50 protein-coding genes and 1 riboswitch are annotated in these 57,671 nt (G+C 48.7%); of the genes, 29 read left to right on the top strand and 21 right to left on the bottom strand.

The window, feature by feature from the left end; genetic code table 11:
- Positions 1 to 109 precede the first annotated feature (109 nt).
- The 3 genes from FJ444_RS17655 to FJ444_RS17645 all read left to right on the top strand — a co-directional run bounded on the left by FJ444_RS17655 (position 110) and on the right by FJ444_RS17645 (position 4,747).
- A complete protein-coding gene (locus tag FJ444_RS17655; protein ID WP_140960544.1) occupies positions 110 to 1,870 on the top strand; it encodes a DEAD/DEAH box helicase in 1,761 nt (586 codons plus the stop codon).
- Positions 1,871 to 2,035: 165 nt separating this feature from the next.
- Positions 2,036 to 3,418, top strand: coding sequence for a siroheme synthase CysG (gene cysG / locus FJ444_RS17650; RefSeq protein WP_140960542.1), 1,383 nt, complete (start codon positions 2,036 to 2,038; stop codon positions 3,416 to 3,418).
- Positions 3,419 to 3,799: 381 nt separating this feature from the next.
- Entirely contained in the window at positions 3,800 to 4,747 is a 948-nt protein-coding gene (locus FJ444_RS17645) for a hypothetical protein (RefSeq protein WP_140960540.1), read from the top strand.
- Between the two features lie 9 nt (positions 4,748 to 4,756).
- Here the strand turns inward: FJ444_RS17645 and FJ444_RS17640 are convergent, their stop codons facing one another.
- Positions 4,757 to 6,154, bottom strand: coding sequence for a PhoH family protein (locus tag FJ444_RS17640; protein WP_140960539.1), 1,398 nt, complete (start codon positions 6,152 to 6,154; stop codon positions 4,757 to 4,759).
- A gap of 305 nt (positions 6,155 to 6,459) precedes the next feature.
- On the opposite strand from FJ444_RS17640, the gene rapA reads away from it, so the two are divergent.
- The 5 genes from rapA to FJ444_RS17615 all read left to right on the top strand — a co-directional run bounded on the left by rapA (position 6,460) and on the right by FJ444_RS17615 (position 12,793).
- The gene (gene rapA, locus FJ444_RS17635; RefSeq protein WP_140960537.1) at positions 6,460 to 9,288 is read left to right on the top strand and encodes an RNA polymerase-associated protein RapA; all 2,829 of its coding nucleotides are present in this window, start codon (positions 6,460 to 6,462) and stop codon (positions 9,286 to 9,288) included.
- Positions 9,285 to 9,989: a bifunctional tRNA pseudouridine(32) synthase/23S rRNA pseudouridine(746) synthase RluA gene (gene rluA, locus FJ444_RS17630; protein WP_140960535.1), complete on the top strand. Its 705-nt coding sequence runs from the start codon at positions 9,285 to 9,287 to the stop codon at positions 9,987 to 9,989. The genes rapA and rluA overlap by 4 nt, the downstream gene beginning before the upstream one ends.
- A 60-nt stretch (positions 9,990 to 10,049) precedes the next feature.
- Entirely contained in the window at positions 10,050 to 10,889 is an 840-nt protein-coding gene (locus FJ444_RS17625) for a DUF3530 family protein (RefSeq protein WP_140960533.1), read from the top strand.
- 102 nt (positions 10,890 to 10,991) lie between these two features.
- Positions 10,992 to 11,315, top strand: a complete 324-nt coding sequence (locus tag FJ444_RS17620; protein WP_140960531.1) for a hypothetical protein — start codon at positions 10,992 to 10,994, stop codon at positions 11,313 to 11,315.
- 146 nt (positions 11,316 to 11,461) lie between these two features.
- Positions 11,462 to 12,793 carry an MFS transporter gene (locus FJ444_RS17615; RefSeq protein WP_255439290.1) on the top strand — a complete coding sequence of 444 codons (1,332 nt, stop codon included), beginning with the start codon at positions 11,462 to 11,464 and terminating at the stop codon, positions 12,791 to 12,793.
- 32 nt (positions 12,794 to 12,825) lie between these two features.
- Here the strand turns inward: FJ444_RS17615 and FJ444_RS17610 are convergent, their stop codons facing one another.
- The 7 genes from FJ444_RS17610 to rppH form a co-directional block, all read right to left on the bottom strand.
- The gene (locus FJ444_RS17610) at positions 12,826 to 13,740 is read right to left on the bottom strand and encodes a sensor domain-containing diguanylate cyclase (protein WP_140960662.1); all 915 of its coding nucleotides are present in this window, start codon (positions 13,738 to 13,740) and stop codon (positions 12,826 to 12,828) included.
- A gap of 45 nt (positions 13,741 to 13,785) precedes the next feature.
- Positions 13,786 to 14,799 (bottom strand): response regulator, encoded by a 1,014-nt coding sequence (locus tag FJ444_RS17605; protein WP_140960529.1) that lies wholly within the window; start codon positions 14,797 to 14,799, stop codon positions 13,786 to 13,788.
- Positions 14,800 to 14,810: 11 nt separating this feature from the next.
- The gene (locus tag FJ444_RS17600) at positions 14,811 to 15,644 is read right to left on the bottom strand and encodes a thymidylate synthase (RefSeq protein WP_140960527.1); all 834 of its coding nucleotides are present in this window, start codon (positions 15,642 to 15,644) and stop codon (positions 14,811 to 14,813) included.
- 14 nt (positions 15,645 to 15,658) lie between these two features.
- Entirely contained in the window at positions 15,659 to 16,474 is an 816-nt protein-coding gene (gene lgt / locus FJ444_RS17595; protein ID WP_140960525.1) for a prolipoprotein diacylglyceryl transferase, read from the bottom strand.
- Positions 16,475 to 16,478: 4 nt separating this feature from the next.
- Positions 16,479 to 17,285, bottom strand: coding sequence for a sulfite exporter TauE/SafE family protein (locus FJ444_RS17590; RefSeq protein ID WP_140960523.1), 807 nt, complete (start codon positions 17,283 to 17,285; stop codon positions 16,479 to 16,481).
- A gap of 139 nt (positions 17,286 to 17,424) precedes the next feature.
- Positions 17,425 to 19,743, bottom strand: a complete 2,319-nt coding sequence (gene ptsP / locus FJ444_RS17585) for a phosphoenolpyruvate--protein phosphotransferase (RefSeq protein ID WP_255439300.1) — start codon at positions 19,741 to 19,743, stop codon at positions 17,425 to 17,427.
- A gap of 18 nt (positions 19,744 to 19,761) precedes the next feature.
- A complete protein-coding gene (rppH, locus tag FJ444_RS17580) occupies positions 19,762 to 20,289 on the bottom strand; it encodes an RNA pyrophosphohydrolase (RefSeq protein WP_140960521.1) in 528 nt (175 codons plus the stop codon).
- A 147-nt stretch (positions 20,290 to 20,436) separates the two neighbouring features.
- Between rppH and mutH the strand changes: the two genes are divergently transcribed.
- Both mutH and FJ444_RS17570 read left to right on the top strand, forming a co-directional pair.
- The gene (mutH, locus tag FJ444_RS17575) at positions 20,437 to 21,117 is read left to right on the top strand and encodes a DNA mismatch repair endonuclease MutH (protein ID WP_140960519.1); all 681 of its coding nucleotides are present in this window, start codon (positions 20,437 to 20,439) and stop codon (positions 21,115 to 21,117) included.
- Positions 21,118 to 21,219: 102 nt separating this feature from the next.
- Positions 21,220 to 21,465 carry a YfhL family 4Fe-4S dicluster ferredoxin gene (locus FJ444_RS17570; RefSeq protein ID WP_140960517.1) on the top strand — a complete coding sequence of 82 codons (246 nt, stop codon included), beginning with the start codon at positions 21,220 to 21,222 and terminating at the stop codon, positions 21,463 to 21,465.
- Between the two features lie 82 nt (positions 21,466 to 21,547).
- Here the strand turns inward: FJ444_RS17570 and FJ444_RS17565 are convergent, their stop codons facing one another.
- Both FJ444_RS17565 and FJ444_RS17560 read right to left on the bottom strand, forming a co-directional pair.
- The gene (locus FJ444_RS17565) at positions 21,548 to 22,636 is read right to left on the bottom strand and encodes a hypothetical protein (RefSeq protein WP_140960515.1); all 1,089 of its coding nucleotides are present in this window, start codon (positions 22,634 to 22,636) and stop codon (positions 21,548 to 21,550) included.
- Positions 22,637 to 22,648: 12 nt separating this feature from the next.
- Complete coding sequence (locus FJ444_RS17560) at positions 22,649 to 24,160, bottom strand: inorganic triphosphatase (RefSeq protein WP_140960513.1); 1,512 nt, start codon at positions 24,158 to 24,160, stop codon at positions 22,649 to 22,651.
- Positions 24,161 to 24,322: 162 nt separating this feature from the next.
- Between FJ444_RS17560 and FJ444_RS17555 the strand changes: the two genes are divergently transcribed.
- The gene (locus FJ444_RS17555) at positions 24,323 to 24,913 is read left to right on the top strand and encodes a TIGR04211 family SH3 domain-containing protein (RefSeq protein WP_181405215.1); all 591 of its coding nucleotides are present in this window, start codon (positions 24,323 to 24,325) and stop codon (positions 24,911 to 24,913) included.
- Positions 24,914 to 24,971: 58 nt separating this feature from the next.
- On the opposite strand, the gene FJ444_RS17550 is transcribed toward FJ444_RS17555, so the two are convergent.
- Both FJ444_RS17550 and putA read right to left on the bottom strand, forming a co-directional pair.
- Entirely contained in the window at positions 24,972 to 25,526 is a 555-nt protein-coding gene (locus FJ444_RS17550; protein WP_140960509.1) for a TMEM165/GDT1 family protein, read from the bottom strand.
- A gap of 82 nt (positions 25,527 to 25,608) precedes the next feature.
- Positions 25,609 to 25,704: riboswitch (yybP-ykoY riboswitch) on the bottom strand.
- A 125-nt stretch (positions 25,705 to 25,829) separates the two neighbouring features.
- On the bottom strand, positions 25,830 to 29,630 hold the full coding sequence (gene putA, locus FJ444_RS17545) for a bifunctional proline dehydrogenase/L-glutamate gamma-semialdehyde dehydrogenase PutA (protein ID WP_140960507.1): 3,801 nt from the start codon (positions 29,628 to 29,630) through the stop codon (positions 25,830 to 25,832).
- Positions 29,631 to 29,987: 357 nt separating this feature from the next.
- On the opposite strand from putA, the gene FJ444_RS17540 reads away from it, so the two are divergent.
- The 13 genes from FJ444_RS17540 to FJ444_RS17480 all read left to right on the top strand — a co-directional run bounded on the left by FJ444_RS17540 (position 29,988) and on the right by FJ444_RS17480 (position 42,977).
- Entirely contained in the window at positions 29,988 to 31,700 is a 1,713-nt protein-coding gene (locus FJ444_RS17540; protein WP_140960505.1) for a TIGR03545 family protein, read from the top strand.
- Between the two features lie 155 nt (positions 31,701 to 31,855).
- On the top strand, positions 31,856 to 32,146 hold the full coding sequence (ftsB, locus tag FJ444_RS17535) for a cell division protein FtsB (RefSeq protein WP_140960503.1): 291 nt from the start codon (positions 31,856 to 31,858) through the stop codon (positions 32,144 to 32,146).
- A 3-nt stretch (positions 32,147 to 32,149) separates the two neighbouring features.
- Positions 32,150 to 32,854, top strand: a complete 705-nt coding sequence (gene ispD / locus FJ444_RS17530; RefSeq protein ID WP_140960501.1) for a 2-C-methyl-D-erythritol 4-phosphate cytidylyltransferase — start codon at positions 32,150 to 32,152, stop codon at positions 32,852 to 32,854.
- A complete protein-coding gene (gene ispF / locus FJ444_RS17525) occupies positions 32,854 to 33,330 on the top strand; it encodes a 2-C-methyl-D-erythritol 2,4-cyclodiphosphate synthase (protein ID WP_304539679.1) in 477 nt (158 codons plus the stop codon). Before ispD ends, ispF begins: the two co-directional genes overlap by 1 nt.
- Positions 33,327 to 34,391, top strand: coding sequence for a tRNA pseudouridine(13) synthase TruD (gene truD / locus FJ444_RS17520; RefSeq protein ID WP_181405218.1), 1,065 nt, complete (start codon positions 33,327 to 33,329; stop codon positions 34,389 to 34,391). The genes ispF and truD overlap by 4 nt, the downstream gene beginning before the upstream one ends.
- 45 nt (positions 34,392 to 34,436) lie before the next feature.
- The gene (surE, locus tag FJ444_RS17515; protein ID WP_140960495.1) at positions 34,437 to 35,180 is read left to right on the top strand and encodes a 5'/3'-nucleotidase SurE; all 744 of its coding nucleotides are present in this window, start codon (positions 34,437 to 34,439) and stop codon (positions 35,178 to 35,180) included.
- A 41-nt stretch (positions 35,181 to 35,221) separates the two neighbouring features.
- The gene (locus FJ444_RS17510) at positions 35,222 to 35,857 is read left to right on the top strand and encodes a protein-L-isoaspartate(D-aspartate) O-methyltransferase (protein WP_140960493.1); all 636 of its coding nucleotides are present in this window, start codon (positions 35,222 to 35,224) and stop codon (positions 35,855 to 35,857) included.
- Positions 35,854 to 36,432, top strand: a complete 579-nt coding sequence (locus FJ444_RS17505) for a YqaA family protein (RefSeq protein WP_140960491.1) — start codon at positions 35,854 to 35,856, stop codon at positions 36,430 to 36,432. The genes FJ444_RS17510 and FJ444_RS17505 overlap by 4 nt, the downstream gene beginning before the upstream one ends.
- Positions 36,433 to 36,518: 86 nt before the next feature.
- Complete coding sequence (locus tag FJ444_RS17500) at positions 36,519 to 37,271, top strand: peptidoglycan DD-metalloendopeptidase family protein (RefSeq protein ID WP_255439288.1); 753 nt, start codon at positions 36,519 to 36,521, stop codon at positions 37,269 to 37,271.
- Positions 37,272 to 37,347: 76 nt separating this feature from the next.
- The gene (rpoS, locus tag FJ444_RS17495; RefSeq protein WP_140960487.1) at positions 37,348 to 38,337 is read left to right on the top strand and encodes an RNA polymerase sigma factor RpoS; all 990 of its coding nucleotides are present in this window, start codon (positions 37,348 to 37,350) and stop codon (positions 38,335 to 38,337) included.
- Between the two features lie 195 nt (positions 38,338 to 38,532).
- Positions 38,533 to 40,152, top strand: coding sequence for a sensor histidine kinase (locus FJ444_RS17490; RefSeq protein ID WP_140960485.1), 1,620 nt, complete (start codon positions 38,533 to 38,535; stop codon positions 40,150 to 40,152).
- Between the two features lie 3 nt (positions 40,153 to 40,155).
- Positions 40,156 to 41,706, top strand: coding sequence for a DUF3369 domain-containing protein (locus tag FJ444_RS17485; protein WP_140960483.1), 1,551 nt, complete (start codon positions 40,156 to 40,158; stop codon positions 41,704 to 41,706).
- Positions 41,706 to 42,977, top strand: a complete 1,272-nt coding sequence (locus FJ444_RS17480) for a sensor histidine kinase (protein WP_140960481.1) — start codon at positions 41,706 to 41,708, stop codon at positions 42,975 to 42,977. Before FJ444_RS17485 ends, FJ444_RS17480 begins: the two co-directional genes overlap by 1 nt.
- Positions 42,978 to 43,029: 52 nt before the next feature.
- Here FJ444_RS17480 and folA read toward each other — a convergent pair whose 3' ends face one another.
- The 4 genes from folA to rplU form a co-directional block, all read right to left on the bottom strand.
- Positions 43,030 to 43,536 (bottom strand): type 3 dihydrofolate reductase, encoded by a 507-nt coding sequence (gene folA, locus FJ444_RS17475; RefSeq protein ID WP_255439287.1) that lies wholly within the window; start codon positions 43,534 to 43,536, stop codon positions 43,030 to 43,032.
- Positions 43,537 to 43,551: 15 nt separating this feature from the next.
- On the bottom strand, positions 43,552 to 44,715 hold the full coding sequence (gene cgtA / locus FJ444_RS17470) for an Obg family GTPase CgtA (RefSeq protein WP_140960479.1): 1,164 nt from the start codon (positions 44,713 to 44,715) through the stop codon (positions 43,552 to 43,554).
- A 156-nt stretch (positions 44,716 to 44,871) separates the two neighbouring features.
- Entirely contained in the window at positions 44,872 to 45,129 is a 258-nt protein-coding gene (gene rpmA / locus FJ444_RS17465) for a 50S ribosomal protein L27 (protein WP_070176396.1), read from the bottom strand.
- 15 nt (positions 45,130 to 45,144) lie between these two features.
- A complete protein-coding gene (gene rplU / locus FJ444_RS17460; protein WP_073325414.1) occupies positions 45,145 to 45,456 on the bottom strand; it encodes a 50S ribosomal protein L21 in 312 nt (103 codons plus the stop codon).
- A 472-nt stretch (positions 45,457 to 45,928) separates the two neighbouring features.
- Here rplU and ispB point away from each other — a divergent pair, with 472 nt between their 5' ends.
- A complete protein-coding gene (gene ispB, locus FJ444_RS17455) occupies positions 45,929 to 46,900 on the top strand; it encodes an octaprenyl diphosphate synthase (RefSeq protein ID WP_140960477.1) in 972 nt (323 codons plus the stop codon).
- On the opposite strand, the gene FJ444_RS17450 is transcribed toward ispB, so the two are convergent.
- From FJ444_RS17450 to FJ444_RS17440, 3 genes are read right to left on the bottom strand one after another with little or no spacing between them, the layout of a single operon-like run.
- Positions 46,897 to 47,619 carry a ZIP family metal transporter gene (locus FJ444_RS17450; RefSeq protein ID WP_140960475.1) on the bottom strand — a complete coding sequence of 241 codons (723 nt, stop codon included), beginning with the start codon at positions 47,617 to 47,619 and terminating at the stop codon, positions 46,897 to 46,899. The two genes, ispB and FJ444_RS17450, sit on opposite strands and share 4 nt — an antisense overlap.
- Positions 47,620 to 47,634: 15 nt before the next feature.
- A complete protein-coding gene (gene pepQ, locus FJ444_RS17445; RefSeq protein ID WP_140960473.1) occupies positions 47,635 to 48,954 on the bottom strand; it encodes a Xaa-Pro dipeptidase in 1,320 nt (439 codons plus the stop codon).
- Between the two features lie 48 nt (positions 48,955 to 49,002).
- Positions 49,003 to 50,970, bottom strand: a complete 1,968-nt coding sequence (locus FJ444_RS17440) for a transglycosylase SLT domain-containing protein (protein ID WP_181405214.1) — start codon at positions 50,968 to 50,970, stop codon at positions 49,003 to 49,005.
- A gap of 396 nt (positions 50,971 to 51,366) precedes the next feature.
- On the opposite strand from FJ444_RS17440, the gene fadB reads away from it, so the two are divergent.
- The 3 genes from fadB to FJ444_RS17425 all read left to right on the top strand — a co-directional run bounded on the left by fadB (position 51,367) and on the right by FJ444_RS17425 (position 55,472).
- Complete coding sequence (gene fadB / locus FJ444_RS17435; protein ID WP_140960469.1) at positions 51,367 to 53,517, top strand: fatty acid oxidation complex subunit alpha FadB; 2,151 nt, start codon at positions 51,367 to 51,369, stop codon at positions 53,515 to 53,517.
- A gap of 20 nt (positions 53,518 to 53,537) precedes the next feature.
- Positions 53,538 to 54,701: an acetyl-CoA C-acyltransferase FadA gene (gene fadA / locus FJ444_RS17430; RefSeq protein ID WP_140960467.1), complete on the top strand. Its 1,164-nt coding sequence runs from the start codon at positions 53,538 to 53,540 to the stop codon at positions 54,699 to 54,701.
- Positions 54,702 to 54,953: 252 nt separating this feature from the next.
- Entirely contained in the window at positions 54,954 to 55,472 is a 519-nt protein-coding gene (locus FJ444_RS17425; RefSeq protein ID WP_181405213.1) for an outer membrane beta-barrel protein, read from the top strand.
- A 39-nt stretch (positions 55,473 to 55,511) separates the two neighbouring features.
- Here FJ444_RS17425 and gmhB read toward each other — a convergent pair whose 3' ends face one another.
- Entirely contained in the window at positions 55,512 to 56,105 is a 594-nt protein-coding gene (gene gmhB / locus FJ444_RS17420) for a D-glycero-beta-D-manno-heptose 1,7-bisphosphate 7-phosphatase (RefSeq protein WP_181405212.1), read from the bottom strand.
- Positions 56,106 to 56,181: 76 nt separating this feature from the next.
- Here gmhB and FJ444_RS17415 point away from each other — a divergent pair, with 76 nt between their 5' ends.
- Positions 56,182 to 56,754, top strand: a complete 573-nt coding sequence (locus FJ444_RS17415; protein WP_140960461.1) for an SIS domain-containing protein — start codon at positions 56,182 to 56,184, stop codon at positions 56,752 to 56,754.
- On the opposite strand, the gene FJ444_RS17410 is transcribed toward FJ444_RS17415, so the two are convergent.
- Positions 56,747 to 57,277: a chorismate pyruvate-lyase family protein gene (locus FJ444_RS17410; RefSeq protein ID WP_181405211.1), complete on the bottom strand. Its 531-nt coding sequence runs from the start codon at positions 57,275 to 57,277 to the stop codon at positions 56,747 to 56,749. The genes FJ444_RS17415 and FJ444_RS17410 overlap by 8 nt on opposite strands.
- Positions 57,278 to 57,671: the final 394 nt, after the last annotated feature.

Raw genomic sequence — 57,671 nt, 5'->3', positions numbered from 1 at the left:
TTCCTATACAATAATGGTATCCGCACTACTATTGGCCTATAATAGCACTTTATATATATCGCTGGCTTTTCTGCTATGCCCGTCCGAGTTATCCAGGATCTTTAATTTAATGACCACAAACGTCGAACTGACCTTTACCGATCTCAAACTACCGCAACCTATCTTACAGGCCCTTGAGAAAGTTGGCTACGAGAAACCGTCGCCAATTCAAGCTGAAAGTATCCCGTTACTACTGGATGGCCATGACCTGCTGGGTCAGGCTCAAACTGGTACCGGGAAGACGGCTGCCTTCGCTTTGCCTATGCTGGCAAATCTTGACGTAGAAGGCAATTATCCGCAGCTTTTAGTGCTTGCTCCCACTCGTGAACTGGCCATACAGGTAGCCGAAGCGTTCCAGGCTTATGCCACCTTCTCACAAAAAATCCGCGTACTGCCAATTTATGGTGGACAGTCTTACGACAACCAGATCCGCCAGTTAAAGCGTGGCGTTCAGGTTGTGGTTGGTACACCAGGACGGGTAATTGACCACATCAATCGCGGTACGCTGAAACTCGACAAACTGAAGTTCCTGGTTCTGGACGAAGCAGACGAGATGTTGCGCATGGGTTTCATCGATGACGTAGAGTTGATTTTAAGTCACGCGCCAGCAGAACGTCAGACAGCACTGTTCTCGGCCACCATGCCAGGTCCAATCAAAAAGATTGCACAGCGATATCTGAACGATCCCAAGCACGTGAAGATCGAGTCAAAGGTAAGTACCGCCAGCACAATTCGTCAGCGTTACTGTCAGGTTGCCGGACACCACAAACTGGAAGCGCTGACGCGCATTATGGAAGTGGAAACATTCGATGGCATGATCATCTTCGTACGTACCAAAACCGCCACGCTGGAACTGGCTGAAAAGTTAGCAGCACGCGGGTTTGATGTAGAGCCACTGAACGGTGATATTCCGCAGGCCGCTCGCGAGCGCACGGTAGACCGCCTGAAACAGGGCAAAATTGATATTCTGGTAGCCACCGACGTAGTTGCCCGTGGACTTGACGTTGAACGCGTTAGCCACGTTGTTAACTTTGACATTCCATACGACACAGAGAGCTATGTTCACCGCATTGGCCGTACCGGCCGCGCCGGTAGAAGCGGTGATGCTATTTTGTTTATTTCTCATCGCGAAAAGCGCTTACTGAATGCCATTGAGAATGCCACTCGCCAGCCAATTGAAGCGATGCCGATTCCGTCGATCAGCGAACTGAACGAAACGCGTTTAACCAGGTTCAAGCAGAGCGTTATGGAAGCCACTAAAGACGACAGTCTGGAAGGCCTGATGCCAATTGTGGATATGCTGATTGAAGAAAACGAAGCCAGCCCGGAAGTGTTGCTTGCAGCGTTAATTAAATTGGCGCAGGGCGATGAACCCTTGCTGTTAAAAGAGACTGACCGTCCGGATCTGCATTCTGCCCGCCAGCGTGGTGACGATGACCGCCGGGGTGGCGATCGCGAAGGGCGTCCACGTCGTGAGGGCCGTGAAGGTCGCGAAGGCCGTGAAGGCAGAGACAGTCGCCGCAAGTCGCCGCGTGACAGCCGCCGTCCTGAAGAAGGCATGCAGCGTTTCCGCATCGAAGTTGGCCACACGCATGGCGTGAAACCAGGTAATATCGTAGGTGCCATTGCCAACGAAGCTGGCATCGACAGCAAATACATTGGTGCCATCGAAATATTCGATAACTTCTCTACGGTAGATTTACCGGAAGGCATGCCCAAAGATGTGAAGCAAACGCTGCAGGATACCCGAGTATCAGGCCAACGTTTAGGCTTACGCGAGTGGTCAGATAAACCACCCGCGCGGAAAAAGGCTCCGAAGCCTCGTGGTTAAATAAAATCAACCGGCAGCGTGATTATCACCCTGCCGGTTTTTCGTTAAGCTCCGCCAAAATCAGTCATCACTAATAACTTTTTAATCTGAAAAATATTTTTTAATTCATTTATACAATATAAATTTCAGGCAAACTAAACACAGTTACAGTGACAAGAGTCTGCTATGCGATATTTCCCGATTTTTATTGATGCCCAAGCGCTGCAGGTGCTGATTGTTGGCGCTGGCGAAGTGGCCGCACGCAAGCTGGAATTGTTATTAAAAAGCCCGGCAATCATTACGGTGGTGGCACCTCAAGTGTGCACAACGGTGCGTCATTTAGCAGAATCCTCACAAGTTACTCTACTTGAAAGACCATTCGAAGAAAGCGATCTGGACAATCACCGCATGGTGTTTGTTGCCACCAGCGATGAGGCGCTAAACGCAGACATTCACAAACTTGCGACCGAACGCAACATGCTGGTGAATGTAGTAGACAACACGCCGCTTTGTGGCTTTATTACGCCATCTATTATCGACCGTTCCCCACTGGTAATTGCCCTGAGCAGCGGTGGCAATGCGCCTGTACTACTGCGCTATTTGCGCCAGAAGCTGGAGTCTGTCCTGCCAGCAAACCTCAGTAAGCTGGGTTCTTTCTCGGAGCGATTCCGCGAAAAAGTAAAGCAGTCTCTTGCCACAGTTACCGAACGACGCTATTTCTGGGAATCAGTATTGGAAGGCGATATTGCCGAAGAAGTCACCCAAGGCAACGATAGTAAAGCCGAGCAAAAATTTTTAGCGGCGCTGGACGACGCTGCCGCGCAAAAGCAAACCGAAGGCCAGGTGTATCTGGTGGGTGCCGGTCCGGGCGATCCTGACTTACTTACCTTCCGCGCACTGCGTTTGATGCAAAAGGCTGACGTGGTAGTGTACGACAGACTGGTATCACCACAAATTCTTGAGCTAGTGCGCCGCGATGCCGAAAAGATTTATGTAGGCAAAGCCAAAAGCCATCACACTGTTCCACAGCAAGACATCAATCAGATTTTGGTTGAACAAGCTAAAGCCGGCAACCGCGTGGTGCGCTTAAAAGGTGGTGATCCGTTTATTTTCGGACGCGGTGGCGAAGAAATCGAAACGCTGCTGGCCGCCGGGATCAGTTTTCAGGTAGTACCCGGAATCACTGCTGCCGCTGGTGCGGGTGCGTATGCGGGTATTCCGCTTACACATCGGGATCACGCTCAGTCTGTGGTATTTGCCACTGGGCATCTTAAAGACGGTACTATCGACCTGAATTGGCAAGGTCTGGCGCACCCTAATCAAACCATCGTGTTTTATATGGGGCTAACCGGTTTAGCTATTATTTGTGAGCAGTTGATTAAACACGGACTGTCCGAAGATACACCTATTGCTCTGGTTCAAAAAGCCACCACCAGTGAACAAAAAGTGATTACTGCCACGCTATCTACCATATTGAGTCATCCAGAACTCTGTGACATGAAGCCACCTACGTTGATCATTGTTGGCAGCGTGGTGTCGTTGCAGGCAAAGCTTAACTGGTTCGAATAATACTAAGGGGCTGTTGACCTTTGCTGTATGTTTTAACGGCGAATTGTGCATCATTTAGGCAAGGCAGAGTCCATGTAGTGTAGTTGCTCTACACAAGTGGACGATAACGCGGCATAAATGACGCACACTTGCCGGTTACCGGACCCTGCCCTTCGGGTTCGTCATGGAAGCGCTTTACTCTTTGTCACAGACCTTTGACGTAGAATGACTATGCCTGCAGGCCTGTTTCATGATTGAAACGCTTCCATATAGAATAAAAATGATACAGCAAAGGTCAACAGCCCCCAACAATTCGCATTAATCTGCAAATAGCCACTATACTCAGGTAATCATCCGTCGGGAATTAACGTTAACCTCAGTATGCTGGCTCGCCTTTTTCCAATGACACTCCTTGCTCTGGTTGCATTTTGCGATTACGTGAGCGCCGAGCAAACCCAGTATCTGCGTAAAGCGGTTGGAGATGACGCTCGCTACGAATACCGCTGGCTGGATCACGATGGCAAAGCCCGCAGGATTGCTTTTACTTTGCCGCAGAAAACCCTGCAAATGTTGCCTCAGCAACAGTTAAACTACCAACCTGCACTGGCCATGCGGGAAGTGGAAGTCGCCTTACTGAAGGCCGCGCAACAGATTGATCCCAGAGTTGCCCGTTTTTCTCTGGTCAAGCGCCACGATACCTTGTCGTTCACGCTCTCAGGTAAAGATGATGCGCAGCTTGAACAGCTTACTCAATCGCTCAAAGACACCCAAAAGGCCACGTTAGATACCTACCTGGAAGAACGCTATTATCAGCACTACACCACACCTTTGTTGCAAAAAGCAGTAAAACCCAATCACGTCAGATATATTGCTGAAAGTGTCTTTCCACTGATCCCGGCGGCTCAGTCGATTTATGACATAGTGGATGAACAATCCAATGCCCGCTCTTATCTAAATTTGTTATTAAGCTGGGCCCAGGCTATACCCTACGACACCCTGGAAAACAGGATCACTAGCAATGGCTCGGGATTTTCACCACCGCTGGCAATTTTGAATCAAAACAAGGGAGACTGCGATAGCAAAGCGGTACTGGCGGCTGCGCTCATACGCGCATTTTTGCCCGGCAATCCCATGAAACTGGTGCTGTTGCACGATCACGCATTGTTGGCCATCAGTATGACGCCGTTGGCTACGGATGAAACGCTGATGGTAGAGGGGTTGCCTTTTATCCTCTTGGACCCAACCGGTCCGGGGCAATTGAAATTGGGTGAAGTGAGTGATTCAACCCGACAAGGGCTTGCTTCCCGAAACTATATTCTGGAAAACATTCCCTCGTCGGCGCCTCAGTAAACGTTTATATCACAAATGATTTTCGGCAAAATCTGCCAGACGCGAACGCACTACTCCGTCCAGGTTAATGGTGGCACTGCCCGCAAAATCCTTAAATTTTTCCACCAGATAAGTTAAACCGGAGGTTACCGGGCTCAGGTAGTTGCTGTCGATCTGTGCCAGGTTACCGCTACAAATCAGTTTAGTCCCCTCACCACAACGGGTAATGATGGTTTTTAGCTGAGAGGCGGTAAGGTTTTGTGACTCATCCAAAATCACGATCGCATTCTGGATACTGCGCCCGCGCATAAAGTTAATCGACTTAAACTGAATGTTGGCCTTTTCCATGATGTAGTTCATTGAGCCTTTGGTGTTTTCATCATGTTTATGCAACACCTCAAGCGAGTCAGTAATGGCCGCTAACCAGGGTGCCATCTTCTCTTCTTCGGTGCCGGGTAAAAATCCAATAGACTCCGCAATTTCAGGGGTATTCCGGGTAACAATAATCTTGTCGTACATGTTCCGCTCAACCACCATTTCCAGTGCCGCAGCTAACGCCAGCAGTGTTTTACCACTCCCCGCCGGGCCGGTAAGGATCACCAGGTCGATGTGAGGGTCCAGCAACGAATGCAGTGCCATAGCCTGCCCAATATTTTTAGGATTAATTCCCCAGGCGTGACGCGACATTAAGCGCTCGTAGCCCAAATCCAGAATATCCAGGTTGTCACTGGTCATCGACTCAACCAAGCCTGCAAAGTGCTGGGTATCGTCGAGTAGATACTCATTCACATAGGCTTCTGGCAACAAGGAGCGTGGTACAGTATGAATGGTATCGCGACCCTCTGAACGGCTATCCACCGATTTAACCTGCGTCCAGAAGTCGCCCTCAAATTTGTGGTAACCCTTGGTAAGGTATTTGATATCGGTGATCAGCTGATCGGTACGGTAATCTTCAACATGCGCAAGCCCCGCTCCCTTGGCCTTTAACCGCATGTTCAGATCTTTGGTTACCAGCACTACCTGTCTGGGCGCAAAGTTATGCTGCAAATGCAGCGCAACGTTAATGATGCGGTTGTCGTTGGCATCGCTGCTGAAAATTTGCTGCGATTGCTTCATGTTTAAATCAGCATAAATCGACAACGCGCCAGTAGGTCGGTTCTCTCCTGCGCCAATTCCCTCCAGCGGTACACCTTCCAGCAAGTCTTCAGGCGTCGCCTCGCTGAGTAAGTCTTCCATTGCCCGAATACACACCCGCGCATCCCGCGCCACATCTTTCTTGCTGTCTTTTATGTAATCCAGTTCTTCCAGAACGGTCATAGGAACAACAACGTCATTTTCTTTAAAAGAGAGGAAAGCGAGGGGCTCGTGTAGCAGAATGTTGGTATCTAGGACGTAGATTCTTGTGTCTGTATTTGATTTTCTTGGCATCCGTCACTCCAATGAACATAACCAAGCTCGTCTGTACAACGACGCGCTAACAGGGCCAGTATGAACGGAGTTAGGGTGTCGATTCTGACCGTAAAACTCCGCATCACATCGACCTACATTTCCACCATAATCCAGTTTGCTAACTTATTCACTTATTTTCGCGCTAATTTTTTAAAAATTATCTCCTGATGCAGTTATCCCACAGGTTCAATACGCGTAATTCCTGAAGATTGCTATATTGAACAAGACATGCCGCTGTCCGATAAGTACAATACGCCCCCCGTTATAACGGAGTAGTAATTGAGATGAGTTCCGACACACAATTTGCCATTGGTCAACGATGGTTAAGTAACACCGAAACCGACCTGGGCCTGGGTGCCATTATTCGGGTAGATTTTCGCGCCATTGAGGTGCTTTACCCTGCCACGGGTGAAAGCCGTATTTACACAAAAGATAACGCGCCGCTCACCCGTCTGGCGTTTGCGCCGGGCGAGACTGTGAAGTCCCAGGAAGGCTGGAGCCTGTATGTCGAATCAGTTATCGAACAACAAGGTGTGCTGATTTACAAAGGGTTGCGGGAAGATACCAAACAATCGGTGACGCTTGCGGAACCTCATCTTGATCACCATATTCGTCTGAATCAACCGGAAAAGCGTCTGTTTAACTACCAGTTTGACAATCCAAACTGGTTTGATGTTCGCGAAGCGGCTCTGAGCAGCCAGCACCAGCATGCTCAGTCGGATACCATTGGTATGGTGGGCGCTCGCATTGAACTGATCCCGCACCAATTGCACATAGCGTCTGAAGTAGGCCGCCGTCATGCCCCGCGGGTACTGCTGGCCGACGAAGTAGGATTGGGTAAAACCATTGAAGCGGCGCTGATCATCCATCAGCAAATACAAACTGGCCGGGCAGGCAGAGTGCTGATCATTGTACCTGACACCCTCATCCACCAGTGGCTGGTAGAAATGTTGCGTCGGGTAAATTTAGCGTTCGCTATTTACGACGAAAGCCGCTGTGAGGCATTGGCAGAGAGTGAAGAAGGCAGTAATCCCTTCGACAACGACCAGCTCATTCTGTGTGGCTTAAACTGGCTGACACAGCATCCAAAACGCCAGCAACAAATCCAGCAAACCAGCTGGGATTTAATGGTGGTAGACGAAGCTCATCACCTGGCCTGGTCGGCGGATGCGCCTTCCGATGAATATCAGCTGGTTGAACAACTGGCTCAGGCTACTCCGGGTGTATTACTGCTTACCGCCACGCCGGATCAGTTGGGTCACGAAAGTCATTTCGCGCGCTTGCGTCTTCTGGATCCTGCCCGGTTTTACGATTACGCCACCTTCCTGGAAGAAGAATCAAAGTACTCAGCGCTGGCCGATGCTGTTGCACCACTTATCGATGGTGAGCCCCTGTCGGAAGACGCGTTCAATGCATTGCACCAACTGGCACCAGACATTGTGAGTCAGTTCGACGATTTGAACGACACCGCGTCCCGCGACGCACTGTTACATCAGTTAATTGATTGTCACGGTACCGGGCGTTTACTGTTCAGAAACCGTCGCGCCGCTATTGAAGGATTCCCGGGCCGTCAGTTGCATAGTTATGCCCTGCCTCGCCCTGAATGTTACCCGGTTGAAGCCATCGACTCACTGGCTTCTGCCATGTTCCCGGAACGTCAGCCGGGCTTATCCGAGCGTTGGTTGGCAGAAGATCCAAGAGTGAACTGGCTGCTGGACTTCTTACCTTCGGTAAAACCCAGCAAAGTATTACTTATTTGCGCCAGCGCCGCCACTGCTCAGCAACTCGCTGAAACCATTCGCGTAAAAACGGGTATCCGTCAGGCCGTTTTCCACGAAGGGATGAGCATTGTGGACCGCGACAAAGCAGCCCACTACTTCGCCGATCCGGAAGAGGGTGCTCAAATTCTGTTGTGTAGCGAAATCGGCAGTGAAGGCCGCAACTTCCAGTTTGCCCATCACCTGGTATTGTTCGACCTGCCGCTCACTCCGGATCTGCTGGAACAGCGCATTGGTCGATTAGACCGCATCGGACAAACCCAGGATGTACAAATTCATGTGCCGGTAATAGAAAATTCAGCACAAGCCGTGCTGCTGAAGTGGTACCACGAAGGCCTGAATGCGTTTGAACACACCTGCCCAACGGGTGGAAAAGTGTACGAAGACGTAGAGGAGATGTTAGTAACCGCTTGTCTTACCCCAAATGACACGGCGTTAATTGGCACACTGATAAGCCAAAGCCATACACTGAATAGTGAGCTGAAAGCCAAACTCGACGCAGGCAGAGACAAACTGCTAGAAATGAATGCTGCGGGCGTGGGCCGCGTGGATAACCTGCTTGAACAAATCATTGCCCGCGACAGCTCGGCCGACTTGCCCAAGTTCGCCGGCAGACTGTTTGATGCAATCGGTATTGCACAGGAAGAAAAGGGCCAGGATTGCTTTATTCTGCGCCCTACCGAATCCATGATTGGCTATTTACCGGGGCTCGACCCTGAAGGCATGACGGTGACGTACCGTCGCCGTACCGCGACAACGCTTGAAAACGTGCATTTCCTGACCTGGGACCACCCACTCATTCACAACGCCATTGAGTTAGTACTTACCGACGTGCACGGCAAGAGCAGTGTTGGATTTATTGCCGACAAAGAACAGCCAAAAGGCGCGTATTTTGTGGAGACCTTGTTTGTGTTGTCTGGCAAGGCACCAGCGAATTTGCAGTTGGAGCGTTTTTTACCGCCCACACCAATTCGTTTATGCCTGAACATAAAGGGGCAGCATACGGAATTGGAAAATCAGGGGCTGCGCCCGGTGGGTCGCAAAATTGCGCAACAGCTCATTCAGGCGCTCACCGCACAGTTGCAACAGCAGTTAGAGCGCGCCCGTGACCAGGCACATCAGCACGCCAACCATATTCTGCAGGATGCATTGCAGCGCATGCAGCAGTCGTTAGGCAGTGAGGCGCAGCGTCTTCGCGATTTACAGCAGCAGAACCCGGCTATTCGCGACAGTGAAATTACGTTTATTGAGCAGCAAATTGCTGCGCTCACCGACGTATTACAGCGCTGTGACGTACAGTTAGACGCCGTTCGTATACTGGTGAATAACCCGTGAGTGCAAACCCCGACTTTGAATACAATCCGCCGGTTTCACCTTACCTGAGTTTGTTGTACTACGATGACGATATCATCGTAGCCAACAAACCCAGTGGGTTGTTAACCGTTCCCGGCAAAGCCCTCGAACACCGCGACTCTCTGGCTTCACGTATTCAAACGGTGTTTCCCGATGCGCGTATTGTTCATCGGCTCGATATGGCAACGTCGGGGGTGATTGTAATTGCTCAACACAAAGCCAGTCATAAGCATCTTTCCCGACAGTTTGAAACCCGCCACACTACCAAGCGATATTACGCGCGAGTGTTGGGCGTGCCTGTTCAACAATGCGGCGAAGTTAATCTGCCGCTGATATGCGACTGGCCCAATCGCCCCAAACAAATGGTAAGCCATGAACACGGTAAACCGGCGTTAACGCACTATCAGGTAGTGCAACAACTCGCAGACGAAGCGCTGGTAGAGTTGCGCCCGGTTACCGGTCGCTCGCATCAGTTACGGGTACACATGCTGGCATTGGGGCATCCAATTCTTGGCGACCGCCTTTATAGTCCACCCGCGGGACTTGCCAAAGCTAATCGCCTGCAGTTGCACGCCGAATCTTTAATGCTCACTCACCCCACCTACAATGAGCCGATGTGCTTTAGTGCACCGCTGCCGTTTGGCGACTTTACACCCGCACCCTTTCAGGATGTTACAGGTTAACTTTTCATAACCGCTGCCGATACTACTATACTGGTATCAACTTTCCAGACTGAACAACAGATGCGGGTATCTCAGATCACAATCAGCCTAATTGCATTTTGCCTGTGTACATTGGCAAGGCATGCCTGTGGTTCGGTAACAGACGACATCACCCGCTATTTCCCCTCTGAAAAAGTCACCCAACTCGCCGTACTCGACGAGCAGGTGGCAGCGCTCACACTCCCCTCAAAAAGTCCACTCAGCCGGGGCGTGGCGATTGTACTGGTAGACGCGCAGTCTCAGTCGCTTAATCTGGATGGCGGCCTTATACTGGCTGACACCCTTACCGCAAAGGGCTGGCATTGCCTACTCATTCCGGTTGACCGCCCTGCCGTGTTGCCAACTGAAACGCCGGCGATGCCACTAAAGCCCATTGATAACACCACCAGCATGACCGCAGACTATGATAGTTACTACACCAAAGTACTCGGCCGTGTTAACGCCGCCTATAGCTTTGCCCAACAATACCGGGGATATACATTTATCATTGCCGAAGGCATGACCAGCGCCAGCCTTATCGACGCATTCCAACGAGGCGCGTTGGATATGCCCGACACGTTAGTGAGCCTTGGTGCGTTTTGGCCTGAATATGAAAAAAATCAACAACTGATCGCCTGGCTGGCAGAAAGCAGCTATCCGGTACTTGATTTAACTATGCCCATGCTTAGTCAGTGGCAATCCGCCACCGCAGATGCCCGTTTAACGGCTGCCAAAGTGAGCCTGAAAAGACATTACCGCCAGCGCCAGTTGCTCCCCACCGTTGGGCTTGGCAATGCCGGTGCCGGTACATCGATGCCAAACCCGGCAGGGGCCTGGCTTGGTCAGGAAATTTATAGCTGGCTGAGATACTTAGGCTGGTAGTTATTTAATTTCATACCGGCGTTGATAACTTTACGTGTAATTTGCAAAATTCTGCCAATTTTGAACTATACTCACAGAGTGTCGAATTCTTGGATCCGCGGCGTGAGCATTACTCCATTTATTGAAGAAAAGTCCCGTCAGTTGTGTTGCTATTTACACGCTTTCTGGAGCGGTGCACTGGATTATCAGGAGTTGAATTATTTCTTTTGGGACACCCTGGAAGAATGGTCCCTTTACCGATGCGATGATGCCGAGCCCTACTCACACACAGAAAGGGTATTTTGGCACTTACTGCACCAAATACATTACTGGCGCGAAGATCAACTGCTCAACGACGACATTCTGCGTGACGAACTAAAACAATGTGTGCGCTTTTTACAAGGCGGCACCGTGTTTCCGTTTGATTGTATTGGTATCAGGCCTTAATACCAATTCGCATAGAAGTCGTCTGGTTGGTATTCCACATTCACTGCGCCGGTTTCCTTTGCGCATCCCCTGAGTTATTGCTTGCTCACACTGGTTATCCGTGATCCAATAGACTTATCAGTTTACAACGTTGAGGAAGGGATTCGGTGTCCTCCACTTTTGCCACATTTCGCGATAAACGCCTGATCAGTATATTTCTATTTGGTATTGCCAGTGGATTTCCCTGGCTGATGATAGGCTCGGTATTATCTGCCTGGCTAAAAGACGAGTCCCTTTCACGCTCAGCCATCGGCCTGTTCGGCGCCATCTTTGCAGTGTATTCATTCAACTGGCTTTGGGCACCGCTTATCGACAGGGTGAAGCCGTTCTGTCTGGGCCAGCGACGCGGCTGGATTGGGCAGATGCAACTCCTCATCATTGGATTCTGCGCGTGGATGTCGACACTCAATGCCCAGACAGATTTATTTTTGATTGCACTGTGTGGTTTGTTAATTGCCATTGCGTCTGCCACCCAGGATATTGCTATTGATGCTTATCGTATTGACGTGATTGGCGAACAGGAAAAAGCCACCATGTCGGCAGCGTCCTCATTGGCAACAGCAGGATGGTGGACCGGTTATGGTGGACTTGGCGCTATTCCCTTTCTGCTGGCAGATCTGCCGGGCTGGCACTGGCAGGCAATCTACCAGGTACTGGCCGCCATTATGGCGTTGTGCTTTTTGGCCACACTTCTTGCAAGCGAACCCGACATCGACCGTGAAGCGTTATTACAGGATGCTAAAGCACGTTACAGCAATTTACTGGGCAACGCACAATCGGTAACCAGTGCTTTATCTGCCTGGTTACTGATCACGCTGGTAGAACCATTCAGGGAGTTCTTTCAGCGCAGTGGTGCCCGTCTGGCACTCAAGCTGCTGTGCTTTATTTTCCTTTTCAAAATTGGCGAGGCTTTCCTTGGACGCATGAGTATTGTGTTTTACAAAGAGCTGGGATTTAGCAATACCGATATCGGTACTTACTCAAAGTTACTCAACTGGTGGGTTACGATTATCTTTTCAGTACTGGGCGGCATGGTGAACATTCGCTACGGCATTTTTAAAGGGCTGCTGATAGCAGGGATTGCAATGGCTGCCAGTAATCTGTTGTTCGCACTGATGGCAGTGGTTGGCCCACATAAAGGCTGGTTTGTAGTAACCATCGTTCTGGATGGGTTTACTTCTGCATGGAGTACGGTAGCCATGGTGGCGTTTATTTCCCTGCTGTGCAACCGGGCTTTTTCTGCAACGCAATACGCGCTGATGGCGTCACTCAGTGTTCTGAGCCGCACATTACTTGCTTCAGGTAGCGGAATGTTAGTTGATGGATTAGGGGGGAATTGGGCGCTGTTTTTTGTGATCACGGCACTTATGGTGATCCCAAGCCTGATTATTCTTACGTCACTAAAAGACAAAATTGCAGAGGTAGAAACATCGCGATAAGGGTATTCGCCTTATCGCGTTTTGTATTTGTGTTACAGCGTTACCGCCTGGTTACGGCCGCCTTCTTTGGCTTTGTACAGCGCTTGGTCTGCGCGGTCGAGCCATTGCATTTCGTTGGCGAACGAGTCGTTGAATTCAGCTAAGCCCAGACTTACTGTAAACCTTATCTGCTGGCCTTCGTGTTCCACTACGGTATTTTCTGCCGCACGGCGTATACGCTCAGCGACTAGCAACGCATCGGCCAGCTTGGCATCAGCTAGTATCACGGCAAACTCTTCACCGCCATAGCGACCGGCTAAATCGGTTTCGCGTACACATTGCTTTATCACATTTGCCAGCGCCTGGATAACTTTGTCACCCGCCTGGTGCCCGTAGGTATCGTTTACCGATTTGAAATGATCGATATCCAGCATGATCGCGGTCTCTAGGGCACCGCGTCGACGCGCCAGTTTAAACTGCTTCTCAAAGCGTTCCTGCCAGTATCTGCGGTTGTACAATCCGGTTAACCCGTCTAAACGACTGACGTTAGTGAGTTTTTCATTCAAACCTTCAATGTGCAAACGCCCTGTGGCCTGGTCGGTTACATCATACACCAGCATACACAAGCGCTCTATTTTTCCCGTTAACGACGACAGCGGGAATAACGTCACATTCTGGTACATAAAGTCCAGCTCTGACGTTATGGGACGATTACAACCAAATTTAAATAAATAAGGACGTTGTTCCCAAATCAGAAATACCGGTGTTTTCAAATCAAATACAGGCCCGGCTTTTAGTTTTAACCAGTCGGCACTGATCTCCGGAAAACTGTCGAACAAACAGGTACCCACAATTTGGCTGGGGCGCAGGTTGCTGTGGTTTTCCATAAACTGGTTCCACACTTCCACCTTAAACTCGCGATCCAACACCACAATACCCACTTCCAGCGAGCTGAGCAGATCGTGCATCCAGTGTTGTCGGCTTAGTTCTTCTATAACGTCAGCGGTCACGGTTTACTCCTCAAAATCAACCAGTCTAGAGTAAATGCGTTCCATTGACGTATCAGGGAACAGCAGTAACAAATCAAAGTGTATGTTCTTATTCTTAATCGCATAACCAATTTCAATTGCCATAATGCGTTGCCACCGCTGCTTAGTGGTGGTTAGCATACTATCGAGATCGCGGTTACGTCCCAGGATAATAGGAGAACTATGGCTGAAGGTCACATTGAGCTGATCAGATAGCGCGTTTAAACAGGCACCAATCAGAATATTGGAAATATCCATCAGCGCTTCCAGTTGGGCTGGCGCGGTACTTAACTGGTCGTAATTGAGTAACTGAATGATGTTGTCAAAATCAGTATCGTTAAAAATCACCAGCGCTTCGCCGTTAATCCCTGCACTCACAAAACCTTTTGATACCGCCGACACGCTGTTATTGCGGTTTACTTCCGCAATCGCCATGTGAAGCTCGTTATTTTCAATCACGTTCACATTGGGAATGGGCAGATCAATAAACTCGCCTAACAGCCTGGCCAGGTTTTCACCTGCGCGTCCCATGGCTACGTTTACCATTTCACGGTAAGCGTCAAATTTATCGTTTTCACTATTGGTAGAGAGTACGTTTACTTTTTTACGCTTTTCAGCGTTGCCGTCACCGGTGTAAATGCCGTACTGTTTCAGGAGTGTGATGAGTTTTTCGTTGTCGATTGGCTTGCGTATGAAGTCCAGTGCGCCCATTGCCAGCATTCGGGTGCGCGCTTCTTCCTGCACGTCACCAGACACTACAATAACCAAACAGGGTAGATCTTCCCGGCGAATTATATCCATGGTCTCATAACCATCCATCACCGGCATGTTGAGATCCAAAAACATCACGTCGCCTTTACCGGCGCGAATTTGCTCTAATGCCTGCTGACCGTGCTCCGCATAATGGATTTCGATATCCCAGCCGTCCGGAATGGAACGGGCCATTTGCTTTCGCGCAAAGCCCGAATCGTCGCAGATTAATACATTTGTTTTGCTCATTCCCTCAAGCCTTAAATTGCGACAGGCGCCTTAATGTGTGGATGGGCCTGATAGTTTTCCAACGTAAAGTCTTCGTAGGTAAAACCAAAAATGTCTTTGACTTCAGGGTTAATTCGCATAGTTGGGCGCGCAAATGGCTCCCGACTTAACTGCAATTCGGTTTGTTCCAGGTGGTTCAAATAAAGATGCGCATCGCCCAGTGTGTGAATAAACTCACCGGGCTGCAGGTCGCAAACCTGGGCCACCATCAGTGTTAACAGCGCATAGCTGGCAATATTGAATGGCACACCCAAAAAGACATCGCCACTGCGCTGATATAACTGACAAGACAGTTTTCCTTCCAGCACATAAAACTGGAATAACGTGTGGCAAGGCGGCAACGCCTGTTTGCCATTGGCGGCGTTTTCTTTAGGTGACACGGTGGTGTCGGGCAATACGGCCGGATTCCATGCACTTACAATCAATCGACGTGAATCGGGATTGGTTTTGATTTGCTGTATTACATCACTGATTTGGTCGATAACCTGACCGTCCGCACCCGTCCAGCTGCGCCACTGATGGCCATAAACCGGCCCTAATTCGCCTTCGTCGGTAGCCCATTCATCCCAAATGGATACACCGTGCTCCTTGAGGTAAGCGATATTAGTCTCACCTTTTAAGAACCACAGTAATTCGTGGATGATAGATCGCAGGTGGCACTTTTTGGTAGTGACAAGCGGAAAGCCCTCAGCCAAATCAAAGCGCATTTGATAGCCAAATACACTGATTGTGCCCGTGCCGGTGCGATCTTCTTTTTTTACACCATGATCACGGACATGGCGCATCAATGCTAAATACTCTTTCATAATACAGATGTGTTCTAGTTTTGTTTTGCCTGTTTTGCAGGGACGCTGTTACTGCGATAAGCCCGCACCATCAGGAACAGTCCTGCGATAATCATGGGCAGGCATAGCAACTGCCCCTGACTCAATCCTACCTGGTATAAACCGATGTGCGCATCGGGCTCCCTGAAATACTCTACAATGAATCTAAACGTACCATATCCGACCAGAAACAAACCACCTACAGCTCCAGTTGGGCGAGGTTTGGCCGAATACAGCCAAAGAATGATAAACAGTAATACGCCTTCCAGTGCAAACTCGTACAACTGAGAGGGATGACGCGGCTCTGGCCCGGCGCCGGGAAAAACAAATGCCCAGGGCACATCGGTTGGACGCCCCCACAATTCGGCGTTCAGAAAATTACCAATCCGTCCTGCGCCTAAGCCAATAGGGACGAGTGGTGCAATAAAATCCCCTACTTGCAGCAATGAGCTGTTTAAGCGTTTAGCCTGCCATACCATAGCGGCAATAACCCCTAGCAAGCCACCGTGGAACGACATACCACCCGTCCAAATTTTAAATAAGTAGGTGGGGTCGGCAATAAACATGCCCCATTGGTAGAAAAACACATAACCCAAACGGCCACCAATGATCACGCCAACAAAGCCCCAAAACAGGAGATCGCTTAACTGCTCCTGATCCCAAGGCGACTGTGGAAGGCGTTTCCTGGCCAGCAGATAAGCGGCAATAAATCCCACCAGATACATCATGCCATACCAGCGGACACTCAACGGCCCAAGGCTTACGATCACCGGATCAATATTTGGAAACACCAGATATTCTGTTCCAACCATGCAACTATTCCATTCCCATAATCATGCGGATACTTACTAAGACCAGTATGCCTGCTAAAATCTTTTTTAATAAATCGGTAGGCAGTGTTTGCCCTAATCTGGCGCCATATCCAGCTGTAAACACAGACGTTGCCATAATGCCAGCGCCTGCTGGCAAATACACATACCCCAGCGCCCACTCCGGCAACTGTGGTAGCCCCCAGCCGGCCAGAATAAAACTACTGGTTCCAAACAGGGCGATGACCAAACCACTTAACGCAGCACAACCAATTGCCTGTCGCATTGGCACCTGAAACCACACCAGAGCAGGTACCAACAGTGCACCACCACCAATGCCCATTAATGCCGATATTACGCCGGCAACCAGTCCTACCACTATAAAAATCAACGGTGTTGCGGAAAAACGCGAGGCTTGCCGCTTTCCAAATACCATTTGTGCAGCAATCACAATTACCAACACAGCGAATACTTTCTGTAACAGTGCGGCTGGCATCAAACTGGCTATTTGCGCCCCAATGACAGCGCCAAACGCAATGCCTGAACCACACCAGAGGATTACACGGGGAACGATATTCCCTAACTGGTAATGCGCTCTGGCTGAAAAGAAACCCGTCACAATAATAGTGAATAAAGACGTCGCAATGGCCATCGGCATGGCAAGTTGCACATCGATATTTCCCACGCCGGTCAACAATGCAGAGAGTACCGGCACAATGATCAATCCACCGCCAATCCCCAGCATACCGGCCAGCGTACCGGTAACCATACCCAGCGCCATACAACTTAAAAATATTATGATTAGCGCATCCACCAGCTCACTCCTGCTTTTTCGGCGCCAAGCATACCACACTTCGTTATACGAGTTGTGTCAGTTTTTTAACACATCCTGCCAACTTTTTGTCGCTGCGAATCTTGAATTTAAATGCGGGAATGCAGGGTAAGGCGTTAAGTTAAGAGCCCGCGCGAACCAGGCCCCCTAATCCGCGTTTTTCCAGGTACTGATTGATATGGTGATACACTTCTTCGTAGCTATCGGAGGTCAACGCCCGAGATAATAAAGCTTGTGCCTCAGACAGATTGACGTTGCGGATCACCCAGTTAATTTTGCGCAGGTTGAATGCGTTCATACTGAGCTTGCGGTAGCCCATACCCATTAGCAGCACAGCGCCACCGGGCTCACCGGCAATTTCGCCGCAAATCGATACAGGCACATGATGCTGATCGGCTTGCTTTACAATGTCGAACAGTGCAGACAATACCGCCGGGTGATAAGTGTTGTACAAACTGGCTACACGGCTGTTATTGCGATCAACGGCTAACAGATACTGGGTAAGGTCGTTGCTGCCTACTGAAAAAAAATCCACTTTTTTTGCCAGTTGTGGCAACTGATAAAGCACCGATGGCACTTCCAGCATTATACCCAGACGTGGGCGATAAAGGGTAACGCCCTGATGCCGGGCTTCTTCTTCCACTTCGAAAAATGCCTGCTCTACCAGCCGACGGGCTTCGTTGACCTCAGCGACGCTGGAAATCATTGGCAGCATGATACTGAGGTTTTTCAGACCAATGCTGGCGCGTAGCATGGCTCGAATTTGAACAAGAAATATCTCTGGGTGATCCAATGTTAAGCGAATCCCCCGCCATCCTAAAAACGGATTCTCTTCAGTGATGGGGAAATACGGTAAAGGCTTATCCCCACCCACATCGAGTGTTCGCATGGCAATTTCGCTGTCTGGGGCGCTTTCCAGTATTTTGCGATACAGCACCACCTGCTCACTTTCCGATGGGAAACGCTCGCGCAGCATAAACGGGATCTCGGTGCGGTACAAACCGATACCAATTGGCTTAGACGACGTCGTAGCAGTCTCTAGCTCTGTAGACAAACCGGCATTCACCATCAGTGAAATTTCGCAGCCATCTAATGTTTCACAGGCTTTGTCTGCTTCGCTATCGATGCGGACAGACAGTAAACGTTCTTCTTCAATTAACTGGCTAAACTCTGCCCGAATCGCTTTTTCCGGCGATACGATCACTTCTCCGGCATAACCATCGAGCAGTATTTCTTTGTGTTCTAACAGCGTGGGAGAGACGTTTTGGCACCCCATCACCGCAGGCACGCCCATCGCTCTTGCCAGAATGGCAGCATGGGAGTTGTTGGAACCTTTTATCGAAATAATACCGGCGAGTATTGCTTTGGGGAATTCTGCCAGCATAGGGGCCGACACTTCTTCAGCAACCAGAATACAAGGTTGTTGAGGTCGGTCGCGTTCGAATACAGACTTACCTTTTACTTCAGACAGAATATTCAGCAGGATCCGGTTCGACAAATCCACAATATCGATGGCCCGCTCTTGCATATACGGATCTTCCATCGCCTCAAAACGCGCAGCATAAGCTTCTACAACCAACTTCAGTGACGAGGCCGCATCCCATCCTTCGCGGATTTTTGCCTCCACTTCGCGTCCCAGGCTGTTGGCATCAAGCAGTTGGTGATACAACTGAAAAATAGCCCGGACATCATCAGGCACCTGCCCTTCGAGGCGGTCAGACAACACTTCCACCTGCGCACGGGTCGCTTCAACCCCTTTGCGGTAAAAGTCGATTTCGCGCTGATTATTGGTACTTTGCTTTACTACCCAGGTCTTCAGAGTATACGCGGCATGCGGTGAATACCCCACTCCCATGGCAAGACCTGGCGAGCCTGGTACACCCCTGACGTTTTTTTGCATGTTGCCAACATACATACCGGCGTGAGGGTTCAGTGCACCACGGGTTTCCGCATTGGAAATTTCCAGTGCAATTTGCGCAGCCAGCGTAACCAGAAAAGCTTCTTCGTCTTCGCTGAATTTGCGCATGGCACTTTGCTGCATGGTAATAACACCCAGCACTTTGCGCTGGTGAATAATAGGGGTACCCAAGAAAGCGTTATAGTGCTCTTCCTTTACTTCAGGATAGTGCTTAAAACGCGGGTGTTGGTGGGCGTTTTCAATATTCAGTGGTTCTTCGCGCTGTCCGACCAGCCCGATAAGCCCCTCTGAAAAACCAATTTTTACCCGTTCCACCGCATCACGAGCCAGACCGTCAGTCGCCTTTAATATAAATTCCTGATGAGTGTAATCGGCAAGGTAAATGGAGCAGGAATCCACCTGCATGGTTTCTTTTACTCTGGCGGCGAGACGAAACAAGGCATCGGTTAACCTGGGTATCTGGTTAACCTCCTGAACAATGCTTTTTAGGACAGTAAGGATACTGCCTTTTCCACCTTGCATTCCCGCCACAAAATTCCTCTAGCCGCGACGACGACGGCGATTTTGCTTAGACTGATTTACATTGCGGGGCTGCATACTCATCACCGTGCCGGAAAATTCCTTCATCACACGACGGTACACATCCCGTTTAAACGACACAACATTGCGTATCGGATACCAGTAACTCACCCAGCGCCAGTCATCAAACTCCGGGTGACCCGTTTTTAGCACATCGACTTCTTTTTCATGACATTCGAGTTGCAATAAAAACCATTTCTGCTTTTGTCCGATACAAACAGGATTACTGCCTTGGCGAATTAACCGCTTGGGCAGCTTATATCTCACCCAGTTACGCGTCACATTCATAATGCTTACGTCTTTGGGTGTGAGCCCAACTTCCTCATTAAGCTCACGATACATTGCCTGCTCTACAGTTTCCCCTTCATCTATTCCGCCTTGAGGAAACTGCCATGAATGCTGACCATAACGCCTTGCCCAAAATACTTGACCCATTTTGTTGCAAATCACTATGCCCACATTCGCACGGAATCCATCGGTATCTATCACTCAGACTCCCGGGCACTTTACATTTTTATGTGATAGCATTCTTTCACAATCCTTTGCGCATTCAAAGTATTAAAAACATTCTGATAACACCTTGCATTTTGGGGCCCGCTCAGCGGTCTTCAGTTTGCAGAATAAGAGGTAGCGGGTTTGCGAGTACCCACAAGTGCACCGCGCGATATTACTGAGCTGGCGTCCAGGGCTGCATGTATTGCCGGTCTTAGCCTGGGTGAGTTGGCCGCCATGGCAAACATTGTATTGCCCGCCGATTTTAAGCGGCAAAAAGGCTGGACCGGGCAACTTATCGAGTTATGGCTTGGCGCAACTGCAGGCTCCAAACCCACACAGGACTTTCCTGATTTAGGTGTTGAGCTGAAAACCTTGCCCATTGATGCCAATGGGATGCCGCTGGAAACTACCTACGTATGCTATGCCCCCTTAATTCCTGTACCCATGATGACCTGGGAACGGAGCAATGTGCGCAATAAGTTGCAATGCGTAATGTGGGTACCCGTGGAAGGCCAGCGCGACATTCCCATTCCTGAGCGCCGGATTGCCACGCCGTTTATCTGGCACCCGTCAGCGCAACAATCTCAGCAGTTACAGCACGACTGGGAACTGTTAACGGAATTCATCGCATTAGGCCAGGTAGAGTCAGTAACCGCTCGGCACGGTGATTACATGCAGCTGCGCCCTAAGGCCGCCAGCGGCAAAGTGCTCACCGATGCATTGGGGCCAGAAGGCCAGCGTATCAAAACCCGCCCCCGAGGTTTTTATTTGCGCAAGCAGTTTACCCACGCGATTTTACAGCAGCATTTTGGCCACTATTGACCTGTATCAAGCAGGGGCAGTTTAGGCTTTGCATATTCGTTTAAGCTTATATAAAGTCATCGGCAAACCAGCAACCCTAATTGCAACGCTGAGGAATTCGCCATGGCACTGTTAATTACCGACGACTGTATAAACTGCGATATGTGTCCCACTGAATGCCCGAATGAGGCTATTAGCATGGGCGCAGAGATTTATCAGATAAACCCATCACTGTGCACCGAATGTGTGGGGCATTACGATGAGCCAAGTTGTGTGGCTGTGTGTCCCATTGAGTGTATTGTGACCGACCCTGATCACAAAGAAAGTCTGGATGCCCTGGCAGAAAAATACGCCGCTATGTATGCGTAATTGCCGAACGGATCGCCGAATGGATTGCCGAATGAATGCCGTTAGCAGCACTAACGATTGCGTCGCTAACGGCCAATTTCCGCTATTGTTTGTTTTCCAGGTATTTTAAAAACGTGTGACTAACCGTCCCTTTGTTGCCTAATTGCAAACGCTTGGTTACCTGGTCCAGCTTAATATCCGAACGCAGCAATAATTGCTTGGCGTATTTCATTCTGAACTGGTAGATATAATTTCGAAAATGCTGCTTTTTTACTTTCAGTAGCGCCAGGCACAACACAGTAGGATCCAACTGCGCCTGGTTGGCAAACGATTCCAGCGTTAACCCCACCTGCTTATACGCTTTCGATTCGATCACCGCAGCATCAGCATGTTTAATAATGGCCAGGGCGCGTCCCTCGGTAAGTGCCGGCGCGGCATGAAGCGCGGCATGATCAAACGGCGAAGGCGAGGTGTTTTGCGTTCGGCACAGATTCATCAATACCGTTAACATACTGAACGCCACTCCGCAGTGGAACCAGGCAAGCCACCCCTGAAAAGGCAATATTCCAAACGCCACCAATGCCGTTATCACCACCAGAAAAAACGCCACGCCAACAGTAAACCCACTAGCGCCAGCGATGCCTTTAATTTTGTGCTGACGGGTATCCACTGCCTGTAGTGGCAAATCGTGATGATATTGCTGAATATGCTCTACCTGCATTATGGCGGTATACAACATCGCAAAGGCTATCAACAGACAACTGGCGTACACGGGCCAATACACCAAAGGTTCACCATAAGGGGCCAGCCCTTTCCAGCCTGACAATTCGGGTAAAAATACCCATAACTGATAACCCAGTAACGCGAGTAACACCACCGCAATAATCAGCAATGGCCAACGGGCGTAATGAGGTTTACGCCACAACAACGCCATTGAACTCATTTGCATGCCATATAATTGCAACGGCACAGTTGTTAGTGCCAGTAGGCTAAGCAGCGAATGCCCTTGCCCATTACCAAGTGCCCATAATTCACTGCACACCAACAACGGCCAACTCAACAGCATCAACGTACGCCCGCCACTGCCGGTATTTGCAGGCTTCTGCTTAATGCTTATCGCCAGCAATATCAACCAGACACAGGTAAGCAGTGCGGTAACCCATACCGACACTGAATCATTAGACAAGCTCATTGGTATGCCTCATTACCAGTAAATATCACCAGACATAGCTGCCTGGCGACTTCGCTCCATAACACGCAATAAACTCTGTGTTTTTTGCTGAATCCACTCCAGTATCTCCTGCTGTTCGGCCAATTCCGCATCGAACACGGATTTTTTCAGCAACAGCAATGCGTTGAGTTCATCGATACCAGTAAGAATGTCCAACCAGGGCGCGCGAAAATGGCCCCGCGATTGTGCAAATAAATCAGCAACCAAAAATCCGTTAAACAGGGTTTGGCGAAGTAACACTTCCACTGCGGTATAATTTGCTGCGTGCATCTGGCGCTGAATAGGCATTGTCTGCTGAACGGTTTGCCATCCTTGCGACAACCATCCTTTCGCATGTTCCATTAAAGGTAAATCATAGCCGGTTGCCACCCCGCGCCAGGGCTTTTGTTCCAGCACCTGTGCAATCGACAATTTCAGGCGCGAGGGGGTATCCTCGTACAATCGGCTCGCCGGATCATGCGCATGAAGCAAACCAGCCTGGCGGCCTTGCAGATAACTCAACAGTGCCGGATACCGCGATAACCGCTTATTAAACAAGCTCTTTTTCGACAGAAGCATACGCAAGCTATGCAAATCATCCTGCCACAACCAGGCCTCGGCATAGCGCATCAGGCTTTTGTGTAAAGACAGCATCGTCTGGCATTGCAATACCGGTAAATACAGCGACACCGTTTGCATAAGCATACGTACAGCGCGGGAAATTTCAGCCAGCATTTTGGGGGAACGGGTTTCGAAAAACAGATGTTCGTGCGTTTGCCAGTGCCTTAAACCACATGCCAATGCCTGACAAAATGCAGATTCAGTGCTGACATTCTCGGTAAGCGGCAGAAAATCTGGTAACGGCGTAATGCGATTTGGAATGCCGTGGAGCAACTGGTAGCCCTGTGCCGCTTTCGAGGTATCGCTAAGTCTCACCGGCAATTTGCCCGGTAACAGGTTAGCCAGTTCAAACATACGCTGTAAATTGCCTTGTTTGAGTTCCAGTTCAATCTCACAAATGGGTGATTGATGTTGTTGCTGCGGTGCGCTCACCTGACCGATATCCACCACCAGTTCAATGTGTGCATCGTCAAACTCAATATCGAACTGTGTGCGGGTAAAGTGTGTACCAAATTGTTTAGCCAACCGCTCATTCAGCGCACTGGCGCTTTCACCTTCCGGCCATTGCATGGTGTCAAACAAGGTTAAATCCGGCTGCTCATTTGCCAGCGGCACATTAAGTTCAAGGCGCTGATGCAGTCCGCCACTCACCTGACCGTTTGTTTTTATGGTTTGCTCAAACTGACCATTGGCTCCGCGCACCCGCATGCCAATTTTGTGTTGCTGAAACAGGTGATCGGAGGTGTCGTAATAGTCATTTTGTAAATACGACTCCCCTTCCTCCTGAACGCTAATGCCTTTTTCCTGCAGTAACGGAAACACAGCGCTTCGCAGCTGTTCAAGTGGATTTTCCCGGGCAACAAATTTTATTTCAGTTTCTGACATGTGATGAACAAAGATTAATAACAACGCGGATAATGGCTGGTACATTACCTGCCTGTCGCACCTTTGGCAATGTTACTGTGTGGTGCTCGCGAGCCTGTAGACTTGCCTTTCTGGGCAACACCCCCTAACATCAGGGCTTTCGTTCAGGTTGTTGGAAACGTTATGAGACTGCTCTCTTTTATTTTCGGTTTACTGGTTATTTCATTACCAGCCAGTGCCCAGGACACTGCCGACCAGCCAGGTGCCTATGTTGCTGATGATTTGTACGTTTTCATGCATTCCGGCCCGGGCCGCAATTACCGCATCGTAGGATCGATTGAAGCGGGCTTACCAGTAACCATTCTGGGGCGCAGCGACGACGGATCATACACGCAAATTCAGGATGAAGAAGAACGCGAAGGTTGGATTGAAACACAATTTTTAATCAATACCATTTCCCGTCGGGCGCAGTTACCCGAGCTGAGCCAACGTGTTGCCGAACGCGATCAGCAGGTTAGCGCGCTCACAGCAAAGCAACAAAAATTGCAACAACAACTGGTTGAAGCTAAACAACAAATCAGTGAACTGGAATCAGATCAGGCCCAGGCTCAACAGCGCATACAGCAGTTAACCGCGCAGATTCAATCTCAGGATAACGAAGAGCTGTACCGTATGTTTACCTATGGCGGTATCGTAGCCGGCGCCGGAGTATTACTGGGGATAATCGTAACCTTTATTCCCAAGCGCCGACGTCGCAACGACACCTGGATGTAGAAAACAGCCAGGTTGGCGAAGTGCCGGGTTGATTTATCAAGCACTTCGCCTGCGGAAGCTAACTCACCAGCCAGTAGATCCCCAACGCAATAAACAGCACCGACGCTCCTATGCGCACCTGCTTCATAGGAATTGCCCGCATCAGCGGCTCACCTAAATATACTACCGGTACATTGGCGACCATCATTCCCAGCGTCGAGCCCAATGTCACCCAGGCGATACTTTGGTATTCACCTGCCAGTAATATCGTGGCCAGTTGTGTTTTGTCGCCCATTTCGGCCAGGAAAAACAACACGCTGGACGCCAGAAATGCGCCGTATTTATCGAATGACGACGACACATCCTCGTCTTTATCAGGAATCAACAGCCACAGACCAACAGCAATAAATGCACCGGCAAACAGCCAGTTACTTAGCGCAGGGGTAAACCAGGAGGCCAGCCAAATACCAGCCCACGCAGACACAGTATGATTTAGTAGCGTTGCTACCAGTATGCCAGCCACAATCGCCAGGTTATTCCTGAAACGGACAGTCAGCAGTAAAGACAGGAGTTGAGTTTTGTCGCCAATCTCGGCAATGGCTACCGTGGTTAACGAAGAAAGAAATGCTTCCATTAAAATTTCCGGCGGGACAGTACAGACATAAGACAACAGCCGGCGTCCCGCGTAGGACCGGTTATCGTCTTAGGTCTTGCTAATAGTTGATGCCAACTACGCCGTTACCATGGAAATGCGTTCCAAGTATGTTGATAACGACTCTCGGTTGAGAAAGCTACTCCCCTAACACAGAAAGAGCACAGGTTTGCTAAAGCTTGCACCTGTGCCTTGATGCGAACTATACCACTTCACCCGGCATTCACCAACACATTGCGATAAGCGTCAGTCTTGCCGGGATAGTCGTCGGGATAGTTGTCGGGATTACTCGTCTTCTTCTACCATGGTCATCAGCGACGTATTACCGCCAGAGGCGGTTGTATCGGTGCTGATGGTCTTCTCTGTCATCAAACGCTGAATCAGCTTGTCGGTATATTCAGCGGTGATCACGGGCAGTATAGCCCCTTCACGTTCCGCCAGCATCGCTGTAATGTGCGCAGTTCGCTCAGTATTGCTGTCTGCCACTACACCGGCCAGCTTCTGATCTTTGAGCAACGCGTCCAGATGCCCCAGTCGCGCTACCTGGAAAACAGCCTCAGGCGCGCCAACGGCTTTAAACTTATCCTTAACCGCCATTGCTTCTTCGTAGAACAGTTCAGACACAACCGACACCACACAGTTACCGGTTGCCAGCGCAGTAACTATCGACAACGCCCAGTATTCAAAGGTGACGTCCTTATCGGCAAAACACACCAGTACACCACGCGGCTCAAGGTAGAGCTTGTTCGACTCACCCGTTGGGCCAGGTAACGTCAACGGCCGGGCCAGCTTTTTCTCAATACTCATCAGTTGTGAGCGGGCGGAAGCCAGCGTACGGTTGAGATCGTCAGCCAATTCCTCAACGCTGTCAACGGTAGCCAGTTTGGCCAGCAATTGACGTACTTTGGATATACGCTCGTTCAGTGGAGTATGTCTCCACAGCTCTTCAACTTCACAGGCGCTGCGCATGATTTCCGCAGCTTGTTTGGCTTGTTCAGGCGTCCCCGTAAGAGCCAAATCCGGACTTACATCGCCAGCTAAGCGGGTTGGCTTTGGCGTGGCTTTTTCCATCATTAGTCGCGGCAGATAGTTCGGACCACCCGCTTTTGGCCCCGTGCCAGACAAGCCGCGACCACCAAACGGTTGCACGCCCACAATCGCACCAATCATATTGCGGTTAACATACACGTTGCCTACCCGGCAATGCGCTGCCAACTCGTTGGCCCGCTCTTCAATACGGGAGTGAATCCCCATGGTCAGGCCAAATCCGGTACCGTTTATTTGGGCCAGCACATCGTTCAACTGCTTGGCTTTGTAACGCACAACATGGACAACCGGACCAAACACTTCGCGGGTAAGCACGCTCAAATCACGGATTTCGTATAAGGTTGGTGGGAAGAATGTACCGGTTGCACATTCCTCAGGAATAGCAGACTGATACAACAACTTGCCATTTTGCTGCATGTACACTTCGTGCTCTTTCAGCGATTTGAGCGCTTTTTGATCAATAACCGGGCCTACATCAGTGCTTAACCATGCTGGATTGCCAATCTGTAGTTCTTTCATCGCCCCGGTTAACATGCTGATGATGGTTTCGGCGATATCTTCCTGCACAAATAACACGCGCAGGGCAGAACAACGCTGCCCTGCACTTTGGAAGCCGGAATGGATAACATCATCAATTACTTGCTCGGGTAACGCCGTGGAGTCAACAATCATGCAGTTCTGACCACCGGTTTCGGCAATCAGCGGCACTTGCTCCCCACCCCGTTGTGCAAGCACTTTGGAAATATACGTACCGGTTTGCGTAGATCCGGTAAACATGACCGCTTTCACACGTTCATCGGGCAATAATACGCTGCCCACATCCGGCCCTTTTGCAACAACCAGTTGCAGCGCATCTTCCGGCAACCCTACGGCGCGCATTATTTCCACTGCACGCACAGCGATAATACTGGTTTGCTCAGCAGGTTTAGCAACCACCGTGTTACCGGTTACCAGTGCAGCAACAACCTGCCCCAGGAAAATTGCCAGCGGGAAGTTCCAGGGGCTGATACACAGCACGACTCCGCGCGGCACCAGGCGATCGTCTTGTCCCAACTCGACCGCACGGGCAGCGTAATAGCGGCAGAAATCCACCGCTTCGCGAATTTCATCTACTGAGTCTTGCGTTACCTTACCGGCTTCCCGGATACACAACGCGATCAGTTCGTCGGTGTGACGTTCTAACGCATCGGCAAACTGATTCAGCAACAGCGCGCGTTCGCTCATGGAGCGCGATGACCAGGCTGCAAAACCGCTATCAGCTTTATCTAACGCGGCCCGGATGCCGGCTTCACTAGTGTAGTGGTGATACCCTACTACATCGTTATGGTTTGCTGGGTTTAACACGGCTACGGCCTGTTCTGGCAGTGCTGAAGCATCGATACGATAATGCTCGGCCCAACGCGATAAACTGTATTTAAGGTTACCCACAGTGTTGAGATCAGTCACATCCAACCCTTTGGAATTAATCCGCTCGGGCGCATACAGGTCAGAAGACTGCTGAATTTGTTTGTTGTAACGGTACGTTAATCGCTGGGTTTTCTCTACCGGGTCTTCCAATAACGCTTCTACCGGCTTGCTGTCATCTACAATGGCATTCACGAATGATGAATTGGCACCATTTTCCAACAACCGGCGTACCAGATAGGCCAGCAAATCTTCGTGTACACCCACCGGGGCATACACACGACACTGAATGTGTTCTTCTGACACGACCTGGTCGTACAGCGTATCGCCCATGCCATGCAGGCACTGGAATTCAAAACCTTGCTTATCGTCACCGGCCAGCTCAATAATAACCGACGCGGTGTAGGCATTGTGAGTGGCAAACTGCGGATATATAGAATCGCGGTAGGCGAGCAAGCGGTTTGCGCAGGCGTGATAAGACACGTCCGTTGACGACTTACGGGTAAACACCGGGAAACCATCCAATCCCGCCATTTGGGTAAGCTTGATTTCAGTATCCCAATACGCGCCTTTTACCAGCCGCACCATCATCTTACGGCCGACATCCTGGGTGAGTTCCCGCAACCATTCAATTACGTGAATAGCACGCTTCTGATAGGCCTGCACCGCCAGGCCAAACCCTTCCCAGCCTGCCAGTTCAGGATCGCGGAACACCGTTTCAATAATATCCAGTGAAGTTTCCAGGCGATCCGCTTCTTCAGCATCAACCGTTAATCCAATATTGTATTCCTTTGCCATCAGACACAATGCTTTGAGTTTGGCTGGCAGCTCAGCCATTACACGCTCATACTGCACAAACTCATAGCGCGGATGAATAGCAGACAGCTTTACCGAGATCCCGGGCGATTTACGTGGCCCCTTTCCACCAGCAGCTTTACCGATGACTTTGATCGCTTTTACATACGACTCATAGTAGCGGTTAGCATCTTTGGCAGTTCGCGCCCCTTCGCCCAGCATGTCATAGCTGTAGACATAACCTTTCTTTTCTTTCTCAATCGCCCGCTCAACGGCATTTTCAATGGTTTCGCCCATTACAAACTGGCGGCCCATTACCTTCATGGCAATATTCATGGCACGGCGTATTACAGGTTCACCCAGACGCCCTAATGTTTTCTTGAGCAGGCCGAACTGCTCACTCTTGCGCTTGTCGGCGTAATTCACCATATTACCGGTGAACAGCAATCCCCACGAAGAGGCATTTACAAATAAGGATTCGCTGTTGCCCAAATGCGGTGTCCATTGTCCTTTAGAGAGCTTGTCGCGAATCAATTCGTCCTGGGTGGCTTTATCTGGCACGCGCAATAAGGCTTCTGCCAGACACATAAGTACTACACCCTCAGCAGTGGACAACGAATATTCATTTAGCAGTGCGTCCACGCCGCCATGACTTTCCTGCTCGCGGCGAATTTGCAGCACCATACGGCGTGCTCGTTCCCAAGCGCGGCTGCGCGCTCTTGGGTTCACTTCCGCGATAGGTAAAATCTGGTCAACCGCGTCGGTCTCAGGAATGCGATAGAAATCCCTGATCCGCTGGCGGATTGGACTGGCCGTAGAAAAAGTGCGTTGCGTTAACATTGAACCCCTTTGTGTACAATCTGTCGTATAAAAAGTTAATATGCTTACCGTCTTTCATGCGGTAGTAGTTTACGTTGCCACTGCGTTTTGCCGGAACGCATCAGGTTAATCCCTATAGTGTAGCGAAAGGCTGACACGCCGCCTATGCTCTGTGATTAACGGTCCGCAGATAACGCGTGTAGTAACGTACTATTTAGTTGCCACAGTATCGGGCTGAAATGGGTGCGTCAAGGCTATCCCGACGCTTAGCGGGATTCATGCGGTATGTGAAGGTGAACCGTATATAAAGCGTGCTGTTCGGCGCTGTCAGAATGCAAAATCAGCAGCCGGGACATCTATTTTTTAAAGGAGTGATTCATGCAAAGTAAAGCGGGAAAACTGGCAACCTGGACACTGGCCATCTTATTAGTGCCAGTTGTGCTGTATTGGTTGTTCGCAGACAGTCTGATCAAGTCTGTGCTGGAGTCTCAACTCACACAGTCGTATGGTGCCGAGGTGAATATTGGGCAGTTTGAGCACCACTTATTTCCGCTTAGCGTTAGCATTGATTCCATTGAACTAACGAATCCGGCCAAACCAGATCGCAATCAGGTAGTGGTTGGCCAGCTAAAAGGCGACGTGGAGTTCTGGCCATTACTTAGCAACCAGTTGATCATGAATGAACTGGCCGTTACCAACGTAGCATTTGATCAGCCCCGCAAAAGGCCAGGTATGGTCTTGAAACAGCCTGATGGGCAATCTTTCGAAGCACTACTGGCAGAAGCCAAAGAAGCGCTGCCTGGCGTAGATGAATTACTGGCCCGTTCCCCCTTAAAAACCACTGCCGCGGTGGAACAAGCCCAGCAAACCTATAACACTTATGCCGACGGTCTGAAGCAAGACTACGAAGCATTGCCAGACAAAGCCAAACTTGAGCAATACAAAGCCCAGGTTAAAGCGCTGAAAGAAACCAATTTAAAAGACCCGGCCGCGATTCTGCAGGCCAAGCAAACCCTTGAACAATTGAAAGAATCCATTAAGCAGGACAAAGCGCTAATCTCCGCGTTTACCGACAAAGCGTCGGAAGCAAAGTCTGCCATGTCAGATTCACTGCAAGCGCTCAAATCAGCACCTCAGGAAGACTATGAACTGCTCAAGGGGATTTACGCTGGTGATCAGGCTGCACTTTCGCAACTAACAGCAGCGGTATTTGGACCTAAAGCAGCAGAATACAATCAGTACTTGTTTGCTGCGTTTGACATTATTGTGCCATTACTCAAGGGCGAACCCGCAGCGGAGGAAGCCGAAGAAGTTACCGACCCGATGCAGGTACTGATACGCCAGGCCAATGTATCGGTTAACTGGCAGGATACACTGCTTAGCGGAGACTGGAAAAACATTACCAACGTACACAGTATTTTTGGCAACCCCACCACGTTTTTACTTAACGCAGCGAATCAGAGCAAACAGCAGTTCCGCACTGAAGGCGAGTTCTTCCTGGACGAAAACGGATTGGATGCCAAACAAAGCTGGCAAATTGCCGGCCTGCTGTTAGACAGTATTCCCCTTACTGAAAACAAACGCCTTGATGCCTCGATTAAAAAGGCACTACTGGCCTCCGCAGGGGCGCTTACCATTACCGATAACCAGCTCAGTGGCAGTGGCAGTGTTGATTTATCTGAACTGATACTGGCGGCAGCAGGCAGCGACAAAGTCACTAATGCCGTAGCGAGTGCACTGGGAGACTTGCACGACCTGGGGATCAACCTCGACATTTCCGGCAGTCTCACTGCGCCCAAGTTCGCCTTAGCATCAGACTTAGACACACGATTAGCCAGTGCAGCACTTGCATCGCTGGATAAAGAAAAGCAAGCACAGTTAGCCAAGTTGCAAAATCGCCTGCAGCAAATGGTGGCCACACAGTCATCTGCACTATCAACCGAGTTAGGTGATTTGTCCGGATTACTCAGCAATACGCAGCAAGATAGCGCGACATTGGATGAACTGTTAAAAACCACCCTGAACAATGCCGTTGAAAAACAAAAGGAAAAACTGTTGAATAAACTGTTCAACAAAGGCGATGGACGTTAAACACTGAGCGCGGCATAATAAACCGGCTGCCAGCCTGAACAAGTATCCAATGGCCGCAGCCGGAAGGGCCTGGTAACAGCCCATTCAGCCCTAATGAAAACCATTCGGTAAACACAGTAAATTGCCGGATACAATTAAAAAAACAGGTAAACACTGTGTGGCGAGATAAGTGGATATTGTTGGTATTACTGGGGCTACTGGGCTTATTACAGTATCGCCTGTGGTTCGGTAAAAACAGTATCCCGGACTACGTTACCAAACAGCAGGAAGCGGAAAAGCAGGCCCTGCAAAATGCAAATCTTGTGCAGCGCAATGCGCTGCTGAAAGCCGATATCAGTGATCTTACCATTGGTCTTGAAGCCATTGAAGAACGTGCCCGCAACGAGCTGGGCCTGATTAAGCGCGGCGAAACCTTTTATCGAATATTACCCTCAGAAGAAGAATAGCAAATGACTGTTCCGACAATTGTGGCCGTAGTCCCTGCGGCTGGCATTGGGGCGCGCATGCAAGCCAATAAACCCAAGCAATATTTAACCATTGGCAAATACACTATTCTGGAACACACGCTGTTAGCGTTAAAAGCACACCCTGCGGTTTCGCGAATTGTGGTAGCCCTCAGCCCTGATGATACGTATTTCCACCAGCTTTCTATTCACAACGCGCCCTGGTTAACAACCGTAGAGGGCGGCGATAGCCGGGCCGTCTCAGTTAACAATGCGCTGGCAGCCCTTAATGAGGATGAATGGGCGCTGGTACATGACGCTGCCCGTCCCTGTATCAGCCAGCAGGATTTAGACACACTCATTGGCCATATTCAAAAAGCGGATTTCAATGGCGGCATTCTGGCAACGCCAGTGCGCGATACTATGAAGCGTGCTAAATCAGACAGTGTGCCTGCGGTTATTGCACATACCGAAAGTCGCGACAATTTGTGGCACGCACTTACACCACAACTATTTCGCGCTGGTGAATTGCGTCGGGCGCTTAACGCGGCACTCGCCGCCGGTGCCGACATTACCGATGAAGCATCGGCAATGGAGTTCGCGGGCAAAGACGTATTGCTGATAGATGGCAATCCGGCCAACATAAAAGTAACCCGCCCGGCAGATTTGCCGCTGGCAACTTTTTATCTTCAACAAGGTGAACAGCAATGATTCGAATTGGGCATGGCTACGACGTGCACAAATTTGGCGGTAATGGGCCCATTACCATTGGCGGCGTAAAGATTGATTACGAGCAGGGTTTGCTGGCGCATTCAGACGGCGATGTGCTGATACATGCGTTATGTGATGCATTGCTTGGAGCAATGGCGTTAGGCGACATTGGCAAACACTTTCCGGATACTGATGAAGCCTATTCAGGCGCAGACAGTAGGGTGTTACTCCGCCATGTAATGCGTTTAATCAACCAAAAGGGATACGTCCTTGGCAATGCCGACACGACCATCGTTGCGCAAGCCCCTAAAATGGCGCCTCACATCGACGCTATGCGCAACCTTCTTGCTGCGGATTGTGGTGTGAGTATTGATAATATAAATGTAAAAGCCACCACCACAGAAAAGCTGGGGTTTGCTGGCCGTAAAGAAGGCATTGCGGCATACGCCGTCGTGTTATTAATGGCGAAATCATAATGCAGCTAACAACTGAACACTGGGCCTTCCGATTTGGCCTGCCATCTGCCACCGCTGTATTTAAACAGCAGCCCGAGGATTTTCAGGTTAACGAAAGTCTGGGATATGACTTAACCGGAGACGGTGAACACATTTATGTGTATCTGGAAAAAACGAACCTGAACACAGCCTTTGTTGCCGAACAATTGGCGAAGTTTTGCAAATTGCCACTTCGCCAGGTGACTTATGCAGGCCGAAAGGACAAGTACGCAGTTACGCGCCAGTGGTTTGGTATACACGTGCCGGGAAAACAGGCGTTTGACTGGTCTGCCTTTGTGCTTGAGGGCGCCCGAATAATCGAAGCAAAACGCCACAATAAAAAACTGCGCACTGGTCAGTTAAAGGGCAATTATTTTGATATCACACTGCGCGACGTAACCGGGCAAGATGAAGTGTTGGCACGCTTAAATCAGATCGCCAGTGAAGGCGCGCCAAACTACTATGGCAGCCAGCGATTTGGTGTACAACGCCTGCAGGAATCGGGTGAAGTACAACGCGGTGGCAATCTGCTTATGGCTGAGCGCATGATAAATGGCGAGGACATTCGCAATCGCAACAAACGTTCAATGGCCTTATCAGCCCTGCGCAGCTGGTTATTTAACGAGGGACTATCCATTCGTCTGAATGCGGGCAAGCTGAGCACAATATTGCCAGGCGATGTGATGAATCTGAGCGGTTCAAACAGTATTTTTATTGCCGGTGATAACGATAGCTCATTAGCTCAACGTTTGGCTGACAAAGATATTTCTACCACTATCCCTTTGTGGGGCGAGGGTGACCTGGGGAGCCAGGGGCAGGCAGAGGCGTTCGAGCACAGCACGTTTAACCAGTATGGCGAGGTGACGGCCTTTCTGGCCGGGCAAGGGCTAAAAATGGAGCGACGCGCCGCAATTATTTGGCCCCGACAGCTTGAATGCAACACCCAAGGTGATACATTAAACATTCGATTTTTCCTGCCTCCAGGGTGCTTTGCAACGTCCGTGCTACGCGAATGCGCGCAGATCACGGAATTGGGCAGTTAAGTATGATCAGTTAACTGGTTAGCACACCAATACATCAGGGCAACTATGAAGATTTTATTGAGTAACGACGATAGCGTATTTGCAAAAGGTATTGCCGTTTTGTATCGCGCCTTGAAAGAGAAGCATGACGTTACCGTGATTGCACCTGATCGCAATTGCAGTGGCGCCAGCAATGCTTTGTCTTTGCATCAACCATTGCGAATTCAGCAAATGGACAGCGGATTTTACGCTGTAAACGGGACGCCGTCAGATTGTGTGCACCTTGGCCTGAACTGTTTTTTAGAGGAAGATCCGGAATTAGTGGTGTCGGGCATCAATCACGGCGCTAATTTAGGCGATGATGTGATTTACTCGGGCACCGTAGCGGCGGCAACTGAGGGCAGATATATGGGGCTGCCGGCAATTGCCGTATCGCTATGCAGTCATGAAGGTAAGCACTTTGAAACCGCTGCGCGGGTGGTATGCGATGTCATTGAAAAACTACTGAGTCATCCGTTACCGGCAAATCAGATTCTGAATATCAACGTCCCCGATGTGCCCTATGCAGAACTGGCTGGCATAAAAGTAACCCGTCAGGGGCGTCGCCATCGTGCAGAAGGGATGGTAAAGGCAACCGATCCGTTCGGTCGGGAAATTTACTGGTATGGTCCGGCTGGAGCAGAACAGGATGCCGGACCAGGCACAGATTTTCACGCCATTGCAAATGGCTATTGCTCAATTACACCGTTAACCGTTGATATGACGGCCCGGGATAGTATTAAAGACATGGAGAAGTGGTTGGCAATGTAGTCACTGCCAACACAGCAACATTCAACGAAGATAACAACTGCATGAGAAAAACAACAAAAGGCGAAATACTGGCACAATTACTGTGCGATGAAGGCGTGAGCAACCAGCGGGTATTAAATGCGATTGCCAGTGTCCCGCGGGAGATTTTTATTCCCGATGCACTAAAACACAAGGCCTATCAAAATACGGCATTACCCATAGGTCAGGGGCAAACCATATCACAACCCTATATCGTGGCAAAAATGAGTGAATTGCTGCTTGCGTCTGCGACACCTGCCAATAATGTACTGGAAATTGGAACAGGCTCAGGCTATCAAACCGCCATATTAGCTGTGTTGTTTCCTCATATTTTTTCAGTTGAGCGAATAAAAGCCCTGCAGTTTCAGGCCAAGCGTCGAATGAACCAGCTCGATTTACACAATGTGAAAATGAAGCACGGTGACGGATGGCAAGGTTGGGCCAGTAAAGGGCCTTACGACCGCATTATTGTTACCGCAGCAGCCAGCAGTTTGCCGGTAGCGTTAACCGACCAGTTAAATGAAGGTGGCAGGTTAATTATTCCGGTTGGCGATGATAACCAGCAATTGCTGTGTATCGATAAAATCGACGGCCAACTCCAGGAAAAAACTATCGAAGCCGTCCGTTTTGTACCATTAGTAGCAGGAGCGCTACTTTGAAGCTATTTCAACCCTGTTATGATCTGGCATTACGCTGGGCAAAACATCCCTGGGCAGCACGCTACCTGGCAGGTCTGAGTTTTGCGGAATCGGTTATATTTCCCGTTCCCCCCGATGTGATGCTGGCCCCCATGTCGCTTTCCAGCCCAAATAAAGCCTGGCACTTTGCCATGATCACAACCATTGCTTCAATTTTAGGAGGCATTGCTGGTTATGTGCTGGGGTATCTGGCTTTTGAAAGCTGGTTGCAGCCAATAATAGAGTCGGCAGGCTATACGCACAAACTAGAAACCGCTATGGGTTGGTTTGAACAATACGGTGTGTGGATTGTATTTATTGCCGGCTTCTCCCCCATCCCCTATAAAGTGTTTACGATTAGTGCAGGCTTTCTTCAAATGGCCTTCTTACCCTTCTTGTTAGCATCGGCAGTTGGCCGTGGAGCAAGATTCTACCTGGTGGCAGGACTCATGCGCTGGGGCGGTGCCAGAATGGAACAGGAATTACGAAAATATGTTGAGGTCATAGGATGGGCTGTCATTATTCTAGCCGTAGCCGCTTATCTTATCCTGCGTTAACCCCGCTTCGGCGGATCATGGTAGCCTGCTGTTGCCTGACCCTCTCTCTTGCAGGTTGCAGTAGTCCGTCTCGCCCCGCACCTTTAGTGATACTAAACAGCCAGCCTGAACTACCTGATACACCAAAACAAACCAGCTATACAGTGCAATCCGGTGACACGTTATTTGCCATTGCCTGGTATACCGGCAACGATTATCAGGATATTGCTAAGTGGAATAATCTCGCTTCACCTTATGTTATTTATCCAGGCCAATCCCTGCATTTACAACCTCTCGCGAGTAACCTAAGACCTTCGTCTAATGTCAAAAAACCGACTGGTACGACCAGCAAAAAAAATACAAAAATGTCTATTGACCCTAAAGAGAGCCAGGCGTATTGTGATTGTGAACCAAATGTTAACAAACCTGTAACACAAGCGAATATCAAAAAAAGCAAACGGTTAGTTAACGAGTTTCCAGAGCGGGTCAGCCAGTGGCAATGGCCTGCAAAAGGAAAGTTTGAACAGTCACAAAATGGTGCGGAAGCCGGAGTCAATGGCGTAGACATTTACGCACCACCAGGCAGCAATGTGGTTGCAGCCGCGGCGGGAAAAGTGGTTTACGCTGGTAACGCGCTTCGCGGGTACGGAAATCTAATAATAATAAAACACACGGACTCGTTTTTAAGTGCTTACGCTCACAACGAGAGTATTGCTGTTAGCGAAAGAGACTGGATAGAAGCCGGACAAGTGATTGGTAAAGTGGGTAGCTCAGGCACCACAACGAACAAATTACATTTTGAGATCAGATACCGCGGAAAGTCGCTAGACCCTCTCAAGTATCTGCCCAAACAACCATAATAATAACAATAAATAATAATAATATTTAAGGAAACCGGAGAACGTCGAAAGGTAACATAACGCAGGAGATACAGTTGTGGGTCAACAAAATAACGCTGTCATCGAAGCTACACCCCAAGACGAACTTGAAAACATCGATATGGCTGATACAGCCGATGATGAGTTCACTGAAGAAACCGACGACAACCAGGTTGATACCTGGTTTAACCAAGAGGAAGTTGCTAAAAACTTAGACGCAACCCAGCTTTATTTGAGCGAAATTGGCTTTTCACCTCTGCTAACAGCTGAGGAAGAGGTACATTTTGCCCGAAGAGCACTAAAAGGTTGTGAAGCATCCCGAAAACGAATGATTGTAAGTAACCTTCGGCTGGTAGTGAAAATTGCACGCCGTTACAACAATCGGGGCCTTGCATTATTGGACCTGATTGAAGAAGGTAACCTGGGATTGATCCGGGCGGTGGAAAAATTTGATCCTGAAAGAGGATTCAGATTCTCGACATACGCTACATGGTGGATCCGCCAAACAATCGAACGTGCGATCATGAACCAGACGCGCACTATTCGTTTACCTATCCATGTCGTTAAAGAGCTTAACGTCTACCTGCGCGCTGCGCGTGAACTGGCACAACAGCTGGATCATGAGCCGACCGCTGAAGATATTGCCGTATTCCTGGACAAGCCGATTGACGAAGTCAGTAAAATGTTGCGCCTGAACGAACGCATTAGTTCGGTTGATACACCAATAGGTGGGGAAAACGATAAAGCGCTGCTGGATATACTGGCTGATGACAACGACACCAGTCCTGAAGAGCAGTTACAAGACAACAATATTAAAAACAATGTTGTTGGCTGGTTACAGGAGCTAAGCTCCAAGCAGCGCGAAGTTCTGGCTCGTCGATTCGGACTGATGGGTTATGAACCCTCAACGCTGGAAGATGTGGGTGCCGAAATTGGGCTCACCCGCGAACGGGTAAGACAGATTCAGGTTGAAGGTCTGCGCAGATTGCGAGACATGTTAGGCCACCAGGGTCTTGATCTGGAAAGCTTGTTCAACAAATTCAACTAGTTCATAGATAACAGATGCGTATTCGACACGGTTGTTCCGTGTCGAATATAGCATGTTATTTGTTGCTTGAATTCTCTTCTTTTTAATCCATTACATTCTGCTTTTCTTGCACTGATACCAGTAATCTAGAGGAAAAGACGCAATATTTTGTTTTTGTATTAAAGTTAGTGTAAGCAGGTTGTGTTGAACGGTTTTATGAGATCACTGAAATACGTATTAGTGGCATCAGCCATCTTGATTTTTAGCGCAATTTACATTGCCAGTGCGCTGATAAAACAAGACAAAGAACTGAATTTTGTTACGCCAGTAACACAATTTGTATTACTTACCCAGGAAGAACTTTCAAACCTGGCTTATCCGGTTCGTTCAATAGAGAGCTTCTACCTTGCATCTAACGCAGTGTCTAAAGAAGAGTTTGATAATTACACCGCCGTTTTGTTTGAACACTTTAAGCCACTTGCCGGTGTAGCGTATTTCGGCAACGAAATATTTACCCGTAAAGCGCCTCTTTTCCAAACGTCTTCTGGTATCGATGAAAGCACGTTGGAAAAGGCAATATTCCACGCAACAAACGTACAAACCTTGTCTCAGTTGCCGGTGGGCGAAGCCCTTACTACGCCTATATTCAATGAGTATGGACATAACCTGATCGGTGTTTTTTACAACATGCCTGACAGCGAGGGCATACTGCTATTTTTGTATGACTTTGAGAAAGCGTTCCGCCTGGTCCTGGACAATGAAATTGCAGAAGATTTTGTACTGAATGAGTACATCAATGGAAAACCCTATCTCTTGTACGACCATATCAGCAAAGACAGGTTATCGCTGGATGCCTATGTTACCGAACTGGATTTTTTTGATCGCAGCTGGGAAATCACTATTCGACGTCAGTTCAGCCCCGAGCAATACTGGTATTTAATCATCCCCTTGCTGTCTGCCGTAATTGCATTCTTTATTTACTCCCTGCACACCTATTCTGTTCGAATTTCGCATCTCCATAATGAAAAGTCCGAGGCAATTGAACAACTCAGATTTGCTCAGGAAAAAATCATCGAGGCAGAAAAGATCAACGCAATGGGCGGGTTAGTAGCCGGCATTTCCCACGAGGTTAATACACCACTGGGGATTAGCATTACCAGTACCTCCCACATGAGAGAACTGCTTGCAGAACTGGAAGCAGACTTTAAGAAGGGTGTGCTGGATTCACAAAAATTCGAAGATTTTCTGGTGTCAGCCAAAGATATTATCGATCTATCGATAAATAATATGCAACGAGCGTCAAAACTTGTATCGAGTTTTAAACGGGTTGCGGTGCTGAATTCAGATGACGCCAGCCAAACCGAAGAAGTAGATGTTGTCTCAGTAATAACTGAATACGTAGCTAATTACCGGGTCAATTCCGATACCAGTAAGATTCTGTTTACGCTACAACTCCCCTCATCGGCAATAGTAAAAACCTATCCCACTGTGATCACACAAATTCTATCGTACTTAACATCTAACACACTTATCCATGCCATCAAACCTGATCAGGAACAATGTGAAATTACTCTTACCCTGACACCTTCTGGCAATGACTATGAATTTATGTTTTGTGACAACGGAATAGGTATTAACGAACGGGACTTAAAGAAAGTCTTTGAACCTTTTTTTACCACCAAACGCGGCGCAGGCAATGCAGGGCTGGGATTGAGCGTAGTCTATAATTTGGTGAAAAGTAAACTCGACAGTGATGTGCATTACGACAGCGTACCAGGGGAAGGGTTTTGCATTTCGTTTATTTTGCACGATATAAACAAACAAGAAGGTGTGTAAATCATGAACCCCTTATTTGCCAATCAGGCAAGCACCAGTCAGAACACCGTAGAGCAACCGGAAGAAAAGCCGGAGTATACCGTTCTCATTATTGACGATGAAGCCGAAATACACCGGGTAACAGAACTCACCCTTAAACGGTTTCGCTTTGAAGGAAAACTTATTCGGTACCTTCATGCTTACTCAGCGGAAGAAGCAAAAGACGTGTTCTTACAAAACCCGGATATTGCACTGGCTTTGGTAGACGTGGTGATGGAAAACGACCATGCGGGTCTGGATCTGGTACATTGGGTTCGCAAAGAGCTAAACAATACTATGTGTCGGTTAGTACTGCGAACCGGGCAACCGGGTCAGGCCCCAGAACACGAGGTGATCGAAAAGTACGATATTAACGACTACAAGGAAAAGACTGAACTCACCAGTCAAAAGCTTAAAACCCTTATGTATAGCGGTCTGCGCTCATACCGGGACATCAGTACAATTGAATCACATCGCAAAGGACTGCGTCAGGTTATTGAAAGTACCGGTAACATGCTTCGTTCAAATTCATTGAACGCGTTTGCAACTGCCGTATTGAAAGAAATTATGAATATTTTGCAAATCGACTCCAGTGCGATTTATTGGTCAACCGGATCAAATTCCGATGCTATCAGAAGCAATGGCCGTATTCTGGCTTCTACCGGCCAACTTTCTATCGACCCGGAGATCGCAGCGTTATCGGATTTACCGGAAAAGGTACAAGCAAAATTTATAAAAGCGCTGACGCTAAAGCGTTCATTTCATTCTGAAGACGGTTTTATCTTTTATCTACAAACCGACAAAGGTAACGAGAACCTGCTGTATATAGACACTCAAGGGGAGCTATCCAGCAGCCAGCAAGAGTTTTTAGAGATTTACTGTATCAATGTTGCGCTGGCTTACGACAATCTGCTGATGAGTGAAGACGTAATAGAAACACAGCGCGAGCTGGTTTATTTACTGGGTGACGCAGTGGAAATGCGTAGTAAGGAAACGGGTGCTCACGTTAAGCGCGTGTCGCTTATCAGCTATAAACTCGCCTCCCTCTATGGATTAAACGAACACGAATCACTGCTGATTAAACGCGGTGCGCCGCTTCATGATTTGGGAAAAGTAGCCATTCCGGACGGCATTTTACACAAGCCGGGAAAATTGGAACCGGAAGAATGGGAACAAATGAAAACCCACGCACAAATCGGCTACGAAATATTGCGTAATTCGAAAAAGCCCATCCTTAAAATTGCGGCGGAGATATGTCGTACCCACCACGAGCGATGGGATGGACAAGGCTACCCTAATCGTCTGGCAGGTGAAGCTATACCGCTCGCAGGTCGCATCACTGCACTGGCTGACGTGTTTGATGCCCTGGGTTCTCGCCGATGCTATAAGGAGCCCTGGACCACTGACAGGATTAAAGCAATATTAATCGAGGAGCGTGGGAAGCACTTTGAACCTCGGCTGGTTGATATTCTGCTCAATAACTTCGATGAATTTTGGCAAATCAGAGAGGCATTCCCCGACGCAGGAGAAGAATAATGGATGTTCAATCCCGTATTGTAGAGTTGGCGCTCAGCCCTGAAGTTAAAATGGGAGAAACAGCCCACTGTGCAAAAATCATTGCCGACATAATTACCGATGCTGCGGGCACAACGGCTTTTGGTATGTGGCTTGGTCGCTTAGACGCCTCTTTACAACCCGTTTATCGAGATACCAACGAGAATTGTTATCGCGATACCCTGCTGCCATTGTCATTAGCACCGGAGTTTGCTCAATTAGTGCGCGACCAGTCGCTAACCCATGTTGGCCGAAACAGTGATTTACCCAATGGTGAAGTGTTACAGAATCATCTGCTGTTTAAAACAAAAGGCAGCGCTACACTGGTTTCTGATCACAATGCTGACATCCTGTGTTTACTGGTTTGCGAACCTGGACTGCCGAATAACTTTGATCTGCTGCCCTTGCAAAAGCTGGCGCGTGTGTTCTTACATTGCGCGATTGCACGTCAAAATCAAGATTACCTCAAATTACTTAAGGATATGAAGCAACAGGTTGTTAAAACCGAGCAACTGGCCATGCTAGGCGGCATTGTTGCATCGGTAACACACGAGATAAATACCCCGTTGGGTGTTGCCGTTACCGGCTTGTCGCACCTGACTGACGAGGTAAACGCTCTCAACGATCAATTTATTAGTGGCACACTCACGGAAACATCGTTCAAGGACTTTATGGCAAGCTGTGCCGAGGTCTGTACCTTACTGGATTTTAACATTCACCGGGCTGTTGAACTGGTAAACGGGTTTAAGAAAACGGCCGTTGACCAGGCTGCGCAGGATACGATCAAATTTAATATATCAGAACGGATCAAAGGGCTTGCCACCAGTCTAGGGCCAGAATTAAAACGCCATGGGATCAAACTACGTCTAGCGCTGCCTCAAGCAGCCATCACCGAGAATGTGCCGGGTGCATTGTCGCAAATCATGACCAATTTGTTTTTTAATTCTGTAAAGCACGCTTTTCAGGGGATTGAGTCACCGGTTGTCAGTGTGTCGAGTGACTATGACAGCGAGCGAAGCGTCCTCAAGGTGATCTATAGCGACAACGGTGTTGGCATTCCTAAAGCCCATCAGCCATTGATTTTCCAACAGTTCTTTACCACACGTCGGGGCGAGGACGGCAGCGGACTGGGTATGTCGATAGCCAAAGAATTAGCGCAAAACAAGTTACAGGGTGACTTGTACTTTGATCCGACTTACACGGATGGCGCGCGATTTATTATTGAGATCCCCATTTCAGAATACACTGCGTAACCAGGTGTTACGCAATCGTGTAGAGAACAAAGAGGAATACGGCAGAGTAACGTTACTTCAATCGGACTAATTTTACAAAGCGGTACGAATAGGGGTTCTTTTCGTCAGGCTGCATGCTCTGCTCGTCTGCCAATGCCCATTCACCACTTTCGTGATAATCGGGAAAGCGGGTATCGCCAGCCACATCCAAATCAATAAAGGTAAGGTACAAGGTGTCAGCCATTGATAAAAATTGCTGGTAAATATTGCCACCACCAATAATCATCACTTCCTGAGTGTCCTGTTCAGATGCAAGCGCCAGAGCGGCGTCAGGACTGGTTACTACCGTTGCGTCGGTCAATGCGTAGCCGCTATCTCGGGTGATCACAATGTTCAAACGCCCGGGAAGCGCTCTGCCAATTGACTCATAGGTTTTACGCCCCATGATGACAGGCTTGCCCAGTGTAACGCGTTTAAAATGGGCCAGATCTGCTGGCAGATGCCATGGCATAGCGTTATCGGCACCAATCACCCGATCATTCGCCATAGCCGCAATCATTGCTATTTTTACCTCTGCCATACCCCGCCCTTACCTTTATTTACGGTAAATAACCTCGACGTCATGATCATCGTCGTCGTCTTCGTCATCCCAGTCATCGTCGTCAAAATCAAAATCATCAGTGGGGACTTTACGGTGCGTATCCCAAGAAAACTCAACGTTCTTCCTTTCATCTTCTGCTTCAACGTCGGCAGGTAGATTTTCCAGGTAATTCATGATGTCGTAACACAAGGGGTCGAGATTCAGGCGCTGAAAAGCAGAAATCTGGTACGTTGGACCATCCCATTCGAGCGCATCCTTAATGTCATTACACAGCGCGTCAGCTTCTTCTTCCAACAACAAATCAATTTTGTTAAAGACTAACCAGCGTGGCTTCGCTGCCAACTTAGGACTGTATTTCTCCAGTTCATGAATAATTGTTCTGGCGTTTTCCACCGGATCAGACTGATCGGCAGGCATTAAATCGACCAGATGCAGCAAAACACGGCAGCGCTCAAGGTGCTTAAGGAAGCGAATTCCCAAACCTGCGCCTTCTGCTGCGCCCTCAATTAAGCCGGGAATATCGGCAATAACAAAGCTGCGCTGAGAATCCTGGCGCACAACACCTAAGTTGGGTACCAAGGTGGTAAATGGATAATCGGCCACTTTAGGTTTAGCCGCAGACACGGAGCGAATGAACGTAGATTTACCGGCATTTGGCAACCCAAGTAAACCCACATCAGCCAACAGCATTAGCTCTAACTTAAGATTGCGAATTTCACCTGGTGTGCCATCGCTCTTTTGTCGTGGCGCCCGGTTAACACTGCTCTTAAAACGCGCATTGCCTAATCCGTGATAGCCGCCCTGTGCCACTTTCATTTTCTGACCATGCTTGGTGAGATCGCCCAACACTTCCAGAGTGTCAGCATCCGTTGCTCGGGTTCCAACGGGTACGCTAAGGACGAGATCTTTACCGCCTTTGCCATTACAATTGCCACCCTGGCCGTTTTGACCCCGTTCGGCGCGGTGAAAGCGCTCAAAACGGTAGTCGATCAGGGTGTTCAGGTTTTCATCGGCCATCAGGTAAACACTGCCGCCGTCACCACCGTCGCCACCATCCGGGCCGCCTCTGGGAACATATTTCTCGCGACGAAAGCCGATGGTGCCATTACCACCGTCTCCAGCTTCAACCCGAATTTCAGCTTCATCTACAAATTTCATGTTTTTCCCCGGAACGAACCCTAGACGTTAATTGTACTGCATTTTACACGATAGGACTAAATGGCGCCTATCCAGGCCAGATCTCACCAAAATACTGAGACTTACAACAAAAAACCCCGCAAGCGCGGGGTTTTTTAAATCGATCAACGATTGCGCTTATTCAGCAACAATGCTCACGAACTTACGGTTGTTAGGTCCTTTTACTTCGAACTTAACTTTGCCGTCAGCAAGAGCAAACAGGGTGTGGTCTTTACCAATACCCATGTTGTTACCAGCGTGGAATTTGGTACCGCGTTGTCTAACAATAATGTTGCCAGCTAACACAGACTCACCACCGAAACGCTTAACACCTAAGCGTTTGCTTTCTGAATCACGACCGTTTTTGGTACTACCACCAGCCTTTTTGTGTGCCATGTGTCTATGCTCCTATTATGCGTTAATACCAGTGATTTTCACTTCAGTGAACCACTGACGGTGACCCGCTTGCTTGCGCGAGTGCTTACGACGACGGAACTTAACGATTTTTACTTTATCGCCACGACCGTGTGTAACCACTTCAGCAGTCACTTTACCACCGGCTACATATGGGGTGCCGATTTTAACGTCATCACCATTGCTAACCATTAATACGTTGTCAAATTCTACAGTTTCACCTGCAGCAACTTCGATCTTCTCTAGACGAACGGTCTGACCTTCGGCCACACGGTGTTGTTTACCACCACTTTGGAAAACCGCGTACATAACTTTCTCCGCTCTGCGCCAATGTGCGCTTCATCATTTCTAAAACAGGGCGCGAATTGTACGTGAATCACCAAACGATCTCAACCCCACAAATGCGAAAAAAAGATTATTTTTCGAGCTAAATGTTTTAAAGGTTTCGAAACCGTTGATTTTAATGATGAGACACGTTTATTCCGAGCCATTCAAATTGCGAATAATACAGGATTTCAACAAGCTAACCAGCAAATTTGTAAGTATCAATGCGAACATTTTTAATTGCTTTCAGACAGGTTGAATGCTTGCACATAACCACTGACCGATAATATGACCTCAACGCCGTTTAAGAGGGAGATTTAAAAGGGGTAAGTGATCCGTTTTACAGTATTATTCGCACCAGTAAGCGCATTATTCCTGTTATTCACTGGATACGAGCGTTTATTTATGTACAATCTGCTGCCAGTTGAGGATGAGTCCCGGACGGCTACTTACCATTATGAATACAGAGCAAATCAAGGCGCTTGCAGAATCTGATATGCAGGCAGTCAACAAACTGATTCAGCAACAGGTTGACTCAGACGTTGCCCTTATTAATCAACTGGGCTTTTACATTGTGAACAGTGGCGGCAAACGATTAAGGCCCCTGCTTACCGTGCTGGCAGCCCGCGCGCTCAACATACAGTCTCAACAGCATCATACCCTTGCCGCTATCGTTGAATTTATTCACACTGCTACGCTATTACACGATGATGTGGTTGACGAATCTACCATGCGCCGCGGCAGAGAAACCGCCAACGCGCTATTTGGTAATCAGGCCAGCGTGCTGGTTGGCGACTTCCTGTACACACGCTCATTCCAAATGATGGTAAGCCTGAACAGTATGCGGGTAATGGAAATTCTGTCGGATTCTACCAACCGTATTGCCCAGGGCGAAGTGCAGCAATTAATGAATTGCAACGACCCCAACACGACGGAAGCCAGTTATTTCGACGTCATTTACGGCAAAACAGCACGCCTGTTCGAAGCGGCCACGCAGTTGGCCGCCGTGATCACAGGTCAGCCAGACACCATCGAGCGAGCCATGCAGGATTACGGCAAACATTTGGGTACGGCATTCCAGTTGGCAGATGACCTGCTGGATTATGAGTCTGATGCCGAAGCCATGGGTAAAAATGCCGGGGACGATTTAGCCGAAGGTAAGCCTACCTTGCCACTGTTGTATGCAATGTGGCACGCGAATGAAGACGATGCGGCACTGATCCGCGAAGCGATTGAAGAAGCCAACGGTTTACCGCATTTAAACCGTATACTGGCAGTAATGAAATCAACCGGTGCGCTAGATTACACTCGTCAGAAAGCAAATGAAGAAGCCGACAAAGCCATTACTGCGCTATCGGCAATCCCCGAAAGCGATTATAAGCAGGCATTAATTGCCCTGGCACATATTGCGGTAGACAGAAACAGTTAACCGCCCCGCTCTAACATATAGCCCAGCAGACCAATCATAAATCCCAGTACGCCACCTAACGGTGGCGCCCAGTGGTTGTCCATCTTAACCTGCGGCGCTATATCCTGTAATAGCGAATACAGAATACCACCAGCGGCAAATAACATAATGCACGACACCACGGCCGGATAGTCTGCCAACCAGTAAAACCCCATAAGCGCCATCAAAGGTCCACTAAACGCCATAAGCGTAAACAGACCAATGATACGACGGTTGCTGAAATGCCCCTGGTCTTTTAACTCGCGATAAGCGTTAAAGCCTTCAGGAAAGTTCTGTACAGCCACGAGAACACCTAACAAGAGACTACCGCTGCCAATCGCGGCTGCGGTGCCAAGAGCAACGGATTCGGGAATGAAGTCAATTAACATTGACACCAGTTGACTTGCCGAAAACTGATGTTTAGCCAGCCAGATATCCGCCCACATGAATGCCAGCGAACCGGCGAGAAAGCTTATACTGGCAGCGGGAATGCTCACAGCATGAATACCTTCTGGCACCAATACCAGGGCAACTGCTGACATTAATGCGCCAGCCCCCATCGCCAGAATGCCATGCCGAAGCTCTTCGTCTAACCAGGCGGGAAAAACCCGCTCATAACATCCCAGTAATGCCCCGGCAGGCATGGCAAGCCCAGCACACAGGGCAATTAACAGCAGGGATACCAGTGCGGGCTCAGCCATGAATGATTAACAGGCCTATTCCAGACCTGCTTCACGGGTCATGTTTTCGTTGCGATCACGGTGCACAATCACGTTATCTTCAATGCGTACACCACCGAATGGTTTATAGGCGGCGACGGTATCCCAGTTAATAAACTTTGACTGCTCACTGGCTTTTAAATCAGCCAGTAGTGAATCAATAAAATACAATCCAGGTTCTACCGTAAAGACCTGTTGGGCTTCCACGGTGCGGGTACATCGCAAAAACGGATGATCTTCAGGTGCAGGACATGGCGTCCCGCGATCGTCAGACACTAATCCACTTACATCGTGGACCTGTAAGCCAAGGAAATGACCAATTCCGTGTGGGAAAAACGTCTTCGTGATCCCTTCTGCCACACAATCCTCTGCAGACAGATTCACTATACCCGCCTGTTGCAGGATACGACCAATACCGTCATGGGCTTTCGTTTGCAATACAGGATAAGGCACACCGGGTTTCAGCTCATTAATCAGGGCAACCGTTAATGCATCCACTTCTGTAATAAGGTCGGCAAACGCACCTGATTGCCGGGCATATGTGCGGGTAATATCGGCGGCGTAGCCATGACAACTGGCCCCTGCATCGATTAGAAACGAACGATGCTCAGAGGGTGCCACCGTGTCGTAAATCATGTAATGCAGAATAGAGGCATGCTCGTTTAGCGCAACGATCCCGGTGTAAGGCACATCGTTCTCACCTTGCCGCGCAGCAGCGTTGTATGCCAGATTGATCCCAAACTCACTCTCACCGGCCAGGAAGGCAGCTTCAGCGGCCTTATGTGCCCCCACTGCAATTCGGTTAGCCTCGCGCATACACGCAAGCTCATAGTCGGTTTTAAAGGAGCGGTGGTAGTGCAAATAGTGTAATACCCGGTCTGGGTTCACGTTGTCGAATCCCAGTGCCCGGGCTACTTCAATATACTCGCCGATATAGGCATAACGCGATTTGTCGAAAGGTAAGTGCTTCTCAACCATGTCAGCTTGTTTAAGCATAATGATGTCAAAACAATCGGTCCAGAATGCGTCAGGCTCGGGTGGCACTTTATGCCAAAAGTCCAGTGGGCGGTAAAATATCAGTTTTGGTTTATCGGTACCATTCACCACTAGCCAGCAGTTTGGATTATCCACCACGGGTAACCAGGCTTTAAACTGCGGATTGACTTTAAACGGATAGTGATTGTCGTCGAGGAACAATCGTTTGCTTTGCCCGGAGTGGATCACCAGGCCGTCGATCCCTTCCCGCTGTATCGCCTGACGGGTGCGTTCCTGCAAGGTTTCGATATGTGCCGCGTAGCGGTCAACTTGAACTGTCATAGTGCCTCTTTTTTTGGAATAGTTTTACCGGCTAACACTATCACGCCATCAGGGTAAAGTCAGGCTGTCTGCCGACACTTTCATGCGACTCAAAGTATCAAACAAATCGGAAGACTGTCCAAGTTGCTTCTGATAGATATAGCGATATGCCATTACCGCTTTAACATAGTGTCGGGTTTCCCGGTACGGAATGTTTTCAATCCACACATCCAAAGGTTGTTCGCCTTCCGCGGGCAGCCATTGCATCACTCGTTGCCAGCCGGCATTGTAAGATGCGGTTACCAACACCGGGTTTTCTCCCAGTTTGTCATTGAGGTATTTTAAATACTGAATCCCCAGCGACACGTTTTTATCGGGTTCAAACAGCGTGTTAGTGCCAACCCGCGAGGACGTGAGGTAATTCGCGGTATCGGGCATCAGTTGCATCAATCCACGGGCTCCTGCCGGCGATACGGCATCAACCATAAATGAACTTTCTCGTCTGGCAATCGCCATGGCCATGGCAGGATCAACCTTGTGCTGCGATGCCTGTTGTTGAAACTGATCGGCAAACGCCAATGGAAATCTGCGTTCCACATCATCAAAATGGCCGGTGCGGGCAAATCCAAAGATAGCCTGATCGTACCATCCCCAGTTACTGGCCAGAATGGTAGCAGCCTGCTTTTCGTCTTTATTCAGTTTTTTATTCAGATAAGACCATTCCCGACGGGCTTCGACATAACGACTCAGTTCAAACCATTCTTTTGCGCGCTTCACCGCAGGATATAAACTCACTTTTGCCAGTAAGGCATCGCTTACCGTTAATGGCTGTGTGGCCAGATCTGGCTGCTTTGCCAGCCTGGCGCTAGCCAGAAAACCGTAGTAATTTCTCTCATTGGCCAGCTCACCAAACAACTGATTTTGCGCTGCACTGGCATCAAGCTCGCCAATCCCTCTGGCACGCCAGTAACGAAACGCTTCATCGGCCTGTTCCTGAGTTGGCGCACTGTCTATCACGCCAAGTGCACCTTGCCAGTCGTGCTGACGCAACATATAGGCCAAATGCCAGTGCCTCACATCCGAATCAGCCGCTGGCACATTGGCCTTAGCTAACCACTCCATCGCTTTTTCGTCGTTATCAATGGCAAGGCTAATTGCAATGGCCCTATAGATTTGTTGCAGCTGTGGCTCGCTGAATTCGATTTTCTTCTGCCATACCGAAAAAGCACGAATAGCTTTGTTGGGATCCTGCCAGGCTAATCGGGTTATCCCATAATAAATTACTGGCAATTCATACTCTGTGTATTTGAGTGGAAAACTTGGATACCGGGTAACCGTTACCGGATTGCGCTTAATTTGCCGCCACAGGCCAATAAGATAATGATGTGTCTGTGGTAAACGGCTTTGCAGATAACCCAATAACTGGGTATTGCCTTCTTTAGCCACAAGCTCTGCCCTGGCCATGACCATGTCAATGGTCATCATTCCGGCACGTCGCCACAATTTAAACACAGGATCGCATTCATCCGGACGTGACTGGCCCGATAACCAAATATCGTTAACCTGTTCCAGCCAAAACGCCGGATTCTCGGTTTCTGCTAACTGAAAATTCAAATAATGACAGGTGTAAACAGTGCCCAAATGAGGCTGATAAGCTTCAATATACTGCTTGCCTAAAGACTGCTTGGCCAGCTCAGTGAGCCAACGCTTTCGCAACGTTGTTTCCAGCGGAGTACCAGCATAACGGGAAAAAAAGCGATCAACGTCTGAGACCGGCAAACTGGCTAATCGTTCTGACAGCGTTTGCAGTGTCAGATAAGGTAAGAGGGGGTAATCACTTAGTGATGCTAACTCAGTATCTAATCCTTTGGGATCACGCTTTTGCATAACCTCAATGTTTTTTTCCAATAGCAAAAACTGTTCGCGCTGAGCAAGCAATTTGGGGTCAGGCGAATCCCCGGCATGAGCAAACATGGCTAATCCGCTTAACACTTTCAAGCTGAACACTAAAACGTAGCGCCACCTTCTATTACGCACAACCATTCCCTCGTTACATAGCTAAACTGTTCGACATTGCATCGAATAATGAATTGAATATTAGGTCCCTTATTACATCATCATAATGGACTTCCCCTTATACACGGGGCAAAAACGGTGAATCACATTAGAATTGTAGACAATACACAGCATACAGGGTTGGGAATTTATTTTGAAAGTGTGTCTGATGATGATGCTATACATATCTATAAATAAATTAAATGTCTCGGTAACAGCTTGAAACTAAACCAGTTGCCACCATATACTTCGTTAAATTGAAACACTTGTTTGAATTATAGTTGAAATTTTTCTCTGCTTTGGAAAGAATCAGGGTCTATAACTAGTACGCGCCTCCCTACAATTTTACTTCATGCGTTTCGCGGAAAGGAGACAATAATGATCTATGAAGGCCAAAATCTAACGGTAAAACTGTTAGATAACGGTTTTGCTGAACTGGTATTTGATGCAGCTGGCTCAGTTAATAAATTTGACCGTCAAACAATTAATGAGCTGGATGAAGCGACCCAGGCCATTGCCGGCAACAGCGACATCAAGGGTGTCGTTGTTCGCAGTGGAAAACCTGCGTTTATCGTGGGTGCCGACATCACTGAATTTACCGGTATGTTCGCCCAACCAGAAGAAGAAGTACTGGAATGGGTAAGTAAAACCTCGCAAGTTTTCGATCGCTTTGAAGATCTCCCTGTGCCAACCATTGCAGCCATTAATGGTTTTGCTTTAGGCGGCGGCTGCGAAATGGCGCTTGCCTGCGATCTGCGTGTTGCTGACACGACTTCGGCTATCGGTTTACCGGAAGTTAAACTGGGCCTGATGCCCGGCTTTGGTGGCACCGTGCGTTTACCCCGTATTATCGGTTCAGATAATGCGCTGGAGTGGATGACAACCGGCAAAGATCGCAAAGGTCAGCAAGCACTTGAAGAAGGTGCGGTCGACGCTGTCGTAACACCAGACAAATTGCTGACTGCAGCATTCAGCATGGTTGCCGATGCAGCAGCGGGTAAAATCAATTGGCAGGCCCGTCGCGCAGCGAAAACCTCTCCACTTAAGCTAAACAAGAATGAAGCGATGATGAGCTTCTCTACTGCACAGGCGTTTGTAGCTGCTCAGGCAGGTAAACACTATCCTGCGCCGCATATGATGGTAGAAACCGTTAAGAACGCGTCTGTACTTGGCCGCGCTGGTGCGCTCGCTCTTGAAAATCAGGGATTTGTTAAGCTGGCGAAAACTGATGCCGCCAAAGCACAAATCGGGATTTTCCTGGCAGACCAATTGGTAAAAGGCAAAGGTAAGAAGCTGGCTAAAGCATCAACCAAAGCCATCAAGCAAAATGCAGTGCTGGGTGCCGGTATCATGGGCGGCGGTATTGCATACCAAAGTGCAGTTAAAGGCACACCGGTAGTGATGAAAGACATCGCTCAGCCAGCACTGGACTTAGGTTTGTCAGAAGCCGCCAAGATCCTGGGCAAAGGTATGCAGCGTGGTAAGGTGACGCCTGAAGTCATGGCAAAGACACTGAATGCCATTACCCCTACTCTTGAATACAGCGCGATCAAAGATGCCGACCTGGTAATTGAAGCCGTTGTTGAAAATCCAAAAGTGAAAGGCATTGTGTTGGCAGAAACGGAGCAACATGTTAGCGAAGACGCGATCATCTGTTCAAACACCTCTACTATTTCGATTAACCAGCTAGCAGAAAGCCTTAAAAAGCCCGAGCGCTTCTGTGGTATGCACTTCTTCAACCCAGTGCATCGCATGCCGCTGGTAGAAATTATTCGCGGTGAAAAAACCACGGACGACACCATTGCAGCGGTAGTTGCTGCTACATTGCAAATGGGTAAAACGCCAATTGTGGTAAACGACTGCCCAGGCTTCCTGGTTAACCGCGTATTGTTCCCGTACTTTGCTGGTTTCTCTAAGTTACTTTTAGACGGTGCAGATTTTGTTGCCGTAGACAAAGTGATGGAAAAACAATTTGGCTGGCCAATGGGCCCGGCATATCTGCTTGATGTAGTAGGTATGGACACCGCTGATCACGCAGCATCAGTAATGGCTGACGGGATCCCCGAGCGCATGCAGAAGATTGCCAATGACCCGGTAACCCTTCTGTTTAGTGCGAAGCGCCTGGGGCAGAAAAACGGCAAAGGTTTCTACAATTTTGGCACCGACAAGCGCGGTCGTCCGTCTAAAGAAGCGGCTGCGGAAGCCTATGAGTTAATTGCGCCAAACGCAGCGGCCAAACAAGACTTTAGTAGCGAGGAAATCATCGCTCGCCTGATGATCCCGATGGCTAACGAAGCCATTCGTTGCCTGGAAGAAGGTATTGTAGCGAGTGCGGCAGAAGCTGATATGGCGCTGCTGTATGGCTTGGGCTTCCCACCATTCCGCGGTGGTATTTTCCGTTATATTGAAACTATGGGATTAGCGAACTTCGTTGAACTTGCTGACAAGTACGCTCACCTTGGGCCGATTTACCAAATTACAGATGGCGTTCGCGAAATGGCCGCTGCTGGTAAATCTTACTTCGCTTAATCACCTTAGGAGAATAGAACATGAAAGAAGTTGTAGTTATCGACTGTATTCGTACCCCAATGGGTCGCTCAAAAGGTGGCGTATTCCGCAACGTACGTGCAGAGACCCTATCCGCGCATTTGATGAGCGCGTTGTTGGTTAGAAACCCAGGTGTTGATCCTACCGAAATTGAAGACATTATCTGGGGCTGTGTTCAGCAAACCAAAGAGCAGGGCTTTAACATTGCGCGTAATGCACAGTTGCTTACCGATATTCCTCGCAGCACGGCAGCAGTAACAGTTAACCGCTTATGCGGCTCGTCTATGCAGGCGCTACATGATGCAGCTATGGGCATCATGACTGGTCAGGGTGACGTTTACATGATTGGTGGCGTTGAGCACATGGGTCACGTGCCAATGACATTCAATGTGGATTTCCACCCTGGATTAGCAAAGTACACGGCAAAAGCGTCGGGCAATATGGGCATGACAGCAGAGCTGCTTGGCCGCCAGAATGGCATAACCCGCGAAATGCAGGATGCATTTGGAGCCCGCTCACACCAGCGCGCACACCAGGCGCATCTGGAAGGCCGCTGGGCAAACGAAATCGTTGCCACTGAAGGCCATGATGAAGACGGTGTTTTAAAATTAATCGACTTCGACGAAGTAATTCGCCCGGAGACAACGGTTGAAACACTGGCGGGACTGCGCCCGGTATTTGATCCGGTAAATGGCACCGTAACCGCGGGAACTTCATCAGCAATTTCTGATGGTGCATCGGCAATGTTACTGATGTCTGCAGATCGCGCCAAAGCGCTTGGCCTTACACCGCGCGCTCGTATTAAGTCTATGGGTGTTGCTGGGTGTGATGCCGCTATTATGGGCTTTGGACCAGTTCCTGCCACGCAAAAAGCACTGAAACGTGCAGGCATGACAATGGACGACATTGAGTTAGCCGAATTCAACGAAGCTTTCGCAGCACAAGCGCTAAGTTGTATTAAACAGCTCGGCTGGCTGGAAAAGTACGATGAGAAAGTTAACCTTAACGGCGGAGCCATTGCACTGGGTCACCCATTGGGGTGCTCTGGTTCACGGATTAGCACTACGCTAATTAACCTGATGGAAGCAAACGATAAATCTGTTGGTTTGGCTACCATGTGTATTGGTTTGGGTCAGGGTATCGCAACCATTTTTGAACGCGTGTAACCCTCACAGTGTAAACACAATTAAAAGGGGCTTTATGCCCCTTTTTCATATCCAAACCAATTGTTTCCCATTTATTTCCAGCAAATTCACACTAATAGTTTCAATTTTCCTGCAGGTAATAAATGGTTACAAATCTGACCCGGTATTTACTTTGCAAAACGTTAATTTCTACTATAAAACATGCGCTTAGTGACATGCACTCAACAAATGGCATGTTCATTCAACTATTCACTCTTAGAGAAAGGACCTCAAATGAGAAAAACACTATTAGCTTGCCTGTTAGCCACTGCCTCTGCTTCTGCCAATGCCGATTGGAACGCTGGCTTATCCTACCTTAACCTGTCTGACAGCGAAGAGGGTTTAGATATTTCATTGGGCGGTATCGTTGGTCATGTCAGCTATGACTACGTTGTATCAGACCAGTTAACCATCATGCCTGAATTGCGTTTGGGTGTGGGTATTACTGACGATACAGTAAGAGTATTTTACACCGATGTTAAAATCGATTTGGACATGTTTACTGCACTTTCCGTTCGTGCACAATACGAATTAACCGACCAGTTTTATGTGTTTGCGAACCCGTCTTATGCCTACGCGAAAATCGGTTACACCATAGAAGAATACTCTGAGTCTGATTCAGACGGTGATTGGGAATTTGGCATTGGTGGCGGCATGGGTTATCAAGTGAGTGAGAGCACATCACTTGAGTTACGCTATGAATCCTACAGTGGTACAGACGTACTTTCTCTGGGTGTGAGTGTAGGTTTCTAAACCTACCTGACTCAAAGGCACGTTTAGTGCGTGCCTTAACTAATTCTTTATGGCCTTACGAACAGCATTAAGTAAAGAACCGGCCACATCATAGCCTGTTGTTTCTGTTCGCGAATGCGGTTGCGAGTCAATCAAATAGCATTTGCTGATACCGGCATTGTGCCCCGCTTCAACATCTGACAATTTGTCTCCGATCATTACGGACGCCGCCATATCTACGCCAAATTCTTGTTTCGCTTTAAGCAACATACCTGGCTTGGGTTTTCGGCAGTCACAGTCTTGCAGATAATCACCTATGCCATGGGTAGCGTGATGCGGGCAATAATACACTGCATCAATGGTAATACCCTGTTTTGAAAATTGCCCTAACATCCACTTGTTGAGTGTTTGATACGCCCCTTCACTAAAGTAGCCTCGGGCAATACCTGATTGGTTGGTAACGATAAAAATAGCAAAGCCTGCTTCTTTGATGATCTTGCACGCCTCAAATACGCCAGGATTAAAATCAAACTGCTCTGGTGAAGAGAGGTATCCATGATCAATATTAATCACACCGTCCCGATCTAAGAAAAACGCCTTCACTGTAAATGCATACCCGTGTCTGGAAATGGTAAAGAGTATACCGTAGTTCACATTATTTTCGGATACAACAAGCACCATCATCGCTAACCATATATACTACGGAAAACACAAATATATGAAATTGCCCATGTCAGACACGATTAAAGCCAAAATTAAAGACTCTATTGCAACCAAAGAATTATTGTTAAACGATGACGTATTACTGGCCGAATTTGATGCCTTGATTAACGCTTGCCTGAACTCATTAAAGCAAGGCGGAAAAGTGATATTTTGTGGTAATGGCGGAAGCTTTGCAGACGCTCAGCATTTGTCTGCTGAATTCACCGCTCGCTTTGAAAAAGAACGAAGATCACTACCGTCTCTGGCTTTGGGAACCAACAGTTCAACACTCAGTGCAATTGGTAACGACTACGGATTTGAATATATCTTCTCACGTGAATTGGATAGCATTGCATCCACAGACGATGTGTTTATCGCTATTTCTACCAGTGGTAATAGTAAAAACGTGGTTGAAGCGGTAAAAGTAGCCAACGAAAAAGGCATTAAGACCTGGGGCTGGACAGGCAAAGGCGCCGGTAAAATGGACAGTCTCTGCCCTACCATTCAGATCCCTTCTAACAACACAGCGCGCATTCAGGAGTGCCATATTTTGCTAGGGCACATTCTTTGTGGTCAGGTAGAAGAACGATATTTTAATTAATCGGCGTATCGCGGTAGAGATCAATGGGAAACCACTCAGTAATTTCTATCGCGGGTTTGTCATTAATATGAATAACGTATGTTCTGTAAGCGAGTTCTTCATCTGACTTCCAGAAGGATTCAGTAGCAGCTTCAACACCCAGGTCGAGAATTTCGCGATAAGACTCCACACCTTCGTCACGCAACAGCTCGCCAATTCCAATCTTATTCTCCACCAGGCGTTGCGCGGTGTTTGCTGGGAGAACGTCCAGTAATATATAAGAATCGGCTGAAGCATAGGTACGCTTGCTTTCCTGCCCGGTTAACAGCACCTTTCGATGTAAATACTGACTGTTACTGTTCGATATATGACTGGATTTACACTCCGGCTTATCAATGCGCTGGTGAAGCAAACTGTGAACATTTACTCGCTCCCAATAATAAGCCTCTATAGATTTCGTTACGGTACCATCTGTTACAAGTAATGTTCGCAAAAACGGTGGAAAAGCGGACAGATCGATATTATGGCCCTTTGCATTCACCACAATATTTCCCTGCACAAACCCTTTGGTTTTAAAAAGTTTCTGTATCAAACCTGATTAACCCGAATTGTATTTATCAGCGCTAATATATCACTTAGCCGCTAAAACCGCCTTGCACTTTTAACCTCTATGTGAATTCCGGGCATAGAGACGCGAGCGTATCAAACAGGATGGTTTGCTTTAGTGATTATTTACCAAAGGTCCCGGACAAGTGCTGCGCACTTTCCGGGAAGACAGGTGTGAGGTTTTGCACTTTGCGTGAAGACGATTCTTTTGCTTTGCACTTTTCAGGAAGCCCGTTGATTTGCAGAAACAAAAAAGCCCACTCAATCGAGTGGGCCTTTCTTTTAATTGGGAGCCCCGTAGCCGGCGCGGGCGGTGTTCTACTGTTACATGG

The sequence above is a fragment of the Aestuariibacter sp. GS-14 genome (genome assembly GCF_006494365.1).
GTDB lineage: Bacteria > Pseudomonadota > Gammaproteobacteria > Enterobacterales > Alteromonadaceae > Alteromonas > Alteromonas mangrovi.
The sequence above is the reverse complement of the archived record's forward strand: the minus strand, read 5'-3'. Positions and strand labels throughout refer to the sequence as shown.

What these genes read in the sequence shown, in the direction of transcription:
- FJ444_RS17655 (WP_140960544.1), top strand. Translation starts at nt 110, where the DNA reads ATGACCACAAACGTCGAACTGACCTTTACCGATCTCAAACTACCGCAA.
- cysG (WP_140960542.1), top strand. Translation starts at nt 2,036, where the DNA reads ATGCGATATTTCCCGATTTTTATTGATGCCCAAGCGCTGCAGGTGCTG.
- FJ444_RS17645 (WP_140960540.1), top strand. Translation starts at nt 3,800, where the DNA reads ATGACACTCCTTGCTCTGGTTGCATTTTGCGATTACGTGAGCGCCGAG.
- FJ444_RS17640 (WP_140960539.1), bottom strand. Translation starts at nt 6,154, where the DNA reads ATGCCAAGAAAATCAAATACAGACACAAGAATCTACGTCCTAGATACC.
- rapA (WP_140960537.1), top strand. Translation starts at nt 6,460, where the DNA reads ATGAGTTCCGACACACAATTTGCCATTGGTCAACGATGGTTAAGTAAC.
- FJ444_RS17625 (WP_140960533.1), top strand. Translation starts at nt 10,050, where the DNA reads ATGCGGGTATCTCAGATCACAATCAGCCTAATTGCATTTTGCCTGTGT.
- FJ444_RS17610 (WP_140960662.1), bottom strand. Translation starts at nt 13,740, where the DNA reads ATGCACGATCTGCTCAGCTCGCTGGAAGTGGGTATTGTGGTGTTGGAT.
- FJ444_RS17605 (WP_140960529.1), bottom strand. Translation starts at nt 14,799, where the DNA reads ATGAGCAAAACAAATGTATTAATCTGCGACGATTCGGGCTTTGCGCGA.
- FJ444_RS17600 (WP_140960527.1), bottom strand. Translation starts at nt 15,644, where the DNA reads ATGAAAGAGTATTTAGCATTGATGCGCCATGTCCGTGATCATGGTGTA.
- lgt (WP_140960525.1), bottom strand. Translation starts at nt 16,474, where the DNA reads ATGGTTGGAACAGAATATCTGGTGTTTCCAAATATTGATCCGGTGATC.
- ptsP (WP_255439300.1), bottom strand. Translation starts at nt 19,743, where the DNA reads ATGCAAGGTGGAAAAGGCAGTATCCTTACTGTCCTAAAAAGCATTGTT.
- FJ444_RS17570 (WP_140960517.1), top strand. Translation starts at nt 21,220, where the DNA reads ATGGCACTGTTAATTACCGACGACTGTATAAACTGCGATATGTGTCCC.
- FJ444_RS17565 (WP_140960515.1), bottom strand. Translation starts at nt 22,636, where the DNA reads ATGAGCTTGTCTAATGATTCAGTGTCGGTATGGGTTACCGCACTGCTT.
- FJ444_RS17560 (WP_140960513.1), bottom strand. Translation starts at nt 24,160, where the DNA reads ATGTCAGAAACTGAAATAAAATTTGTTGCCCGGGAAAATCCACTTGAA.
- FJ444_RS17555 (WP_181405215.1), top strand. Translation starts at nt 24,323, where the DNA reads ATGAGACTGCTCTCTTTTATTTTCGGTTTACTGGTTATTTCATTACCA.
- FJ444_RS17550 (WP_140960509.1), bottom strand. Translation starts at nt 25,526, where the DNA reads ATGGAAGCATTTCTTTCTTCGTTAACCACGGTAGCCATTGCCGAGATT.
- putA (WP_140960507.1), bottom strand. Translation starts at nt 29,630, where the DNA reads ATGTTAACGCAACGCACTTTTTCTACGGCCAGTCCAATCCGCCAGCGG.
- FJ444_RS17540 (WP_140960505.1), top strand. Translation starts at nt 29,988, where the DNA reads ATGCAAAGTAAAGCGGGAAAACTGGCAACCTGGACACTGGCCATCTTA.
- ispD (WP_140960501.1), top strand. Translation starts at nt 32,150, where the DNA reads ATGACTGTTCCGACAATTGTGGCCGTAGTCCCTGCGGCTGGCATTGGG.
- surE (WP_140960495.1), top strand. Translation starts at nt 34,437, where the DNA reads ATGAAGATTTTATTGAGTAACGACGATAGCGTATTTGCAAAAGGTATT.
- FJ444_RS17510 (WP_140960493.1), top strand. Translation starts at nt 35,222, where the DNA reads ATGAGAAAAACAACAAAAGGCGAAATACTGGCACAATTACTGTGCGAT.
- FJ444_RS17490 (WP_140960485.1), top strand. Translation starts at nt 38,533, where the DNA reads ATGAGATCACTGAAATACGTATTAGTGGCATCAGCCATCTTGATTTTT.
- FJ444_RS17485 (WP_140960483.1), top strand. Translation starts at nt 40,156, where the DNA reads ATGAACCCCTTATTTGCCAATCAGGCAAGCACCAGTCAGAACACCGTA.
- FJ444_RS17480 (WP_140960481.1), top strand. Translation starts at nt 41,706, where the DNA reads ATGGATGTTCAATCCCGTATTGTAGAGTTGGCGCTCAGCCCTGAAGTT.
- folA (WP_255439287.1), bottom strand. Translation starts at nt 43,536, where the DNA reads ATGGCAGAGGTAAAAATAGCAATGATTGCGGCTATGGCGAATGATCGG.
- cgtA (WP_140960479.1), bottom strand. Translation starts at nt 44,715, where the DNA reads ATGAAATTTGTAGATGAAGCTGAAATTCGGGTTGAAGCTGGAGACGGT.
- rpmA (WP_070176396.1), bottom strand. Translation starts at nt 45,129, where the DNA reads ATGGCACACAAAAAGGCTGGTGGTAGTACCAAAAACGGTCGTGATTCA.
- rplU (WP_073325414.1), bottom strand. Translation starts at nt 45,456, where the DNA reads ATGTACGCGGTTTTCCAAAGTGGTGGTAAACAACACCGTGTGGCCGAA.
- ispB (WP_140960477.1), top strand. Translation starts at nt 45,929, where the DNA reads ATGAATACAGAGCAAATCAAGGCGCTTGCAGAATCTGATATGCAGGCA.
- FJ444_RS17450 (WP_140960475.1), bottom strand. Translation starts at nt 47,619, where the DNA reads ATGGCTGAGCCCGCACTGGTATCCCTGCTGTTAATTGCCCTGTGTGCT.
- pepQ (WP_140960473.1), bottom strand. Translation starts at nt 48,954, where the DNA reads ATGACAGTTCAAGTTGACCGCTACGCGGCACATATCGAAACCTTGCAG.
- fadB (WP_140960469.1), top strand. Translation starts at nt 51,367, where the DNA reads ATGATCTATGAAGGCCAAAATCTAACGGTAAAACTGTTAGATAACGGT.
- fadA (WP_140960467.1), top strand. Translation starts at nt 53,538, where the DNA reads ATGAAAGAAGTTGTAGTTATCGACTGTATTCGTACCCCAATGGGTCGC.
- FJ444_RS17425 (WP_181405213.1), top strand. Translation starts at nt 54,954, where the DNA reads ATGAGAAAAACACTATTAGCTTGCCTGTTAGCCACTGCCTCTGCTTCT.
- FJ444_RS17415 (WP_140960461.1), top strand. Translation starts at nt 56,182, where the DNA reads ATGTCAGACACGATTAAAGCCAAAATTAAAGACTCTATTGCAACCAAA.